This is a genomic window from Thalassotalea sp. PLHSN55 (genome assembly GCF_052030545.1).
In the GTDB taxonomy this organism is placed as follows: Bacteria; Pseudomonadota; Gammaproteobacteria; order Enterobacterales; family Alteromonadaceae; genus CANMXU01.
This window is the reverse complement of sequence record NZ_JBPDIH010000001.1, coordinates 115,344-172,420: the sequence shown is the minus strand read 5'-3', so window position 1 is coordinate 172,420 and position 57,077 is coordinate 115,344. Positions and strand designations below refer to the sequence as shown.

The window sequence follows — 57,077 nt, the reverse complement described above, 5'->3', positions numbered from 1 at the left end:
AATTTTGGAAAAAAAGCATGGAACGGGATCGGCAATAAATAGGCAATATTCAGTAACGAGCTCAACATTAAAATCACCATCAGCACAAACTGCTCAGTTTCTATGGTGCCCATCATTAAATACCATTTGCTCCATGTGCCGCCAGCAGGTGGCACGCCAATAATGCTTAAACTGGCAATAAAAAAGGCAACCATAGTTAATGGCATTTGTTTGCCAATACCGCGCATATCGCTAATTTGAGACTTATGCAAGCTAACTAAAATGGCGCCTGCGCAAAAGAACAAGGTGATTTTACCAAAGGCATGCATGGCAATGTGCATGCTGCTGCCAATAACGCCTGCCGAGGTAGCCAGTAACGCGCCAATGGTGACATAACCAAGCTGACTCACCGTTGAATAGGCCAATCTCGCTTTTAGATTGTCTTGGCGCATGGCAATAATAGACGCTAACAAGACCGAAGCACCGGCTAAATACAGTAAAAATTGTGTGGTCGGTAATACCGCAAGTAAGTCTAAGCCAAAAATAAAGACACAGACTTTAAGCACCGTAAATACCCCAGCTTTTACCACAGCTACGGCATGTAATAGCGAACTGACCGGGGTTGGTGCCACCATCGCCGCAGGCAACCAACGATGAAAAGGCATAATCGCAGCTTTACCAATGCCAAAAATAAACAGCACTAAAATCACGCCTGCGACTGTTTTATCAACATCATCAGCAAATATTCCGCCCTGGGTAAAGTCTAAAGTACCAGCCACAAACCAAGTGCTTACAATGGCAAAAAGGAAAAATACAATTGATGTGGTTAATAAAATTCCCAGATAAGTACGCCCGCCCTTTTTGGCTTTTTCTGTGCCCGCGTGCGTCACTAATGGATAAGTCGACAGCGTTAATACTTCATAAAAAATAAACAAGGTGAATAAGTTTGCCGAAAAAGCCAGCCCCATTACCGCGCCAATAGCGATAGCAAAACACAGGTAAAAACGGGTTTGATTTTTTTCATGATGGCTACGCATGTAACCTATGGCGTAACAGGTCGTAACTAACCACAAAAAGCTGGCAATTAACGCAAACAACATGCCTAAAGGTTCAATATCAAAACTAATGGTTAAACCGGGTAAAAGCTCCCACCAAAAGGCGCTAATGGCGTGTCCGGCCAATAAACCTTGATATAAACTAACCACTAAATAGATCAAACATAAACTACTGGCAATGGTGACCCCTTCACGAATATTAGGGTACTTGCCTGTAGCAACAATCGCAAAAGTAGCAAGCAAGGGCACAATAATGGCAAGTTGCAGCATCATTTCTAACGAAAGGTTCATAAGGCACCTCCGAACAAGCTTTGCGCTGCAGCTTCAGCGACCTGCACACTTAGGCGAGTATCAACACCAAAATAGATATTGGCGATAACCAAAGCCCATATTGGCAGAAGAAAACTCATTGGCGCTTCTTTCACCTTCACCTGATTATCTGTTGGTGCTTGGAAATAAGCCACTTCGACAATACGCCATACATAAACAACCGCCAACATTGACCCGATTAGAACTAACGCAGCAACCGGCCAATAACCTTGTTCAATTAACGCCATTAATAAATACCACTTACTGACGAATCCTACCGTTAACGGCACACCAATTAAACTGATGCCGCCAATAACAATAGCCGCCATGGTTAACGGCATTTGTCGCCCTAAACCACGTAGGTTAGCAAGCTCAACATTGCCAACACGATAAACTACCGCACCAAGTGCTAAAAATATCGCACCTTTCATCAAGGCATGGTTAAACAAGTGTAATAAGGTTGCGGTTAAGCCAGTAACGGTAGTTAAGCTAAAACCAACCAGCATGTAACCTATTTGCGCGATACTTGAAAAGGCAAAGAGGCGCTTAACATTGCTTTGAAAAATAGCCGATGTCGAAGCGACAAAAATACCCACAAGGCCTAGAGCCATAAACAAGGTTTGCAGCGGAATGGTAGTAAATGAAAAAGAAACGCCAAAAACCGAAAAGGTAAAGCGAATTAATAAATACACGGCAACCTTGGTCGCGGTTGCGGCAAAAAAGGCGGTAACAATAGAGGGCGCGTACGCATAAGCATTAGGTAACCACAAATGCAGCGGAAACATCGCCAGCTTTAAGCAAACACCCACCACGACAAAAGCAAAGGCAGCAAAGACAGTGCGTGTTTGGGCAACTTCAGGTAAACGCTGTGATAAGTCTTGCATGTTGAGGGTGCCGGTCATTTGATACATCAAGCCGATACCAATCAAAATGAAGGTTGCGCCAATAGTGCCCATGATCAAATATTGATACGATGCCCAAAGCGCTTGTCGTTTTTGCCCCATGGCAATTAACGCATAAGCCGACAGTGAAGAGACTTCTAAAAAGACAAAAACATTAAAAGCATCGCCTGTTGCGACAATGCCCAACATACCGGTTAATGAAAGCAGGTATAACACATAAAAATGGGTGTGCTTATTTTTAGGGATTTCTTTTTCGATACTGCTTTGCGCGGCTATTAATACGATAGTGCTTATGCCTGAAATAATCAGTAATAAAAACGCATTTAACTTATCAATTCGATATTCAATGCCCCATGGCGCTTCCCAGCCACCTAGCGCATAACTTATCACGCCTGTGGTCATAACTTGCTGTAATATCAAGATACTAATAGCAAATGCCAAACCGCTGGCAATGAGAGTAAATAGCCAAACCAAATGTGCGCGCTTAAGCAATAAACACAGCGGCGCCGCCATCAGCGGGAGTATTACCTGTAATATAGGTAGATGTGCAATCACGCTTCTTCCTCCAGCTTAGCCTTGGTATGCGCGTTCTTATTTTGTGATAAGGAGCTTAGTGGTAAAGAGCTTTGTGGTTGATCATCTTGCAGTTGAGTGTCTTGTGATTGAACGTCTTGCTGATCAATTTCTGCTTCTTCAATTGAGCCATAGGCCTCTTTTATGCGCACCACTAACGAAAGCCCTAAAGCCGTGGTAGCAATACCAACGACAATCGCGGTCAGAATAAGTACATGCGGCAACGGATTGGAATACTGACTAATACCCTCAGCTAAAATGGGCGCGGTTCCCCCTGCTATTTTCGCCATGCTGATGTAAAAAATAAACACTGAGGTTTGAAATACCGCAAGACCAATAATTTTCTTAATTAAATTACCATGGGCAATGACGATATATAATCCACTCATCATCAAGGTGATTACTACCCAGTGATTAAAAAGCTCCATTATCATTACGACAGCTCCTTAGTTTTGCCTGATGTATTCTGCAAATGTAATGCTCGGCGCCCGGCAAAATTGAAAAAGATAAGGATCATAATAGCGGCAACCGTTAAACCAACTCCAGCTTCAATGATTAAAATCCCCAGGTGTTGACCGGCAACTGGATCACTGGCTAAAACATTGTAATCAAAAAAGTTACCGCCATTTAATAAAGAGACGATGCCAACACAGCCATATAGCAATACCCCAAGTGCGGCAATCAACTGAACAAGGCTTTGATTGATCACTTTCCGCGCGGTATTTAAACCAAATAACATGGTATATAACACAATTGCGGCAGCAAAAATCACCCCCGCTTGGAAACCACCACCGGGGCCAAAGTCGCCATGAAATTGCACATAAAGGGCAAACAAAAAGATAAATGGAATTAATATTTTGGCAACAATGCGAATCACCAAATGTTGTTCATGCATAGAATCGTTAATTAACGCCTGCTCTTGCTCATCTTCTTTGCGGCGAGCCACACCAAGCAAAGTGAATATGCCCATACCAGCAGTGAAAATAACCACTACTTCACCAAAGGTATCAAACGCTCGATAACTCGCCAGTACCGAAGTGACTATGTTAGGCACGCCAACCTCATTCATAGAGTCATTAATATAACGCGGCGCTACATGGTTATGAATGGGCGCATCGGCATCACCAAAGTGTGGCATGTCAAAAGTGCCATACATCAATAAGCCACCGGTTATAATCACCACCAACAATGCTGGTAAAGGTTTATGACGGGTGGCTTTTTCTTTGCGGCCAGTAATGGTGATCACCACTAACATCAACAAGGTCGATATGCCCGCGCCAACTGCGGCTTCAGTAAACGCAACATCGACCGCGTCCATAGCGACAAAAAAACAGGCTGACAATAACCCGTAAATACCTAATAGCATCACGACTGCAAAAAGGTCTTTCATGCGAATAATCGCAAACGCAACAACCACCAATAAGCTCAGTAGCATCATATTAATTAAGGTGTCGATGAGGAGTTCTCCTTATCATTATCTTGCTCAGTTGATGCCAAATTTTTTGGCATCAAACCGTTATGGTATGCCGCCTTAGCTAATACATGGCTAGTGGTAGGCCCAACCAATAAGGTTAATAGCAATACCATCACCAATTTTGCTAGCACTAAAATGTCTGTGCTGAGCAGCATCAAACCAACTAACACCATTCCGGCGCCCAAAGTATCGGTGACGCCTACGGCATGCATTCGAGTGTAAAAATCAGGAAAACGTATCAGTCCGACACCGCCGGAAAGACACAAAAAACTGCCTACGAGTAAAAAGAAACCGCTGGCAATTGTGATCAGCAATTCCATTTATAGCTCCTTATCATGTTCATTTGCCTCATGTTTAAACTGATTGGTATCAGAATAGCGTAATACGCCAATGACACTGATAAAGTTGATCAGCGCATAAACAATGGCGATATCTAAAAATTCAGGTCTGCCCATAAGGAAGCCTGAAATAGCAATAAGCAGTACCGTTTTGGTACCAAACATATTCACCGCTAAGATGCGGTCATAAAGAGTTGGCCCTACAATGCCTCTAAATATTGCGAGCATCATGGTGACAAAAATAGCGAGAGTTGCGGCAATTAACATTAGCGTTCCAATAATGTGACGCGGCGATCCATGTCGCCGGCTTCTAATGATTCAATGTCTTTAGCTAACAAAGCATGAACAATAATTTCATCTTCCGATAAATCGATAGCAACGGTACCTGGCGTTAAAGTAATCGAGTTTGCATAGATAACTTTGCCCATATCGGTTTGCTGAGAAATACGAATTTTTTTAAGCGCTGGTGAAATACTCTCATTGCCTAACCAAATATGTTTAACCACAGTGAAATTAGCGAGCACAATTTCTTTAATTAACCAAGCGTAATAAACAAAGATATTGGGAGACAGGTACAAAGGCTGTGACTCTTTGTCGATAACATCCATTTTATGGGCAATGAAAACAATAAAAACGATAGAGGCAAAACCAAGAGATAACATTAGCAGCGAATAATGGCCTGAATTTAGCAGCCAAAATGCTAATAAAGTCATAAATAAACTGAGTGTATGTTTCATAAATTCCCTTTTTAAACTGAAAGCTTTCGTGACAAGGCACGAGTTGCTTTTTGAATAACACGGTCAATAACAAACGCAAGATCAGCTTGCGTTTCTTCTATGGCGATATTGGGCATTTGATACAACGAAAGCAATAATAAACAGTGCTTTTCAACCTGCCCTTGTTGATCAACCACCTCGTTTATTGTGAAAGTAATGGTTGAAATATTTGCCGCCATTTTTGATAGCGCAAGCCTAAGCTTACGTTGAATATGCTCTTCCATTGAAGAGTCATACTCTGTTAAACCATTTTCAATCGCTATTTTCATGGTTCGCCGCTTACTATTTCGATGAACAAGCGTTGCTTAATGCATTAATTAAAAAGCCATTAAGCTGTTTCATTGTGTGAAATTCTCGGGTTGTACCATCGGCAAGGCCGTTTAGGATCACCTCTTTTAACTCGTCAACCGTCATGCAAGAAAGATGCATTGGCTTGCGATTAGACAATTTACCGACTCGGTTAGCGTAGGCTCTTTCTACCAAGGTTGTTGGCTTTTTTCGTTGTTGTTCTATTTTTGCTGCATTGCTATGGCCTACATTCAATAAACCATTAAAAAAGCCTTTAATATAGGTTACACACGGCCATGTTTTATTGTTATCGCCACTAACTTTAAAGGCATTGCATGAATTGAGCACATAAGTATCAGTATTGACGCCATTAACCTCGGTTGCCGATATTGAAAACGACAAAAGAGATGTTAGCAGTAGCAAAAGGCAACGGCGAGATTTCAACTTATTCGATGAAAAAACTGGCTGACGAAAAATCAAAAATGGCGAACAATTTTTAAACGTTTTCATAATATCCCAATCAAATAAGTTCCGTATATTAATTTGTTATAGCTCACTTGTTGTTGCTGGTAAATTCGAATATTATTTCACTTATCATCGAAAAAAACTGACGATAATTTTATGAGTCCACTAAATTACAACCATCTTTATTATTTTTATATCGTTGCAACCGAAGGCTCTATCTCGAAAGCAAGTGCCAGATTGAATCTCACTTCACAAACAATAAGTGGTCAAATTACCAGCTTTGAAAAGCAAATTGGGGTGGAATTATTTAAGCGAAAAGGCAAAAAATTATCACTTTCTGAAATGGGAGGGGTGATTTACAGCTATGCCGAAGAAATTTTCCAGCTAGGCGATGAAGTTAAAACCATCTTAAAAAGAAAGCAACCTAGCCTGTGGCATACCTTCACCGTTGGCATTACCGATGTTATCCCCAAAATACTGGCGCATGAACTGCTTTCACCGGTATTAAAAATGAGTGAGTCGGTGCGTTTGATCTGTGTTGAAGGCGACCAAGACCATTTATTAGCCGATTTATCGGTTAACAAAATTGACTGTATATTAACCGACCAACCACTGCAGTTAGGTAGTCATGTCAAAGCCTACAATCACTTATTAACGGAGTGTGGTTTTACTTTTTTTGCCGCAGACAATCTTTTACAGGGTTGCGATGAACCTTTCCCGAAAATGTTAGCTCAATTTCCTTGGCTTATTCAGAGTAAAAAATCAGCGGTAAGACCGCGGTTGTCGTCTTGGTTAGAACAACAAAATATTGCCCCAAATATTGTCGCTGAATTTGATGACAGCGCATTAATGAAAGCTTTTGGACAAACCGGCTTTGGCGTATTTAGCGGCCCGACGCTTATGGAAGATTATATTGCTAATAAATACAGCGTAAACATTATCGGACGTACCAATGAGATCAAGGAGTCTTATTACATCATCTCACCAGAGCGAAGACTAAAGCACCCTGCCATTCTTGAGATTGTGAATTCCGCTGACAAGCAGCACAAAATATAACGGCTAGTGTGCATACGTAAAATTAGAATTAGCTAAGCAATTTCAGCCAATAAAAAAGGTCGCTAATAAACGACCTTTTCTTGTGCTAATAAACGGCTTTAAAATAGCCTATTAAAATTGCGGTACTGGCGAAAGTAACCGCGCGTGTACAGTCACTTCTTCGCGATCATAGTATAAATGTTTAGCATACATTTCATATTTTACATTCGCTTGCGCAAACGCTTCTTTTAAAGTGTCCAAGTTCTTGGTGACTTCTTGATAACGACCTTTCATTGGTAATTTCAAATTAAAAATAGCTTCTTTACAATAGCCTTTTAATAGCCACTGGCTCATTAACCACGCAACACGCTGCGGCTTTTCAATCATGTCACACACTAACCAATAGACATTTTGTTTAGCCGGCACAAACTTAAAACCATCGACCATATAATGTTTAACTTGTCCAGTTTCCATTAGCGATTCAGCCATTGGACCATTATCAATGGCTTGTACCATCATGCCGCGGCGAACAAGTTGATAAGTCCAACCACCCGGTGCAGCGCCCAAGTCTACTGCTTTCAACCCTGACGTTAAGCGGGTTTCCCACTCATCTTTGGGAATAAAATACAAAAACGCTTCATCAAGCTTTAAGGTTGAACGGCTCGGTGACTGATTTGGAAAACGTAAATGTGGAATACCCATCACGTAAGCTGAGCTATTATGTGATAATGAATACCCTAAAATGACTTCTGAACCAGATAAAAATAGCGCATGTAAAATAGCGCCTTCATTGTCGCCTTTCTCAGTAAGTACTTTGTTTTTTCTGAGCGCTTGTCTTAACGGTACCGATAATTTACGACAAAATTTTGATAATGCTTTGCCGTCATTCGTATCGGTCATTTCCATGCGCAGATCTGAATATTGCCATTCTTGGCCTAAAGCCTCGGTGATGGCTTCGACACGGTTGTAATCAGGTAAATCAATTTTGTCCGTTAAGGTTAAAAACCAATCGCGAGCAAAAATCAAACGCTTCAATGGCACTTTTTCAATGAGCTTTTGGCCGTCTTCTTCATTGTGGAGATTAAAATATACTAAGCCTTCATTTTTGGTTAAGGTCAGATATCCGTATATTTCATTCCATGCAGCTTTCTCTTGAATTTCTGCGCCGCACTCTTTTTCAAAGCCGGGACGACAATATAAAATAATCGAGGTCATAGTTGATTTTTGCCTGCTAATGCTAATAGTAACCACGCCACTGCCAGTGAAATACCACCAAACGGCGCCAAGTTTGCTAAAGCTGAAATGTCGAAAAAAGATTTAATGTACAAACTACCGCTAAAACAAATAATGCCAATAAAAAACATAATTGCGGCTGGTAATACATATTTGTTCGCTTGTTTTATGTGCCAAACTAGGCAACATAATAACGCAAGTGTATGAATAAATTGATATTCAAGTGCTGTAGCAAGTCGTGACTGTGACGACACAGGTAACATTTCTCCCCCATGTGCTAGCCACGCGCCGCATAATACTGAAAAACATCCGCTGACGCCAACAAATATCATTAAAGCTTTGATCAATTTGTTACTGCTCATCTATAAACCTATTCATAGCTTCAACCGCTTCAATAATATTAGCGTCAAGCGTTGTTCCAGACTTTACTCTCGGCTTAAAACTATGGTCGCCATCAGTTAGGTATTTTACATCACATAACGTTGTTAACGAGTATTGGCTGATCTCGTCTTTACTGCCTAACGTATCTCGTTCACCCTGAATAATAAGTAGTGGCACTTTGGCTTCTTGTAGCGGCTCTAAGCGCAGTTTTTCCGGTTTTTTAGGAGGATGAAAAGGATAACCTAAACATATAACACCTTTTATAAGTTCAAGATTGTCATTGGCAACCATAGTCGCAACACGCGAACCCATTGATTTACCGCCGATAAATATTGGCAAATCTAAACATAGACTTGAAAGCACACTTTGATAGCATTCAAGTAACGTTGGCATTCTATCTGGCGGGCGCCTTTTACCGTCTTGTTCGCGTTTGTCCATGTATGGAAAATTAAAACGTAAGGTACTAATCGCTTTATCATGCAATGCTTTACTGACCTGCTCCATAAATTCATGATGCATGTTAGCACCGGCGCCATGCGCAAAAATAAAAACAGCTTTGGCATTAGCTGCTTGCTGATAAACAAACTGTCCTTTAAAGCTGCTTTGCTCGATAAAACATTGACCACTAACTTGATTGACCACTTAGTTTTCCTCTGTCATATTTTCTTGCTCGGTTTTCACTGTCGCGAGTACCCATTCACGAAAAGCGAGTATCTTACCTATTTCAGCTTGCTCTTCACGACAGACAATATAAAAGGCATTTTTACTGACCAACACTTCTTTGAGCGGACAAACTAAACGACCTGCGTCAATATCAGGTTTTGCCAATACACTATGCGCTAGCGCCACGCCTTGACCATGAATAGCCGCTTGCACCACCATCGCAGAATGACTAAATATAGGACCATGATTTACATTAACCGCCTTGGTACCAGTTTCTTTAAACCAGCGCTTCCAGTCACGCCTTGAGGTATCATGTAACAGGGTGAAATTAGCTAAATCGTTTGGCGATACTAAGCTTTTTTCGCCCTGTAGTAACATAGGTGAGCAAACTGGGATCAGGTATTCAGTATGTAATTGCTCGGCAACGACATTCGGCCAACGGCCACGACCATAATAAATAGCAACATCTACATCTTCGGTCAGTGAATTATCAGGTTGATCGACAGCTTTTATACGAACATCAATCTCGGGATGCAACTGACTAAAGGCATTTAAACGAGGAACCAACCATTGAATCGCAAAGCTTGGTTGTAAACTTACAGTAATAGCGCCCTTGGCACCACGCGCTAATAGTTTTTCGGTCGCATCATGTAAGGCATTAAAAATGTCTTTAATGTCGAGATAATACGACTGCCCTTCTTCAGTTAATAACAAAGAACGGTTTTTTCGCATAAATAGTTTAATGCCTAAATGTTCTTCCAACGACTTAATTTGATGGCTTATCGCTGCCTGTGTAACAAACAATTCTTCCGCTGCCCGAGTAAAGCTCAACTGCCTTGCAGACGCCTCAAATGCTCGCAATGCGTTTAATGGTGGTAGTCTATTTGCCACTGTATTTTTACCGATTTTAAAGTGTAAAGTGAAAGTCTGTTGAAAAGTTTTTCATAACAATTACAGAATTATACATTAGTTTTTCTAATGCATAGCATTATAAATTGTCATTTTATTTTTAGCCAGTGCTTGCGTAAAATTCAACCTGTAGATAACGGACTACGTCTTAAACGAAAGTTAACGCTTAACGACAATTTCTCTAGGATTGTTTAAATAAGCCACTATTTAAATGTGCTTCCCAACCACATTTAGCCCAAGAAAGATAACGGTCCTAAATATCTATAAGGATATTAACATTTATTATTATAGGAACCATTATGAAATTATCTAAAATCACTGCAGTGCTTGCACTTAGCATATTTGCTGTTGCCAATGCGCAAGCAGCAACTGTAAAATTAGTCGCTACAGAAAAAGTAGAACTTACAGAAGTTGTTGCCATGGCTAAACAAAATATTGAAATTTCGTTTGCTAATTTGTCTATCGAAAATAGCAAAACTGAACAGGCAGCGCAAAGTTTATTAGTTAAGCAAACAGTTAAAAAAGCTGATGCGAGCAAATCAATCAAGCTAGCTCAACTTTCTGAGTAATACTACCCGCAAAGGTAACCATTTATGAAAGTATCTAGTTTGCTATATACATAAAAAAAGGTGTTTATTAAACACCTTTTTTATTGCCTGTTTTTTACTAAAAACGTATCAAATACGCTTATTCCGTTAATAAAGGCTCAAAACCTTTGACAAGGTCATCAATCGCCTTCATTTGCTTGAGATAAGGTTCTAGTTTATCTAATGGCAATGCACATGGACCGTCACATTTTGCTTGCTCAGGGTCAGGGTGCGCTTCAATAAATAAGCCGGCAATGCCAATGGCCATGCCACTACGTGCTAATTGCGCTGCTTGGGCACGTCGTCCATCAGCAGAATCACTTCGACCACCTGGGCGCTGCAGAGCATGGGTTGCATCAAAAATCACTGGCGCATAACCTTTCATTTCATCCATGGCCAACATATCAACCACAAGGTTGTTGTAACCGTAACAACTGCCACGCTCACACAGTAATACCTTTTCATTACCGGCTTCAGCAAACTTATTAATAATGTGACGCATTTCATGAGCCGCTAAAAACTGCGGTTTTTTAACATTAATAATGGCGTTAGTTTTTGCCATAGCAACCACTAAGTCGGTTTGGCGTGCTAGAAACGCGGGTAATTGAATAACATCAACCACATCAGCAACTGGTTGTGCTTGATGGGGTTCATGCACGTCAGTAATAATTGGTACATTAAAGGTTGATTTAATTTCTTCAAATATTTTTAACCCTTCATCTAAACCCGGGCCACGATAAGAAGTTACCGATGAACGGTTGGCTTTATCAAACGAGGCTTTAAAAACGTAATCAATACCCAATTTTTGAGTCACTTCCACATAATGCTCGGCAATTTTCATCGCCAAATCACGTGACTCAAGTACATTCATACCGCCAAATAAGACAAACGGTTTGTCATTTGCTACGTCAATGCCGGCAACTGAAACAGATTCAATAGTCATATCACTTTCCTAAATTCGATGATAAGCGCCAAATCATTTGACGCTAAGCTTATAGTGCGAGGTAGCTTTAACTACCAATAATTCTTAATAACTGCCCACACAGCCACGCTGCATAGGTACCTAATGCGTAACCAAATACCGCCAGCAATACGCCAACCGGCGCTAATGACGGATGAAAAGCTGAGGCAATAACCGGCGCTGAAGCTGCGCCGCCAATGTTCGCTTTACTGCCAACGGCTAAATAAAAGATTGGCGCTTTGATCGCCTTACCAACAATAAACAGTAAGATAACATGAATCGCCATCCAGATAAGGCCTATCACGACATATTTTGGCGCTTCAACCACTTGCGTGATATCCATATGCAAACCTATGGTAGCGACCAGAATATACAAGAAACTACTGCCCACTTTCGACGCGCCAACCGATTCTAGGTTTCTCACTTTGGTAAATGACAAGGTTAAACCTATGGTGGTAACGGCTACGATGATCCAAAATAACTTGCTGTGCAAGCTGAACTTTTTCAGCTCTGGAAAGTTAGTTTGAAAATAAGGGGCTAAAAAGTCTGCCGCTAAATGCGCCGCGCCGGCAGCGCCTAAACCAACAGCAAGAATAAGCATAATATCTTTGAGTTCAGGCTTTCTTGAGTTTTTCTTTTCGTACTCTTGAACTTTGGTAATAAGCTTATCAATACCTGAGGTATCGGCGCCATTTTTTGCGTCGATACGCTTATGATTAGCCGCTAGATATAATAAGCCTGCCATCCAAAGGTTGGCGACGACAATATCAACCGTCACCATGATGGTGAAAATTTTGCCGTCTGCGCCATAAATTTCCTTCATCGCCAGCATATTAGCGCCGCCGCCGATCCAACTGCCGGCTAAGGCTGCCATGCCTTTCCATACCGCATCGGGGCCAGTTACGCCAATTAGCTCAGGCCATACAACCGATACGGCTAGTAATGCGATTGGTCCACCGATAACCACACCCACGGTACCCGTTAAAAACATAATCAAGGCTTTATTACCTAAACCGGCAATGGCTTTAAGGTCAATGCTCAACGTTAGCAGGGCTAAACACGCAGGCAATAAAAAGTATTTGGCAACATCGTCAACTTTACTTAAGTCAGCACTGACAATGCCAAATGTATTAAGCAATGATGGCAATAAATAACACATCAATAATGCCGGCACATATTGATAAAATTTACGCCAAACTGGGTGTTCACTATTAGAGGTATAAAAAACAAAGCCTAGAATAAGCGCTAATAAGCCTAAAACAGTGGCGTCGTTAGTGATCAAAGGCAATTGTGTTGCTGGAGATTGTTGCATTAGGGTACCTTGGCAGCGAAGGCATATCGGTATTAATGCAATACCGACTCGACCACACTGATATTTTCTAGTTGTAATTTAAGTAATTGAGCTGCGGGATCTTTTGGGCATTGCTCAACAAAGTAACGGTAATCATCGTAGGCTACTTTAAAGCAATCAAGTTGATGAAGCAAAAATCCGCGGTCTCTTCGCTCGATAGGATCGTCAGGTCTCATTGCCAGTATAATATCAACACACTTTAACGCTTGGTCAAATGCAGTTTCACGAATAAGTGTGCTTTTTAATGCCGTTAAAAAGCGTATCATTAATTCTTGTTGACTGATGGCATTTAGCGTTTGCAAATGAGGATCGGCATTAACTTCTTCAAGCTTTAAATCAAGCTCATAGCCATTTAACGACTCACCATTGACGGGATCAAAAATAATCGCATAAATATCGTCGCAAATAATACGTACCATGAGTTTTTCTGGTACAAAAACAATATCGCTATCAAAGCCACACGCGCGAATGATATGACACAAGATTGCGGCTTTAAGGCTAGGCTCTATAAAACGATTAGCAATTGCTGATTCAGTTTTAAATGCAGCTGATGGCCAAAAATCAGAGTCGTTTTCAATAAAAATATGGTCAATAAACAGCGCATTGATTAATACTTCAGCGCGTTCTAACGCATGTTCTATCGGCTCTATTGCCATTTGGCATTGGCTAATAATGGTATTAATCGCATCTTCGTTTTCAGGGCTTGTTGAAAAGATGAACTCTTCAAGCAAAGAGAACATAGACAAACAATCTTTTTTATCTGATTGAAGCTCAGACAACAGCAATTCATTCATTTTTTAGTAATATCGAACTTTTAACGTAACTCAATTAAGTGGGGACGTTGAGTTATTTTTTAAAGGAAAGAACAAAAAAAGCTGCCATTATTTGCCAGCTTTTTACTCGTTTTAGTGTTTATTGAGTACGATTTAGAAAAATACCGTTTGTTTTGTCATTGCAATTCGTACAATTAATAAAATCCAACCGATTGCGCCTAAATAGCCAAATACTTGCATCATGCGATTTCTGGCTAACTTCAACGTGTAATAACCGGTAAATATGTATGCAACTACTGCAATTAATTTCTCTAATAACCATAAATATTCTAATGGGTTAATCGCTAACTTAACCGCCATAGCAACACCTAAAAGTAGTAAAAAGGTATCAACCACATGAGGCGCAACTTTGACCCACTTTTTATTTAATTTCTCAGAATTCGCCAATAGCCAAATAAATCTTAGTGTGAACAATGCAACACTGATAAAGGCTAATGTCATGTGTAAATGTTTAAACATAAATAATTTCTCTTATTGTTATTGTTCTAACTTAATCGGAATAAAGATTTAGGGTAACAACTGCGTTAATTGTTGTCATTAGTAAATTTTGCACTAGTAATGCGATCATTACCGGATAAGTCTTGATGAGTCTTGACTTGCTGATAGCCAAGTTCAGTTAAAATTTGACGAACAGCTAAGCCTTGTTCAAAGCCATGCTCTAAAAACAAATGACCAGCAGAGTTAAATTGACTACGCGCGCTGGCGGCAATTTCAACAATATCAGCCAAACCATTTTGCTGTGCAACCAACGCAGATTTAGGTTCAAACTGCACATCACCTTGGTTTAAGTGATGATCGTCTTCATCAATATACGGCGGATTTGAGACAATAATGTCAAATCGCTTATCGCTTGGCACTTGTTTGAACCAGTCGCTTTGATAAACACTGACCTGCGAAAGTACTAAGCGTTTTGCATTTCTTTTAGCTAATGCAACTGCATCGTCGCTATAGTCAACAGCGTCTACTTGCCAATTAGGTAACTCGCTAGCAAGCGCTAAAGCAATAGCGCCAGTGCCGGTACCTAAATCGAGTAAACGACCGTTAGCTAATTTTTCTTGTTCAACAAGTGCAAGTACTAATTCAATTAACGTTTCAGTATCAGGCCTTGGGATCAAGGTTGCGGGAGAGACTTCAAACATCAACGACCAAAATTCTTTTTGGCCGGTTAAATACGCCACTGGTTCACTGGCTTTGCGCCGAACTAATAATTGCTGAAACTGTTGATACTGCTCTGCGTTTAATTTTTTCTCGGGCCAAGTTAATAAGTAACTCGGCTGTTTTTCAAGCACGAAGCAAAGCAATACTTGAGCATCAAGTTTTGCACTGTCTGAGCTTTGTTGGAGAAAATTTTCGCCCAGCTCAACGAGCTGGGCAAGATTAAGACCGCTAAGGTTGTTTACTGAGGTAGCCACAATTAGTTTTGTTCAGCAAGTGCCGCTAATTGATCTGCCTGATTTTCAAGTAATATAGGTTCGAGCACTAAATGCAAGTTACCTTCTATTACTTCATTTAAACGATATAAGGTTAAATTAATGCGGTGATCTGTCATACGCCCTTGTGGGTAGTTGTATGTGCGGATACGCTCTGAGCGATCGCCACTAGCTACTAAGCTACGACGTGAAGACTCTTCTTCACTGCGACGTTTTTCGTCTTCGGCTTGTTGCAAACGCGCTTGTAGTACCGACATCGCTTGAGCACGGTTTTTATGCTGTGAGCGTTGATCTTGACACTCAACCACAACCCCCGTTGGAATATGAGTAATACGAATAGCAGAGTCCGTTTTGTTAACGTGCTGACCACCAGCGCCCGAGGCACGGAAAGTATCAACTTTTAAATCGGCTTTGTTAATTTCAATCGCTTCAGATTCAGGGATTTCAGGCATCACCACAACGGTACACGCTGAGGTATGAACACGCCCTTGCGATTCAGTTTCAGGTACACGTTGAACGCGGTGTCCGCCCGATTCAAATTTCATTTGACCGTAAACACCTTCACCATTGATCTTCATGATGATTTCTTTATAACCGCCCTGTTCTGACTCGTTGGCATTCATCAATTCAATTTTCCAGCCTTGCTTTTCAGCATAACGACTGTACATACGGAAGATGTCACCGGCAAAAATAGCCGCTTCGTCACCACCAGCACCGGCACGAATTTCAACAAAACAGTTATTGTCGTCGTTTGGATCTTTTGGAATTAATAAAATTTGCAGTTGGTCAGATAAATCTTCTACCGCTTGTTTTGCCGCTTTATATTCGTCTTGCGCCATTTCACGCATGTCAGGGTCGTCATCTTTAAGCATTTCTTCTGCGGTAGCAAAATCATCTTCAGCTTCTTGGTAAGCATTAAAGGCTTGAGTGACTTCTTCTAACTGAGAGAACTCTCGCGATAAAGCTCTAAATTTGTCTTGATCGGCGATAGTTTCAGGATCTGAAAGCATGGCTTGAACTTCTTCAAAGCGTTCAACCAACACTTCCAGCTTATGGTAAACAGATTTTTTCATGGAGTCGTTTTTATCTCGATGTATCGATATATTTAGTCTTTTTGACCAGGTTCGAGATTAAATATATCGCGTAAATAGATTAATTTGTCTAATTCTCCCCCTTGCGCGGCTGACTGTAAAGCGCTGGTTGGGGCATGCATAAATTTATTGGTTAGCTTAGTCGCTAATTCGGCAACTACGGCTTCGGGTGACTTATTGGCTTTTAGTTGCGCTAACGCTCTTTCTAATAACTGGTCACGGTTATTAAGAGACTGTTGACGATAAGCAATAACCGTATCTTGGGTATTTAAGCCACGTAACCACGACATAAAACTGCCTGACTGCGCATTTACAATTGTTTCAGCTTGCACAGCCGCTTTACGTCGATTTTCTAGATTCTTGGCAATGATACCTTGTAAATCATCGACTGTGTAGAGAAAAACGTCTTCTAATTCGCCAACCTGCTCTTCAATATCGCGCGGTACAGCTAAATCAACCATAAAAATAGGTCGATGTTTACGTTGCTCAAGCGCAGTTTCAACCATACCTTTACCTATAATTGGTAAAGGGCTACCGGTAGAGCTGATGACGATATCAGCGTCTGAGATGTAATCTGGAATCTGCGGTAAGGTTATAACATTAGCACCAATTTGGTCAGCCATTTCTTTTGCGCGAGAAATGGTACGATTCGCAACTGTTATTTTACCGACGTTATTTTCATATAAATGTTTAGCCACTAGCTCAATCGTTTCACCCGCACCAACAAGTAATACTTTAGCTTTATCTAAGCTAGCAAAAATATGTTTGGCTAAATTAACTGAGGCAAAAGCAACCGATACCGCGCTGGCGCCAATATCCGTTTCAGTACGAACTTGTTTTGCAACGCCAAAAGTACGCTGGAACAAACGATCCATAATCAACGCCATCGACCCAGCAGCTTTGGCTTGGTTATAGGCTTGTTTCATTTGCCCTAAAATTTGTGGTTCACCTAAAACTAATGAGTCAAGTCCACAGGCGACTCGCATCATGTGATTAACCGCATTTTGATCTTGGTGCCAATAAAGACTAGGTGTGATGATTGACGCTGGTACGTTGTGATGTGCTTCTAACCAACGCACTAACTTATCTTGTGTTACTTCTAAATTGCCGTCTTGCACTAAATATAATTCAGTGCGGTTACAAGTAGACAATATTGCTGCTTCTCGACACTGCACCGATGTTAGCATTTCTTGCAATGCAGTCGTAAGCAGATCTGGGCTGAAAGATATTTTTTCTCTAACAGCGACAGGTGCAGTTTTATGATTAATACCAACAGCAACAATGGACATAAGTTATCTAATTCAATCTAATAAAGTGAAAGCAATTTTGCTTAAATCATCATTAATTAGCTAGCAACCAGTACAATTGATTACAGTAATTAATTTTTTCTTAACAGCATTATCAAACAAACTCAAAGAAAAAATCATGATCTGTGACAAAACTCACGTCAATTTTACGAAATATACGCAATGATTGAAAGTACCTTACCTGCTGTGTTCCAATATAAAGTAAATTGATTTGCTTAAACCTTAGATAATGAGCAAAATCTAGGCATATTTAACACTAACCTTTAACCTTATGGCGATACATGTTCAAAACGCAATTTTATAAAAGCGGTGTAATCATCGCATTCTTATGGTTACTAGGTGCCTGTAGCTCGATTTCTACCACCAATAACGAGCAGCCGGTATATTCACAAGCCGTAAATGAACGTAATGCTCAAATGCTAGCGTTAACCGATTGGCAGTTAAAAGGTAAAATTGCATTTTTACAAGGTAAACAAAAAGAAAGTGCCAATATAAACTGGCGATATAGCGGTTCTAATAATAACCAACGATTAGATTTAACCACCTATTTAGGCATTAATGTTCTGCATTTAAACTCAGCTAATGAACAAAATACCATAAAAGTAGACGGTAAAAGCTATCAAAGTAAAAATTTAGACCAGCTGATATTTTCATTAACTGGCTATGTATTGCCAACTAAAGCGCTAACTTTTTGGTTAAAAGGCCTGCCTTATTCAAACCAAGATATCGTTAGCTATGAACCTCAAAGTCAACTGCCATCAACATTGATTAGTCAATACGATAACCAACAATGGCAAGTTATATATAACAAATATAAGAATATCGACGGCTACCAATTACCGACCAGTATTACTATTAAACAAAATAATTTAACCATCAAAGTCGCCATACACCAATGGCTAACTAATCGCTAACAGCCCCAAAGAGTCTAATTGTGAATTCAGCATTTTTTAGTTTTCCTTCACCAGCAAAACTCAATTTATTTTTGCATATTAATAATCAACGTCCAGATGGTTACCACGAACTGCAAACTATTTTTCAATTTTTAGATTATGGCGACACCATCGACATTGCCGTTAATCAATCAGGCAATATTAATTTACTCACGCCAATTGACGGTGTTGATGACAACGACAATTTAATTGTGAAAGCGGCGAAGCTGATTCAACAAGAAACCGGCACAAACTTAGGCGCAGATATAAAAATAACAAAAATCCTACCTATGGGCGGAGGGTTAGGTGGTGGCTCATCAAATGCCGCAACCGTACTTTTAGCCCTTAACGTACTATTTGCTACAAAGTTATCTATCGACGAACTTGCCGGCTTAGGGTTAACACTCGGTGCCGATGTACCAGTATTTGTTAGGGGGTATGCTGCCTTTGCAGAAGGTGTTGGCGAAAAATTGACTCCGGTAACTCCTCAAGAATATTGGTATTTAGTGACTAAACCTAATTGTAGTATTTCTACCGCCAAGGTTTTTACTTCAACAGATTTACCAAGAAACACTGCAAAAATTAACATAAATGATCTGAACTTAACCGAGCTAATGGAAAGATATCATAACGATTGTCAAACTATGGTAATAAAACATTATCCTGAGGTTGCCAAGCTACTTGCTTGGTTGATAGAATATGCGCCGTCTCAAATGACTGGAACTGGAGCGTGTATTTTTTCACGTTTTAATTCAGAACACGAGGCGCGCCAAGTGCAATCTCTGCTACCTGAAAACGTTAACGCGTTTGTGGCCAAGGGGCTGAATGAATCGCCAGTGATACGCGCATTGAACACGGCAATAACTGAATTAGCATAAATTAACGTCACGTTAATTATTATTAATGCTGGTAATTTTTTTATAATGTGCTGATATATAGTTATCACCGAATAGCAAATAACAGCGTTGGAATATTAATGTCAAAAGTTTCTGAGGAACTGACAGTGCCTGACATGAAGATCTTTGCGGGTAACGCCACCCCTGAACTGGCTAAACAAATTGCTAACCGCCTATACATTACTTTAGGTGAAGCAAAAGTTGGCAGTTTTAGCGACGGCGAAATTAGTGTAGAAATCACTGAAAACGTACGTGGTGCCGATGTATTTATCGTGCAATCAACTTGTGCACCAACTAACGACAACTTAATGGAATTGATCGTAATGATCGATGCCTTACGTCGTGCTTCTGCCGGACGTATTACTGCAGTAATGCCTTACTTTGGCTACGCTCGTCAAGACCGTCGTGTACGCAGTGCTCGTGTGCCAATTACAGCAAAAGTGGTTGCTGATTTCTTATCAAGCGTTGGTGTTGACCGTGTATTAACGGTTGATTTACACGCTGAACAGATTCAAGGTTTCTTCGATGTACCAGTAGACAATGTTTTTGGTACGCCTATTCTTTTAGAAGACATGGTTAAGAAAAACATCGAAAACCCAGTGGTTGTTTCTCCTGACATTGGCGGTGTTGTACGTGCTCGTGCAGTAGCCAAATTACTTGATGATGCAGACCTTGCTATTATCGACAAACGTCGTCCAAAAGCAAACGTAGCCCAAGTAATGCATATTATTGGTGACGTTGAAGGTCGCGACTGTTTCATTGTTGATGACATGATTGATACCGGTGGAACATTAGCCAAAGCAGCAGAAGCATTAAAAGATCACGGTGCTAAACGCGTATTTGCTTATGCGACTCACCCTGTACTTTCTGGCAATGCCGCAGAAAACCTTAAAAATTCTGTACTAGATGAGGTTGTCGTCACTGACTCAATTCCTCTTTCTAAAGAATTAAAAGCGTTAGGCAAAGTACGCCAATTAACATTAGCGGGCATGCTTTCTGAAGCTATTCGCCGCGTATGTAACGAAGAATCTATTTCTGCAATGTTCGATAGCTAATCGAAAAACAGCAATTGATTATTCGAAAGGCACCATTTGGTGCCTTTTTTGTTGGATCTGTAAGCACTGAGGTGTTATCATGCCGCGCCTTAAAATGATACTGTTGTTAAAACGGTGCAATTTTAAGCTTTATAGGTTGTTTTTGGTCGCAAAAAACAACCACTTTTAATTAATTAACTTATAGAGTAATTATCCATGACTGATTTATTTACTTTGGATGCTGAAGTACGTACTGACACAGGGAAAGGTGCGAGCCGCCGCCTACGTCACGCGAACAAAGTTCCTGCCATTCTTTACGGTGAAGGCCAAGAGCCTGTTTCTTTAACATTAGCGCACAACAAAGTATTCCGTGCTCAACAAGAAGAAGCATTCTATTCTCACGTTTTAACATTAAACGTAGACGGCAAGCCTGTTGAATGTCTAATTAAAGACATGCAACGTCACCCGTTCAAAGATTTAATCATGCACTTAGATTTTTTACGTGTTGATGCTACTCACGCTGTTCACGTTAACGTTCCTGTTCACTTCACCAACGAAGATGTAGCAGAGAAAAAAGGTGGTAAGATCTCTCACCACGTTAACGAAATTGTAGTTAGCTGTTTACCTGCTGATATTCCAGAATTCATCGAAGTTGATGTCGCTGGTTTAGAAGTTGGTCAAACCTTACATTTATCAGACGTTGCTTTACCAAAAGGCGTAACTTCTGATGAATTAGCTAAAGGTGAAAGCCACGACCAAGCTGTTGCTACATTGAATGCACCGAAAGGTTCAAGCGATGACAGCGAAGAAGCTGAAGCTGAAGCAGAAACTACTGAATAATCGTTAAGTTTTTACTTAAATGACTATTCAACTAGTTGTGGGCCTGGGTAATCCAGGCCCCGAATATACAAAGACTCGCCACAACGCCGGCGTTTGGTTCGTAGAAGAACTGGCAGCGCGTTACAATATCTCCCTTCGACCTGAAAAAAAATATTTCGGACTTTATGGTAAAGGCGAAATCGGCGGTGAACTTGTTCACTTACTGATCCCAACTACCTTTATGAACCGAAGTGGTCAAGCGGTAGCCCCACTTGCAAACTTTTTTCGAATTCCTGTAGAAAATATTCTTGCCGCTCATGATGAGCTCGACATGGATCCGGGTGTTTGTAAAATTAAGAAAGGTGGTGGTCATGGCGGTCACAATGGTCTGCGCGATATTATTGCGCGTATGGCAAATAACAAAGAATTTTATCGTTTACGCATCGGTATCGGCCACCCCGGCCATCGAGATCGCGTAACCGGACACGTACTTGGTAAAGCGCCAAAAGCTGACCAAGACAAAATAGATCAAGCTATCGATGAAGCAAGTCGCTGTTTCGATATTTGGCAAAAAGACGATTTGAAAAAAGCTCAAAATCGTTTGCATTCATTTAAAGCATCTTAATATTTTTAGTAAATATTAAAGAAATATAGGTAAATATCATGGGATTCAAATGCGGTATTGTTGGCTTGCCCAACGTTGGTAAATCAACCCTTTTCAATGCGTTAACTAAAGCAGGTATTGAAGCGGCAAATTTTCCATTTTGTACTATCGAACCAAATACTGGCGTAGTACCTGTACCGGATCCACGCTTAGACAAACTAGCAAGCATTGTTAATCCAGAACGTGTTATCGCAACAACAATGGAATTTGTTGATATTGCAGGCCTTGTTGCTGGTGCATCTAAAGGTGAAGGTTTAGGTAATAAATTTTTAGCTAACATTCGTGAAACTGATGCCATTGGCCATGTGGTACGTTGTTTTGAAAACGACAACATTATTCACGTTGCTAATAAAATTGACCCTGCTGAAGACATTGATGTTATCAATACCGAGCTTGCTTTAGCTGATATGGATACCGCTGAGCGTGCTATCCAACGCCAAGCCAAACGCGCTAAAGGTGGTGATAAAGATGCAAAATTTGAAGTCCCTGTTTTAGAGAAAATACTTAAGCATGTTGAAGAAGGCGAAATGGTGCGTTCTTTAGACTTATCTAAAGAAGAAAAAGCCGCCGTTGCTTATCTGAACTTTTTAACCATCAAACCTACTATGTATATTGCTAATGTTAATGACGATGGCTTTGAAAACAACCCTTACCTTGATGTTGTTCACGGCATTGCTGAAAAAGAAGGCGCAGTAGTTGTTGCTGTTTGTGCTGAAATTGAAGGTGAATTATCTGAAATGGATGATGAAGACCGCGAAGAATTTATGGCAGAAATGGGCTTAGAAGAACCCGGCTTAAATCGTGTGATCAACTCAGGTTATGGTTTATTGCATTTGCAAACCTATTTTACCGCTGGTGTTAAAGAAGTTCGCGCTTGGACAGTTAAACAAAATGCGACTGCGCCGCAAGCCGCAGGTGTTATTCACACCGATTTTGAAAAAGGCTTTATTCGCGCTGAAGTTATTGGCTTTGACGATTTCATTGAGTTTAATGGTGAGTCTGGTGCAAAAGAAGCCGGTAAATGGCGTTTAGAAGGCAAAGACTATCGCGTAAAAGATGGTGACGTGGTTCACTTTAGATTTAATGTCTAACCTTTATAGTGCTCATTTGGTTGAAATAAAAGCATCATTGGTTAACACCACACTAAAATAGGCTTCTTTATAAGAAGCAAACAGAAAGCAGAAAATTCTCAGCGATTACAGCTACAGAATCTTCTGCTTTTTTATTGCCCTACTATTTAAGCTTAAACGATTAATTTCCATTAATAACTCTCCCGATAATAGAAACACGCCAATGATTTAAATCACGTTAAAAGTGCTTATTTGATAATTTTCAATATAAAAATAGCTTAACGAATGGAAACACGTATAGTGAAAAGCAACATTTAATAAGGATATTTTTAAAGTGAAAATAATGACCAAATATTTATTAGCAACACTTTTCCCTTTGCTTTTCTCCTGCTCTTTTTTAACTATCGCAAATACCCAGCTACCGATAGCTGAGCAGCCAAAAGCTGAAGGTAAACTCATCTGGGCGGATTTATATTCAAGCGATGTTAATGCATCAATTGAGTTTTATACCAACACTTTCGGCTGGACTGTTAAGCACTTTGATAAACAACATGAGCGCTATCACTTACTGTTTGATAATGAACAAGCAATAGCCGGAGTACTCACGCGTTCAACCCAACGAAATAAAACGGAAAGTGCACTTTGGGTTGGCAGTGTTAAAACCGACAATGTAGCAACTCGAGCCAGTAAAGCAGCAGAGAATAACGCCACAATTATTCTAAAGCCGCATGACTTTTCACTGTATGGCAAAAGAGCGGTAATAGCAGACCCACAAGGCGGCGTTATCGCGTTACTCGATCTTCCCAGTTCAGGCGCTTCTACACAAAAAATAAGTAATAAATGGAGTTGGGCACAATTATTTAGTGTCGATACAAAAAAATCAGCGGCTTTTTATCAAGCATCACTGAATTACACCGCAGAAAAAGTAGATCAAACCCAAGATAGCTATTACTTATCACAACAAGATGAAGTCATGGCGAGTATCGTCAAACTCCCATTGTCTTTCGAGCAACGTAATCGTTGGGTTAACTTTCTTGAAATTAATAATTTAACCAACACATTAGCGCTAGCAGTAAAAAATGGTGCCGAAATAGTATATCAACCACAAGGTAGAGGTTTAGCTATTATCGCAGATCCAAGTGGGGCCTTATTAGGCTTAACGCAGCAGGAGAGTGAATAATGAAATATCTAAAGCTACTTTTAATCTCATCTACTGTCTTATTTTCTGGATTAAGCTTAACAGGGTGTGAAAATACATCAGTTAGTGGTTCTGTCAGTTATGGTATGGGTGTCGGGTATGGTTACCCAATGTATTACGGTCCTCGTGGACGTAACCATACTGACATTATCATTGTTAACCCACCTAAAATAGAAAGACCAAGACCTAATAGGCCAAAAACTAAGCCTTCTCGTCAAAAAAGACGTTAACTCTTTTTAGGCGTTTTACAAATAGCGGTCATCGAAGGCCGCTTTTTATTTTCTAAGCGAATAGATCTTAACTTTACATCAGGCGCTTTTTTGATTGATACCTTCTCTGCGCCAAATATTAAAGAAAAGATAACCTCATTTTTACATCAACTTTAAAAACTTGCGCCGATAAAAATAAAAAGACGAACCTAAAACCTGTATCATTCATTTTCAGTACACTGAATTAGACGACTAATACGCATTATCGCCAATATTTCCCTATTGCTCGCTTAGATTACAACCAATTTGGCGACTCTTTAATCAAACAAATAAAAAGTCATCTTTTTTCTAAAAAAACGGTTGACGTGAGCCAATCAGATTTGCATAATACGCGCCACTTGCTGAGAGGCAAGATGGAAAGGCTACATAGCTCAGCTGGTTAGAGCACATCACTCATAATGATGGGGTCCCAGGTTCAAATCCCGGTGTAGCCACCATTTCTATCTCTTAGAAAGTATTGAAATGCGGGAGTGGCGGAATTGGTAGACGCGCTGGATTTAGGTTCCAGTATCGCAAGATGTGAGAGTTCAAGTCTCTCCTCCCGTACCATTTCAAGCAACATCAGTTGCGAAGAAAGTTACATTGTTGGGGTATAGCCAAGCGGTAAGGCAGCGGGTTTTGATCCCGTCATTCCAAGGTTCAAATCCTTGTACCCCAGCCACTTTCTTTCTCATTAGTAATATTCTAATAATATTCAGAGCAATGAAAGTCAATGTAACCTAAGTAAGAGACTCCTGTTGGGGTATAGCCAAGCGGTAAGGCAGCGGGTTTTGATCCCGTCATTCCAAGGTTCAAATCCTTGTACCCCAGCCACTCTCTTCACTTAAACCTAATCAATTACCTCGTTTAGGTCAGAATTATTCAGATAGTAATCTGAACTAAAATAGTCAATGCTACGCTTTAGCTATGATATTTTAGGCACACAAAATGCGGGAGTGGCGGAATTGGTAGACGCGCTGGATTTAGGTTCCAGTATCGCAAGATGTGAGAGTTCAAGTCTCTCCTCCCGTACCATTTGTTTTTCCCATTGTTTACCTTAATTACTTCCTACTTATTTTTAATAATTTCCTATTTTTAAACTCAATTGTGCCAAACCACATCTAGTTATGTGAATTAGTAGACGCGCTACAGTGTTAGACAACTAGGTCCCAGTATCGCAAGATGTGAGAGTTCAAGTCTCTCCTCCCGTACCATTTGTTTTTCCCTTTGTTTACCTTATTTACTTCCTATTTATTTTTAATAATTTCCTATTTTTAAACTCAATTGTGCCAAACCACATCTAGTTATGTGAATTACTAGACGCGCTACTGTGTTAGACAACTAGGTTCCAGTATCGCAAGATGTGAGCGTTCAAGTCTCTCATCCCGTAGCATTTGTTTTTCTTTAGTAAAATTTTTTATAACCAAGCATGTAAAATCATCACAAAATGGATGGCTAGATACGCGAAGGTGCTCGACAGCTAAGGAATAAAATATTGTAGGTTTAAATGCTGTAAAAAGAACGTAAGAGTTAACATTGTGATTTATTAACTCTTAGTTAAGTAGAAAAATTATAATCCGCAGGCATACGCTAAGGCTTTGTTTTTAAGATAAGGTGCTCGATTAGCGATAGCTAAACCGGCATTTCTCGCAAACTTAACCAAAGGTGATGGGTGAGAAAAGCCCACGTATAAGGCATCCATGGTTGAGCTCATTAATAAATTATCAGCGCGTCTGGCCTGCTGATACTTTACTAAGGTACTTTGATCATGCCAGCAATCTCCTTCACCAATTGCTGTTGCAAAAACAGTTTGCAACGCTTTTACATCTTTAAAGCCTAAATTTACACCTTGTCCAGCCATCGGATTAATAGTATGTGCTGCATCCCCGACTAATACGACCCGTCCTGAAAAATAGTGGTTTGCATGGCGGCGAGTTAAGGCAAATGCGGCTTTATCAATCACCTTAATTTTCCCTAAGCGCTCAGGAAAACTTTCATGCACTTCTCGTTCAAGCTGCTCATGAGTTAAAGCACTTAACCGCTTAATTTCATCTTTTTGATGATACCAAACAAGCGAGGCGTTATTTCCAGGCAGCGGTAACATAGCGACAGGGCCGGTTGGGAAAAATTGCTGCCAGGTAATATCTTGTTGTGATAATTCAGTCTCGACATTGATTAACATAGCCGATTGGGCATAATCCCAGCCGGTAATGCCAATTCCTGCACGTTGTCGTACTTTTGAATTAGCGCCATCTGCGGCAATTAATAAGCGAGCTTCAATCACCTCAGACTCGAGCTCAATTGTCACTTGGTTTTCACTTTCTTCAAAGTTCACTAGGGTGTCAGGACAAAACAAAGTGATATTTTTGTGCTCTGCAATTTTTTGCCACAAAGCAAGTTGCAACACGCGGTTTTCGATAATATGGCCTAAATATGGCTGTTCAATGTCTTGGGCATTAAATTCAGTATAAGCGCTAGCGTTTTCCCAAACACCTAACCGTTTATAAGGACACAATCGCGACTCCTCGACTCCTCGCCAAGCATCTAATTGCGTTAACAAATGTTGTGAAGCAAGAGAAATAGCCGATACACGCAAATCAAACACTTGCTCAGCAGCAAATGCTTTCGGCGCAAACTTTTCAACCATCGCAATTTTCAAGCCGAGTTGAGCCAAAGACAGCGCACTTGCCGCGCCAACCATACCCCCACCAATGACTACACAATCAAATTTTTTCATAAGTTATTTTTATTACTACCTTTAGCTATCAATTCTATCTAAGTTATCGACAATATTCGAACTTTTCCACCTGAATAAAAACACACCGTTTTTTCACATTTTGATTTCTTTCGCCTATAGTTAGTTTTGGCTATCAAGCCATCCATTTTAAATTGATACGATTAAGGAATAATTATGTCAGCCATAAGAAATGAAGAAAACCGCATTGCCAAAGATATTAACCTTGTTTACGACTTTACCAACAAACCCAATCGCACTAACTTAGTTGCTCAACCCGATCGTGCGGTTGTTGCAAAGTTAAGAGCCGATTTGGTGTTACCTGAAAATAACATTTTGACGGTAGATATAGATTTTAATACCACAAGTGGATACCATGATAATACCATGATGGTTATGGACGACTTTGGTGTAGAAATTGTTGCCACAGCCTTCGAAGTAAAATACGGCAAGGAACATGCTGAAAAAATTCGCCAAGCGTGGGCAAATAAACAACACGAAGACGACCCTAGAAAGCCAACCTATCTATTGGTTCAAAAGCCTTCTAGTGAAAATGAATTACCTAAAGTATATGCGGCGTGTGGCACTAGACGACACCAAGACGCGCCGCACTTCGATAGCATTTTATAGTCAGCCGTTAAGCAAGTGGTATTTGCCGTTGCCACTTAGCTCTCTTATTTTCACCTCATTAATTTTCTTTGCGAGTACCAGTTTTGCCAATCAAGTTGCGAGTATATCTCAACTAAAAAACGTTACTGATATTGCCCAAGACGATCAAGGGTTTATTTGGCTTAGTAGCCAAAAAGGGTTAACTCGCTACGACGGCAATTCAATCATTAATTTTGCCAGTAACAATCCTCAATGGAAAATGCCATTTAACTGGACACATAGCATTAGCAAAGCTGACAATAAACTATTAGTTGGTACAGAAAGCCAAGGCTTATGGGAAGTAGCCCCTAGAACGGGTGAAAAGGCGCAAATTAATTTAACCATTAGCAATAATACCATTTATAACGCGATAAAATACCAACAGCAATATTACGCCTATACCGTATCTCCTAAAGCGATCTATCGATATCAACCTAAGAGCGAAAGTACTCAACTACTTGGCGAGTCTATTGCGCTTGACGAGTTTTTTATTTTTAAAAAACGTTTGTTTTTCTTCAATAACCTTGGTATTTATGAAATTACTGGCGATAACATACGCCCCTTTTTTACCAGTAATATAAAACAAGTGAGTGTTATTAAAAATAAAATAATAGTCGCTACTGACAACGAGCTAATTGCACTTGATGAACACCAGCAAACAATAAAAATCCCCCTTGAAAATCCAATTCAGGCGATGACTGCCGCCAATGATTTAAGTGGGGTGTATAGTTTAGATATTAACGGAAAAATCACCCTGTTAAACCACACATTAACCGAGATTCCGCATCACTATAGCCCTGACAAGAAAATAAAAGCACAACGGTTATTTCACGATACTTCCGGCGTTTTATGGCTGTTAAATAGTCAAGAAATCCTCCAGTTATCACAAGCGTATAATATTCGACATGAAAAAACCTTTGATACAGGTGCCGAAAACGCGATTGAAATTACCCCCTTAAATAGTCACCTAGTATTAGGAAGTTATGGTGCAGGAATTTATGACTTCAATGCCAATAACAATTTTTTGCCCGACAACATTAACGACTTTTTTACCGACAAAGCACTTAAAGTCATGGACTTACAAACTGTAGGTAACGACATTTATATCGCCACTTTTGATGGACTATGGAAATACCATGGTCAAAAGAGAGCACTAACAAAAGTTGATATAGAAAATAATCAGCAAATTCTATTAAAGCTTGCACATCGGCATCAACATTTATACATAGGTACAGATGAAAATGGTTTCATTATTTACGATATAAAGGCGCAAAAAGTCATCAGCGCCGTTAATGATACGACTAAGCTCAGCTCAACTGAAATTATTGATCTGTTGCCAATATCCGATGAAACCTTGTGGCTAGCAACAGCAAATGGCATTGATGTATTCAATACGCAAACACGACAAATGAGTAATATCACCTTACCCATCACCAGCAAGGTCATTTCTCTTACGCAAAGTCAAAATAAAATTTTTGCATCAACCCATGGCGATGGCATTTTTGTTTTTAACCGCAATCAAGAAATATTAGCGCATATCGCCAAAGACATGAACTTTACCTATATTCGAGCACTTAAGGACTATGTTTGGGTGCCAACAAAGCAAGGTTTGTATCAACTTAATCCGCAAGATTACCAAATGACATTAGTTCCCAACACCGAAGACTTAAGCTTTTCAAGTGAACCTGTGTTGTTTGATAATCATATTTTTGCCGCTCATTACGGCGGAATTTTAGAAGTGCCACTGACCAGAACTGACTATTACCACGCACAAATTCACATTGGAAAAACTACAATATCAGGCAAGTATTTCATTGAAAACAAATCAATTAACGTTAAATCCACCAATGAAGTTATTGCCTTTGAGTTAACAAGTTCTGATTATCGAAAAGGTCAGCCCAAACAATTTAGGTACCATATAAACAATGGCAGGTGGCATGCAATTAATGGCAACCAACTGACCTTAACAGGCTTAGCATCGGGCAATTACAAAATTACTGTCGAAGGTACCAATAGCTTAGGGCAATGGAGTAATCACCAAGCATTTGCCGAAATCAATGTCGCCTACCCGCCCTATTGGACGCCAAAAATGAAAATAATTTATGCCGTGACTTTAACTGGTGTACTTATTTTATGTTTTTGGTTGTTATATTTACGCGCTCGTTCAATAAGGCAAATTCATGAACTGTTGGCAAAAGATGTCAGTCAACGCAGTAAAACCTCTTTGAACATAAATAAAAGCTTAACCAGTGCTATTGAATTGTTAAATACAATACAAGATGAAGAGGCGCTAAAACAAGTACATCAAGCACGATCTATGATACATCAAGCGCTTGCTGAGCTAGACGGGCAAATTCAAAGCGATGAACCTGACAATTTAGAAGGTAAATCCCTCAACATTGCCTTGCCTTATTTAGGCGATTATCTACACAAAAAATTTAATATTGAAATATCGACGAAAGTTGAGATCAACGAAAAAAATCTAAGTTACGAGCTGCAATCAGATATCTATAAAATAGTGTACGAAGCATTAACATCGGCAATAATTAACGGTAATGGAAGCAGTTATCACGTTATTATTCAAGAATTTAAGAATAAAATCTGGCTAACGATTAGCGATAATGAAAACAGCTTTATTAGCTTCAAAAGCAAAGTTAAGTTCGACATGGCAATGTACTACATCCGGCAAATTGCCAATAAATATAGCGCATCGGTCAATACCTTCGACGAACATGAAAAAGGTAGCCAGTTAGTGATTTCGATCCCATTAATGTCAATAAGTTAGCTTACCCCTACTAAAACAAAGGTCTTAAGCGATATAACCAATGCGTTAGAATTTGTTCACTATGCTCGATTTAGTGCACAAGTTGGTATAAAATACGCCTCCTTTTATTGACTCAATTGAATTTAGGCACGTTATTAATGAGTAAAAAGCTATATATCAAAACCTGGGGCTGTCAGATGAACGAGTATGACTCTCAGAAAATGGCAGAACTTTTAGACTCAACTCATGGTTATGAGTTGGCTGAGGAAGCAGAAGATGCTGATGTTATTTTACTCAATACGTGTTCAATTAGAGAAAAAGCACAAGAGAAAGTATTTCATCAGCTAGGTCGTTGGAAAAACCTTAAGAAAGACAATCCTGATCTTCTTATTGGTGTTGGCGGCTGTGTTGCGTCACAAGAAGGTGATGCTATTCGCGCACGAGCTCCATTTGTTGACATGGTATTTGGTCCACAAACCTTGCACCGTTTACCTGAAATGATCCAGCAAGTTACTGGCGAAAAAAGTCCAGTGGTTGATGTGAGCTTTCCTGAAATTGAAAAATTTGACCGTTTACCTGAACCAACAGCTGATGGCCCAAGTGCCTTTGTTTCTATCATGGAAGGTTGTAGTAAATACTGTACCTTCTGTGTTGTACCTTATACGCGTGGTGAAGAAGTTTCACGTCCGTTAGACGATGTCTTATATGAAATTGCCCAACTTGCCGAGCAAGGCGTGCGTGAAGTTAACTTATTAGGTCAAAACGTAAATGCTTATCGCGGTGATACCCACGATAATGGTATTTGTCGCTTTTCAGAATTACTACGTTTAATCGCCACCATCGATGGCATTGACCGTATTCGTTATACTACCTCACATCCGGTAGAATTTACCGACGACATCATTGAAGTTTATAAAGATGTGCCAGAGCTTGTTAGTCACTTGCACTTACCTGTGCAAAGTGGTTCAGATCGTATTTTAACGCAGATGAAACGTAATCACACCGCGCTAGAATATAAATCACAAATTCGAAAACTGAAAAAAGCGCGTCCAGATTTATGTATGTCTTCTGACTTTATTGTCGGTTTCCCTGGTGAAACAGATCAAGACTTTGAAGATACCATGAACTTAATTCAAGCTATTGATTTTGATTTAAGCTTTAGCTTTATTTACAGCGCACGTCCAGGCACGCCAGCAGCAGACTTACCTGATGATGTTAGCGATCAAACCAAAAAAGATCGCCTGCAACTATTGCAAGACAGAATTAATCAGCAAGCACTACGTATTGCTCGTCAAATGTTAGGTACAGAACAGCGCATTTTAGTGGAAGGACCTTCAAAGAAAGATCCGATGGAACTGCGTGGGCGCACTGAAAATAATCGTATTGTGAACTTTGTAGCTCCGCATACCGTTATTGGTCAATTTGTTGATGTTAAAATCACAGATGTTTACAGCAACTCGCTTCGCGGTGACTTAGTACGCACAGAAAGCGAAATGGGCTTACGTGTTGCTCATTCGCCTGCAGACATTATGGCTAATAGCCATCACCAAGCAAATAGTGCCGCGATGCCAGGTACTGATGACTTAGGCGTTGCAACTTATACTCCTTAATTTTTGTAGGTAACTCTTTTTGAGCACACAAACCAGTCAAACATTTATCTTAGAGCCTGCCGATAACCATCGCCAGGCTAATCTTTGTGGTCCTATGGACGACAACTTAAAAACAATTGAACGTCGTTTAGGCGTTGAGGTTAGCTACCGCGGCAATGAATTTAAGGTCGTTGGTAGCCCAAACAATTGCGATGCGGTTATTAAGTTACTCAAAGACTTATACATAGAAACCGATACAGTAAAAGGCCAAACCAAAGCCGTATCTGGGCAAATGTTGCACTTAGCAATTTTAGAAGCCAATGTACTTGAGCAAGTGCCGACAAAGGTAGATGCTGATTTTGAGAAAATGATCACTATTAAAACCAAACGCGGTGTGATCAAACCACGTAATCAAAATCAACAAAGCTATATTCAAAACGTACTGAGCAATGACATAAGCTTTGGTGTTGGTGTTGCTGGAACTGGTAAAACTTATTTAGCAGTAGCTTGTGCTGTAGAAGCGTTAGAACGGCAAGAAATACGCCGTATTTTACTGACACGTCCGGCAGTTGAAGCCGGTGAAAAGCTCGGCTTTTTACCCGGTGATTTGTCACAAAAAGTCGACCCTTATTTACGCCCACTTTATGATGCATTATTTGAAATGCTAGGCTTTGAGAAGGTTGAAAAACTGATTGAGCGTAATGTTATTGAAATAGCGCCACTGGCCTATATGCGCGGTAGAACCTTAAACGACGCCTTTATTATTTTGGATGAAAGCCAAAATACCACGGTTGAGCAAATGAAAATGTTTCTCACCCGTATCGGATTTAATTCACGTGCCGTAATTACCGGTGATATTACGCAAGTTGATTTACCTAAACATCAAAAATCTGGCCTACGTCATGCCATCGAAGTGTTACAAGACATCCCCGGTGTTAGCTTTAACTTCTTTCAATCTAAAGATGTTGTCCGCCACCCTGTCGTTGCTCGTATTGTTGAAGCTTACGATGCGTTTGATCAAAAAATGAATAAAATCAAACAGCAAAAAGAGCAAGACAAAAAACAACAAGCCGCTAGCAACAATCATGATTGATTTAGACTTACAAATTGCCTGTGATAATGAAAATATCCCAGATAAATGTCAATTTGAACTGTGGGTGCAAGCGGTATTAGCACAATATAATAAGCCTTTTGAGCTGACTATTCGCTTAGTTAATAGTCGTGAGAGTCAACAGCTTAATAGCCAATATCGTGACAAAAACAAACCAACCAATGTACTTTCTTTTCCGTTTGAAGTACCCGAAGGTATTGACCTCGCGTTACTTGGCGACTTAGTGATTTGTGTTGATGTCGTAGCGCAAGAAGCCAAAGAACAAGACAAAGAACTTATTGCACATTGGGCCCATATGGTTATTCATGGTTGCCTACATTTATTAGGCTTTGATCACATTGAAGATGATGAAGCGCAAGAAATGGAATCACTAGAGATAGACATATTAGCAAAACTCGGCTTTAATAACCCATATAAAGAAATCTAGTTAATTTTTAATCGATAGGAAGATAAAAAGCTCTATGAGCGACGACAACCCCCACCCTAGTAACGGCTCCTCAAATAAATCCTTATGGGATAGAACATTACAACTGTTCACTGGCGAGCCGAAAAATAAAGAAGAATTGGTTAATGTCTTAAATGACGCAGAAGATCGAGACTTAATCAAACCAGAAACCAAGCTCATGATAGAAGGTGTTCTGGAAGTATCTGATATGCGTGTTCGCGACATTATGATCCCGCGCTCTCAAATGGTCACTCTTGATATTAATTCACCACTTGAAGAAATTATCCCTATCGTACTCGAGTCTGGCCACTCTCGTTTCCCTGTCGTAAATGATGACATTGACCATATTGAAGGCATTTTACTTGCTAAAGATATGCTCGCATATGGATTCAACCGCAGTGAAGAAACACTGACCTTAGCTGAAGTGATCCGCCAAGCGATTATTATTCCTGAAAGCAAAAAGGTTGAACCACTGCTGAAAGAGTTTCGATCCAAACGTTATCACATGGCGATTGTGGTTGACGAATACGGCGGCGTATCTGGCTTAGTGACTATCGAAGATATACTTGAGCTTATTGTTGGTGAAATCGAAGATGAAACTGATGATGAAATTGAAGAAGATATTAAGCATTTAGCCAGCAATGTATACCAAGTTAAAGCGTTGACTGAACTTGCTGACTTTAATGAATTTTTCAATTGCAAATTTGACGAAGAAGACGCCGATACCATTGGTGGCATTGTTTTACACCAGTTTGGTCACATGCCTAAAAAAGGTGAACACCTTTCAATTAATCACTTTGAATTTAAAGTGACCGTTGCTGACAGTCGACGCATTCAAACCTTGCAAGTTAGCGTACCTAAAAACCACACCATCAATGGAAAAATAGCTGACTAAGCATATGCTTAAATCGCTCTCGCAATCTCTTTTAAAGATATCACGCAGTAAACATCACTGGCTTAGCTTTCTATCAGGGCTAAGTTTAGTGCTTGCGTATGCACCGTATTCACAATGGTGGCTGCCATTTTTGGTTCTGCCTGTATGGTTTAATCTCTTAATAAAACAAACGCCTAAACACGCTTTTCAGCATGGTTTATTGTTTGCTTTTGGTTGGTTTGCTGCAGGAATTAGCTGGGTACATGTTGCCATCGATCAGTTTGGCGGCTTACCACTAATTATTTCACTGATTTTAATGCTACTGCTGTGCTTATACTTAGCCTTGTATCCTGCACTTGCTTGTTATTTATCTGCCAAATTCTCAACTCAAAAAACCGTCAACTTATGGTTATTACCCATCCTGTGGTTAATTACTGAATTTTTACGCGCTAACATTTTAACCGGCTTCCCTTGGCTGTCTTTAGGTTATAGCCAAATCGATGGTCCTTTCGCCAGCTTAGCCCCCATTATTGGAGAGATTGGTATCACTTTTGTGGTGCTATTGGTGTCGTTATGTTTAGTGCATATTTATCAAAATAAACAAAGGATTATCAGTGCTGTTGTTATACTTAGCACGATTGTCAGTAGCTATTACAGCAGTACATTATCTTGGCTTGAAGTCACCAACGAGCAAATAAAAGTTGCATTAATTCAAGGTAATATCGAACAATCTTTAAAATGGCAGCCCGAGCAGGAATGGCCAACCATGTTAAAGTATTTAGAATTGAGTAAAGCAAACTACGATGCTGATATTATTGTTTGGCCTGAGTCAGCTATTCCGGTGTTGGAGCCGGCCGCTCAAGATTATTTAGATTTAATAAATAGCTCAGCAGCGCTTAATAACAGCGCCATTATTACCGGTGTGCAAAACTATTATCGCGACTCTCGCGAATACTTTAATGGTTTAATTGTTGCGGGAATAAAAGATAATACCAGTGATGAAGGCAGTTATTATTACAACAACCCAAACCGATATTACAAAAACCATTTATTGCCCATTGGTGAGTTTGTACCTTTTCAAGACTTATTAAGACCTATTGCACCACTTTTTAACTTACCTATGTCTTCCTTTTCTCGTGGTAACTACGTGCAACCGAACCTAGTTGCTAAAGGTAAAAATATTCTGCCGCTGATATGCTTTGAAATCGCGTTTCCGGAGCAACTCGCCGCCAACTTAACCGATAATACTGATATATTATTAACAGTGAGCAATGACGCTTGGTTTGGTGATTCACATGGCCCACATCAACATTTAGAAATAGCGCGAATGCGTGCCCTCGAATTTGGGCGTCCCTTGTTACGTGCTACCAATAATGGCGTGACGGCAGTGATAGACCATAACGGCAAAATAACAAAGGTTGTTCCTCAATTTGAAGAAGCGGTACTGAGAGCAGAAGTCACCATCGTTACTGGGCAAACGCCGTATAGTCGTTTAAAGCGTTTAATTAATTAGCCTCTATTTTTATCAGCAATTAAAAAAGCGCTTTATTTGCATAAAGCGCTTCACTTTCACTTACTATTTTCAACTAATTGTTATCTAGAAAATCGTCACTTTATTTCGACCCGACTCTTTAGACTGATATAAGGCTTTATCAGCACTTTCTATCCACGCCTCATAGGTTTTCATGTCAGTTGTGATTTGCGCAATACCTAAACTAATGGTGTAGCTTAGCTCAATGTCATTGTATTTAATTAGCGCCGTTTCGATTTCTTGACGTAGCCGCTCGGCAAATATTTGTGCATTTTCAGCTGTGGTGTCAGAAAGTAAAATACTAAACTCCTCACCACCATAACGACCAGAAACATCGGTTTCTCGGACATGGCATTTGATCACTTCAGATAAATGACGCAGTACTTCATCACCCACCATATGGCCGTAACTATCATTAACGCGCTTAAAGTTATCAATATCAATCATCACTAAACAGCTTGGATTTAAGCTACGGCTCCAACGTTTGTATTCGCCTTGTAAGCAGTGCTCCCAGTGCCTGCGATTAAACAATCCAGTTAGGCCATCGGTTTTACTTAAAATGGCTAACTCTTCATTTGCCTGCTCTAATTCAAGCTTATGGACCGCATTATCAGTTACATCATAAATTAATAGACATAAATGTGTGACTTCGCCGCTAGCAGAGATCAGCGGAATAAAAGTGCTGTTTTGGTACATAAAATCAGCCGAGCCAGTGATCGGGCGATAATTATTAAATTTAAATAAATACTGCCTTTGCTCCCATATAGTAAAGGCTTTATTTTTCAATAAAAATACTGATTCAGCTTTGCGCGTAAACCACTCTTTTGGAATTTCATCAAATAACGAAAATAGTTTTTTACCTTTAACTTCACGTGGTAATAACCCGCTATGGTTTTCCATAAAACCATTCCAAATTTGAATATTATAGTCGCGATCAAGTACCACTAAGCCAACATCAATGGTATGAAGCATTTCCATTAGCCAATGTAATTCGTTAATTTGCTCGGTTTCAAGTGACATATTTTTTTCCGCTAACACAAAGGTTGTGTTAATTAATCTAATAAGTAGCCAATTTTATTATTTAAGGTTTTCATTGACTCTTCAGTGAACAAAAACAATAAATCGCATTTTATTGGATAGTTTTCAATATTATAGCTAATTTCAATCGCTAAGGTGCGTTTCCACTTTTTAGCGTTGTTGACAATTAATTCTGAAATAGGACGATGCTGACCTAAAACCACGGGGTGCCCTTGACTAAATGACATATCAATTTGTTCAGACAAGCCTTTCAAACACGCACCGATAAGCACATTGCCTAAGTCCATAAGTAATTCAAGCTCGGTTCCATCATCCACTTCAGATTGATAATTCATCAGTGAGGCAACATCTTTAAAGCTTGAGTCGTTTAAAATCAGCAAGGCTTCACCTGAAATGCCAGCGCCAATAAAGCCCTGACACACACCTGAGGTGCTTTCATGACTTTCAACAGCTGATAACGCCATACTTAATTCGCTCACCTCAATTAAGTTCACGTTGGGAATAGGAAGCACCACAAACACGTTAAGTAACCGGGCGAGTAAATCTCCTGCACGCCCCATAGCAACGTTAGCAATTTCTTGATAACAATCACGTAACTCATCATCAAGGTTCATTTCACTTTGAAGCGTATCGCTAACACGAACCGTTTCAATTGGCGCGGTATTTAACGGAGGTAATGATAATTCTTCAAGGGTATTTACCGGCTTTGCAACTGCTTCGCTACTTTGCTCTACTTTGGTAAACACACCATAATCGGTCAGTATTTGGGTTAATTTATCTTTATTGACGGGTTTTTGAATAAAATCGAGTGCACCTAAGCCGGTAACCCGTTTATGTGCTTCTGGTTGAATGTCGCCAGATATAACAATAACCAAGGTAGGTAAGTCTTGTGCCATAATCGCCTCAAGCACTTGATAACCATCCATTTCAGGCATATTCAAGTCAAGCAATAGCACATCACCTTTACCTTGTTTTATTGCTTCAATGGCCTCTACACCATTAGTTGCAAAGCTAATATCTACGTCCCAGCCATCGGGTAATGAACGCGCGACTTGCTTGCGCGCCATATTTGAATCATCACAAATTAATAAGGGGGTTGTCATGACAAAAAAGGTTCCTGCGGTAAACTAAAATTTAAGCAATTCAGCAGCTGAATAAATACTGGTAAATATTAGATAATGCTTATTATTAATATCGCACTGCTCTACTTTCAAGCATAGCTTAATTGTTGTTAATTTTATGACAGTTAATGTTTTTTTACAAAGGAGTTACAGTTAAAAGCGTGATTTTAGACGTAAACGATTAAATAACAAGCAAGCGTGGCGTGAGTTCAGGGCAAAATGATACTCAGTCACTATAGCTATTTATTTTGTTCAACGTTAAGCTTATGTCCATTCAAATTTTAACAGTAAGCAATACGATGAATTTTACTCGCTTCTTATCTTATTTACCGCTACTTAGTTTGCTTTCTTTGCCATTATCGGCAAGTGCAATCGATGAAACACACTTACCAGAAACAAAAGACCTTGTTAAAGCTGGCGACAAATACGTAACCTTATTAGGTACACAAGTCGATGTTGGTCAACAAGCACCTGATTTTAAAGTAGTAAACGATACGTTTAGTCCAATATCACTATCAAGCATTACCGATAAAACCATTCTAATTTCAGCTGTGCCGAGCTTAGATACAGGTGTTTGCTCATTGCAAACCAAAAGATTTAATGAAGAAGTCGCTAATTTAGCCGACGATGTGGTTGTACTCACCATTAGTAACGACTTACCTTTTGCACAAAAGCGTTTTTGCAAGGTGGAAGAGGTTGATAAAATTAAAGTACTTTCCGATTCAGTATGGCGTGAATTTGGTCAAAAGTATGGTTTGCTGATTAAAGACATGGGGTTACTAACGCGCGCCATTTTCATTATTAATAAAGATGGAAAAATTGCCTACAAGGAATTAGTCAGCAATATCGCTAAACACCCAGATTATGACATGGCACTAGCAACGTTAGCAGCGCTTAGTCCTGTCAAAGAGTCGTCAGAAGATGCCAGCAAAAATACTGATGATATTAAAAACACAGCACAGCCAGATGAAAAACAAGGCGAAGCCAATTAATTTTTTAAGCTAAATATCAGTCACTTAAAAAATAATTTTAATTTTTTATTATTATTTCCTTGAAAATTAATTCATCAATCCCATCTTTAATAATGTAGTCGCCGAAAGGGGCTACATTAACCGCCAGTTCAATAGTGAATGGCACTTAAATTTTTCATTGTTTAATTTTTTAGTCAGCTTAAGAGTCGCAACATGCGTTGGGCTTACTCACTAAAAAAGACAATGAAAACTAACATATTGCTAAATATAATAGGATATGAATTATGCGTACAGCTACAGATTTCAGCCCACTTTACCGCTCATTTATCGGTTTTGATCACCTTGCAGGTTTAATTGATAAAGCATCACGAGCAGACAAACAGTCGTCTTACCCTCCATACAACATTGAATTATTAGCCGAAGATCAATACCGGATCACTATGGCTATCGCAGGGTTTAGCGAACAAGAATTAGAAATTGAATCGAAACAAAACACCTTAGTGATCACCGGTTCAAAAACACCTTCCGCAGAAAAAGTGGAACGTAAATTTCTTCATCAAGGCATTGCCGATAGAAATTTTGAACGAAAATTCCAGCTGGGTGACCACGTAAAAGTTGTTGGTGCCTTCATGGAAAATGGTTTATTACATGTTGATTTAGAAAGAGAAATACCAGAGGCATTAAAGCCAAGAAAAATAGCAATTAATGGTAAAAGTTTATTAAATACCAAAGCGATTGAATAAACCTCTCTGACATGTTTTCCCCCTTTGTTTTTTTGCCCTGTCTTTGACAGGGCTTTTTTATGGTCGTTATAACGAACTAAGGAACTCACCTATATAAGTTTGCACATCTTGAGCGTGTGAAATTGGCGCCATATGACCTGCTTTAAAACTTTTCTCTTTTGCATTAGGTAAATCGTTTGCGATCATTTTTGCTAAATCTCGACTTAACGCTGGACTATACTCGCCAGTCATAATTACACTTGGGCAATTAATAGCTGCTAAATCATTAAGTAGGTATTGTTCACTAATCAAACCGATAAAGTCTAAATTAACTTTTGGCATATCTGCCGCCATTAATTGCTGCATTTTTTCCGGTAGCGCATTAAAAAAACCCGCTTGATTCCAAAAGTCAGTAAAAGCAATGGCAGCAGCAACATTATCTTTATTAGCGACGTTATCAGCAAAGCTGTCGGCCAATTGCCTGTTTTCACTGCCTTGTTCAAACAAATGAAATGCCACAGGCTCAAATAATGACAACGACAACAGCTTTTCAGGCGCTTGAACGGCTAGCTTTAAGGCAATAGCGCCACCACACGAATGCCCCACTAAATGAAAACTTTGCTCACCAATTAGCTGCTTTATCGCTAAATTAATTCGGTCAATTTCAACGTCAAAATTATAATTAGTTGGGTCTGCTACCTTCGGCGCTTTGCCATAGCCCAAAATATCAATATTTATCAGTGTAAACGTGTTTTTTAGCATACCAACTAAAGGTAGCCATTGCTTGGCACTGCTTAATGAACTATGCAATAACACAATGGCAGGGCCACTACCGTTAACATAGACACCCGGCATTGTTTGTTGTTTAGCTGTCATCTTGACTCACTCATCAGACCAGAATAAAAGATAAGTTATTATCAAGATCCCCTCAGCAAAGTCAAACACATGTTTTAATTTTAACGAATCTAGATGCTAGGGGCAGTTGCTCTTTCGAGGTTTATCAATAATCGAGATGAAATAAGAGCTCATGTAAGTCAGGTTGCCATTGGAAGACTTTTAATGAAACTTTATTGCCTATGACAACGACTTGCTCGTCTTGCAGCAATTGTGTTTGTCGTATAAAACCTTCGCTCCCCGCAGGCAACGATATTTTTCCTTGTGAATTGATAACACGATACCAAGGCACAGCTTTGCCTTGCCAGCCTTGTTTCGGCACACTCGCTAAACATCGCCCCACTAACCTCGCTCGACCGGGCAAACCAGCAAGATCGGCAATCTGGCCGTAGCAAGCGACGCGACCAAACGGGATCGCTTGCACGGTTTGCCAAATGCGTTTTTCATTTTCGGTAGTCAAATACAATCCCTACCAAGGTAATAAGCTGCCATTAGAGTGTTTAAACACTCCGCTCTCTGCCATTGTTAATGAATTAATCAAGCTAACTAATTTGCCTGCACATTCATTCGAGGAAATATCACCGCCGTAATTAACCATATCCGTTTGCACATAACCTGGGTGATAAATACCTACGGCAATGCCTGAGCCTTCTAAATCTTTCGCTAAAGACACCGAAGCAATATTAAGCGCAGCTTTTGACATTCGATAGCCATAGCGGCCGCCTGACGTATTATCTTCAATAGAACCCATTCTGGAAGTGATCATCGCGATTTTACTGCCGGACACTAAGTTCGTTTGCAATGCATGAGCAACAGATAATGGCGCCAAGGCATTAACTTCAAACTGCTCACGAATTGTCTCCGTATTAAAATCAGTTAAACTTTCATCACGTAAAATACCAGCATTACATACTAAAACATCAACTTGTACGCCTGATAAAGCAGTGGTTAAGTTATCAATGCCTTGTGCTGTTGCCACGTCAATGTTTTCAACTATTTTTAGCTCGTTCGTTGCGGCTAATTGAGTTAACTCGGTCGATGTCTTTCGACACAGGGCAACAACTTTATCTCCTTGCGCTAAAAATTGCTGACTAAGTGCCAAACCTATACCACGATTTGCTCCGGTAATTACAACTAAATTGTTCATATAATGCTCCATTTAATCCGCTTAACAGCGTGAAACACACTGCTAATATCAATTTCTTCGATTTAAAAATAATAACATTTCTATTATAAAAGTTGTCTCTTCAAGACAAAAAAGCTATAAAAAGAATAAAAATTATCCTCATACACACCTCCTGTTAACAAATCTCTCGATATTTTTGACATAAATCACATATCTTTATCTCAATTGATTTAAATCAATTATTCACTGAGCAAAACTTCTAAAGCATGATCTTCGACAAGCAAATAAAAAATCACTTTTGATAAGGTAACAGCCATTAAATTTACAATAAAAATTTTGGGAGCAAGGCATGTTATTGAATCGAATTGTACCGACATTCGTTTTTTTCACGTTAACAATATCTGCTTTTTCTTGTTCAGCTAACACCGCACCAACCCCATTAGACTCAAAACGTCAAAGCCAGCTAATTCATCTATTAAAACAAGACTGTGGCTCTTGCCATGGTATGACACTTAAAGGTGGCCTAGGACCTGCGCTACTGCCTGAAAACCTACAAGGTAAGCCCGATTTATTTCTGCAAAACACCATACTTATGGGTCGCCCCGGTACTGCAATGCCTCCTTGGCAGGGCTTGTTAACCGAACAAGAGGCTCAATGGCTGATAAAACAATTAAGACAGGGAATTAAGAATGAACAATAAATTCAAGCTATTTATTGGTGCATTTTGCGTATTGGCATTACAAGCCTGTAGCACGATCACAACCGATTCAAAAGCCACACTTCGTCCAACTGGCGACTTAGGTGTAATAATTGAAAGAGCTACTGGTCAAGTACAAGTGGTTAATCACACCAGCAAAGAAATTATTAGTGAAGTTGACGGTTTAGGTGATTTATCTCATGCGTCAATTGTGTTCTCACGCGATCAACGTTATGCCTATGTTTTTGGACGTGACGGCGGACTAACAAAAGTTGATGTATTAACCGACAAAATCGACAAACGCATTATTCAATCAGGTAACAGTATTGGCGGCGCGATTAGCCAAGACGGAAAGTTAGTGGCGGTGTCAAACTACACGCCCGGCGGCGTTAAAGTATTTAACAGCGAGACACTCGAACTTGTCGCGACTATTCCTGCCAGTGTACTTACCCATAAACCCGCCAATAAAGATGGCACACCTGTTCGTTCAAAAGTGGTTGGCTTAGTTGACGCCCCCGGTCAAAAATTTGTCTTTAGCTTATTCGACAGTCATGAGATTTGGATCGCCGACTTTTCAACAGGCGAATTAGCCTTAACCAAGTTTAGTGATATTGGCTTATTTCCATACGACGCGTTAATCAGCCCTGATGGCAGATATTACATCGCAGGACTTTTTGGCGAAGACGGTATGGCGCTACTTGATTTATGGCACCTTGAAAAAGGCGTGCAACACATCTTAAAAGATTACGGTAAAGGCGATAAGAAACTGCCTGTTTATAAAATGCCGCACTTAGAAGGTTGGGCAATGGCAGGAGATTTTGCCTTTGTACCTGCTGTAGGCCAGCATAAGGTATTGGTTGTTAATACTAAAACCTGGCAACAAGTAGCCGAAATTAACGCCCACAGCCAGCCAATTTTTGTAATGGCGCAACCTGACAATCGTCAAATTTGGGTCAACTTTGCCTTCCCAGAAAATAATACGATTCAGGTATTTAACACTGAGACATTTGAGTTAGTGAATACACTTCAACCTGGACCTGCGGTATTACATATGGAATTCACGCCTCGCGGCGAGCACGTTTGGATGTCGGTTAGAGATAACAACGAAATTCAAGTTTACGACACTAAAACGCAACAGCTGTTAAAAACACTAAATTCGAAAAGCCCCAGTGGTATTTTCTTTACCAACCGTGCACACCACATAGGGTTGTAATTATGCAAATATCACCATTACAGCAAGGCATAATTAATCGCTACCAAAAAGGTTTTCCGCTGACATCTGAGCCTTTTAAAACCATCGCTGATGAATTAAACACAAGCGAAAATGAGGTTATTTCAGCTTTTAAAGAGCTCGAGAGCAACAATGTGCTTTCTCGCATTGGACCGGTATTTGATCATAAAAAAGCAGGGGCAAGCACATTAGCAGCGATTGCCGTGCCACCAGAGCAACTAGATGAAATTGCCGAAAAAGTGAATAAGTTCGAGCAAGTTAACCACAACTATGCACGTGAACACGACTTTAACCTATGGTTTGTCGTAACCGATAGCGACTGGCTTGCGCTCAACAATACGTTAGCCGAAATTGAACAAGCAACGGGGCTTTCCGTATTAGTCTTACCAATGGAAGCTTCATATCACATCGACTTATCTTTTGATGTCGACTTTAGCCAACCCACAAATCACGGTTTGGAGAACTAAGCAATGCACGCACACAAGGTTTTACCACAAGACAGTACGGCACAGCTAAGCAACGCTGCACAATTAATGTTACGTGAGCGCTTGGAAAAAGGTTTACCCGTTTGTACTCACCCATATCAAGAGATTGCAGCAGAGATCGGTATTGATGAAGCACAAGTTCTAGAGCAAATAGCATTATGGCGAGAAGAAGGTTTAATTAAACGCTTTGGTGTTGTGGTTAAACATCGTCAGCTTGGTTATACCGCCAATGCTATGGTGGTATGGGATATTGAAAACAGTCAAGTTGATAAAATTGCCTCACAACTTGCAAAACGCAAAGAGATTTCTTTATGTTATCAGCGCCCTCGCCGCCTGCCAGATTGGCCATACAACCTATTTTGCATGATCCATGGAAAAAGCCGAGAAGTAGTTGAACAGCAAATTCGTGATATTAGCGAACAACTTGAGCTTAACCACATCAATAAAGATGTGTTGTTTAGCAATAAAGCGTTTAAACAAAATGGCGCGAGATACCGCAAAAGGATCGCCAAATAATGACCATAGCCGAAAAACAACACAACACTGCGCTAAATACCGAGCAAGGCTATCAATTAGATAGCCTAGATCGCAACCTAATTAATTTATTACAACACGGTTTGCCAGTGTGCGAAAACCCGTTTGCGCAAGTAGCAGAAGAAGTGAACAGCAGCGAAAGCATTGTCATCGATAAAATAAACAACTTACTCGAACAAAAAATACTATCGCGCTTTGGCCCAATGTTTGACGCCGCATGTCTTGGTGGCGCCTTTACCTTAGCCGCAATTGCGGTGCCAGAAGAACGTTTTGATGAAGTAAATGACATTGTCAATAGCTTTGAGCAAATCGCTCACAACTATAAACGCACCCACGAATTTAATATGTGGTTTGTTATCGCCACAGAAACTGAGCAAGAAATTGCTCAAGTTGTTAATGATATTGAAGCCAAAACAGGCTTGAGTGTTTTAAACGTACCTAAAGAGGAAGAGTTTTATGTCGGTCTCTACTTGCCAGTCTAACGCACTTACGCCGCTTGAAAGAGAGTACGTGCTGCTGACACAAAACGGCATGCCTGTCGTCGCTCAGCCGTATCATGACATAGCAAAAAAATTAAAGATTAGTGTTGATGACGTTTTAGCGATGACACGTGATTTACTTGCTCGCGGCATTATCAGACGCATTGCAGCGGTGCCGAATCACTATAAGTTGGGCTATAAGTTTAACGGTATGACGGTATGGGATATCGACGATGAACAAGCCTCTAAATTTGGCGATGCTGTCGGAAAATTACCTTTTGTTAGTCACTGTTATTTACGTCCGCGCCAATTACCAAATTGGAATTTTAATTTATTTGCCATGGTGCACGGTAAAACACCTGAAGAAATTGAAGTATACCGAGCGCAAATCAAAGATTTACTCGCTGATGTTCTGCAAGATCGCGGCGACGATGTAAAAAGCTACAACATGCTAACAAGTACAAAAATTTTAAAGAAAACCGGTTTACGGCTTAAAAATAAAAAAGCGCCAGAAACTAATCAAAATAACGCAACTGCTGACGGTAAACTTTAAGCACGCAACCAAAACAAGGGGCGAACTATGTTTCGAATCTCACAACTTTTATCGACTATGCAAGATGACAGTCCAGTGCCTAAGGCACGAAAAATGCCAGGTCCAGTAGTGATCTGGAATTTAATCCGTCGTTGCAACTTGCAATGTAAACACTGTTATTCAACATCACTCGATATTGATTTTAAAGACGAGTTAAGTACCGAGCAAATCAAAGCAACTATTGATGATTTAAAAGTTGCTCATGTGCCAGTACTTATTCTTTCTGGTGGTGAGCCTTTACTTCGCCCCGATATTTTTGAAATTACCCAATACGCGAAAGATAAAGGTTTTTATGTCGCATTATCGACAAACGGCACCTTAATTAACGAAGATAATATTGAACAAATTAAAGCAGCAAATTATCAGTATGTCGGCATTAGTATCGACGGTTTAGAAGAGTTTCACGACGAATTTCGCCGTCAAAAAGGCAGTTTCCAAACCTCAATGCATGCCATTCGTTTATGTAAAGAAGCAGGTATTAAGGTCGGCATGAGACTATGTCTGACTAAAGATAACTTCAAAGACTTGCCGGCAATGTTAGATTTAATGGAAGAAAATGAGGTTGATAAGTTTTATTTATCTCATCTAAATTACTCTGGCCGCGGTAAACGCAATGCTGAAAACGACGCAATGTTTAAAATGACCAAAGACGCGATGGAAATGTTGTACGAACGCGCATGGGCACATATAGAACAAGGCCGAGATTCAGACTTTGTTACCGGTAATAATGACGCTGACGGTCCATTTTTACTGCAATGGGCTGAGAAAAAATTTGGCCAAGCACACCCAAATAGAGTCGCGAATCTAAAACAGCGCTTAATTAATTGGGGTGGCAATGCCAGTGGCGTGAATGTTGCTAACATAGATAATACTGGCACTATTCACCCAGACACCTATTGGTGGAATCATCCAATTGGTAATGTGAAAAGTGAAAAATTTTCTGACGTTTGGGCAAATACCCAAGATGAGCTGATGCTAGGATTTAGGCAATCTCCTCGTCCCGTTAAAGGACGCTGTGCCCAATGCCAATTTCTTAACATATGTGGCGGTAATACACGCACTAGAGCGTTTGCGCAGTCTGGGGATGCATGGGCAGAAGATCCTGGCTGTTACTTAAATGATGATGAAATTGGTGTCATTGCCGCAAATGCATCAACACAAAACCATAATGACATCGAAATAGTAGAGCTTTAACAATAAATACTGACATACTTATAACTAAATAAGATAAAAGCAGTATAATAACAACCGCACAGTTATATGATGACTATATTAAAAAACGCACCAACAGAGTGCAACGCGGTAAACTAGGTGATTAAAAAATGACAATACAAGAGTTAACAAAACCAATGAAATTATCAAGCAAAGCAACTTTAAATAGTGGTGAAGTAGCTTTAGTTGGTTCAGGTCCTGGTGATGCAGAATTATTAACGCTACGCGCATTACGTTTTATCGAGCAAGCCGAAGTTACCGTTTACGACCGTTTAGTAAGCGACGAAATTTTAGCGCTATTACCAGAAGGCTCAGAAAATTTTTATGTTGGTAAAGAGCAAGCTAAACACTGTGTGCCACAAGATAAAATTAATCAGCTGTTAGTTGACCAAGCTAAACTTGGTAAAAAAGTATTGCGATTAAAAGGCGGCGACCCATTTATTTTTGGTCGTGGCGGTGAAGAAGCAGAATACCTACTTGAAAATGGTGTTAGCTGTCATATTTGCCCAGGGATCACAGCCGCATCTGGCTGTACAACTTATGCAGGCATTCCGTTAACGCACAGAGGTGTTGCGCAAGGCTGTACCTTTATTACTGGCCATATTCAAAACAATGGTCAATTAAACTTACCTTGGGAAAGCCTATCAAGTGACAGCCAAACCGTTGTCTTTTATATGGGGATTAATACCTTACCTAAAATTACTGAACAGTTAATCAAACATGGCCGTAATGCAGATACACCTGCTGCGCTTATTCGCCGAGGCACACAACCTGAACAGCAAGTATTTCGTGGCAAGCTAAGTAATTTACCTGAGTTAGTTGAAAAACATAAAATCACGCCGCCTACCCTAATTGTTATCGGCGAAGTAGTTAACCAGTTAACTGAACAGCAATTATCAACACCTGGTTTTTTAAAGGCTGAAGAAAGCATGCAGTTTAAACTAGCGAATGCGCAAGCTGTTGAAAAAGTTTCTTAATTAGCGTTGTTTGTTCAGACAAAGGCCTAAAAAATGATGTATTTAAAGACACTAAATGTCGTCAATTTAGTCAAAAAAAATACCAAGCAAGCGTTTGCTTGCTTAACTAACAAAAAAGCGTTAGCGCTTGTTTTCGTGGCATTTTCTTGCAACAGCTTTGCGTTCAGCAACGTTAAAAATGCCGAAAAACTCTATCAAGACCACTGTCAAAGCTGTCATGGCGTTGACCGCTTAGGCGCAATGGGGCCTGCTTTATTTCCTGAAAATTTAAAGCGCTTGCGAAAAAATAAAGCGATAAAAGTGATTAATCAAGGCCGTGCAGCAACACAAATGCCCGCATTTGCAAACATGCTGAACGATTCACAAATAAAGCAGTTAGTTGATTATATTTACACACCTTCGAAAAAATCATTGCACTGGAGCAAAGAAGACATTATTGCCTCAAACATTGTTCACTTTGAGCAAAATAAATTAGGCAATACGCCTCAATTTGATGCCGATCCTATGAACTTATTCATGGTGGTGGAGTTAGGCGATCACAGTGCAACCTTACTTAATGGCGATACCTTTGAGCCGATTACTCGATTAAAAACGCGTTTTGCCTTACACGGTGGACCAAAATACTCGCCTGACGGCCGCTTTATTTATTTTGCCTCACGTGATGGCTGGATCAGTAAATACGATATTTACAACATGAAAACCGTAGTTGAAGTACGAGCGGGTATCAACACGCGAAACCTAGCGATTTCATCTGACGGCAAGTATGCCATTATTGGTAACTACCTACCGCACAATGTCGTAATTTTAGATACTAAAACACTACAACCCATTCAGGTTATAGACGCCAAAGATAAAGACGGAAAAAGCTCTCGTGTGAGTGCGGTATATAATGCGCCGCCACGTTACAGCTTTATCGTGGCCTTAAAAGACGTAAAAGAAGTTTGGGAAATACCTTATAGTGACAAAGGTGGTGTTGAAGTATTTAAAGGCTGGGCACACGACCACCGCAAAGATGTCGGTGAAGGTAAGGTTGAAAATTGGAAAAGCGATGCACAATTTCCAATTCGCCGCATTAAAACACAAGACTTTTTAGACGACTTTTTCTTTGACCCTGAATATATCAACCTCATTGGCGCTTCACGTGAAAGTCATGAAGGACAAGTGATAAATCTTGATGCGAGAAAGAAAGTAGCGACGATCAAAATGGCGGGAATGCCACATTTAGCCTCAGGCATTACTTGGGATTACCAAGGTAAAACGGTTTTTGCTTCACCTAATATCAAAGAAGGTCGAGTTACCGTTATTGATATGGACAATTGGAAGGTCATTAAAGATATTGAGACTGAAGGTCCTGGCTTTTTCATGCGTAGTCATAGTAAATCACCGTATGCCTGGGTAGATGTGTTTTTTGGCCCTAATAAAGACAAGGTTCATGTGATTGATAAAAGTACCTTGGAAATTGTTAAAACCTTAAAACCAGTACCGGGAAAAACGGCTGCTCATGTTGAATTTACTAAAGATGGTAAATACGTATTATTGAGTATTTGGGATGAAGACGGCGCAGTAATTGTGTATGACGCCAATACCTTAGAAGAGATAAAGCGTTTACCGATGAAAAAGCCATCTGGCAAATATAATGTTTATAATAAAATCAGTTATGACATAGGTACCAGTCACTAGCATTGCGCAGCAAAGAACTATGTTAAAAGCACATTAATCACAATGTGCTTTTTTTATGCTTATTTTGTGCTGCTCAGTAAAAGCAAGATAGTTGGCTATCGCTTGTTGATCACCGTGGTTTTCACGACAGACACTTTTTTGATATTGAAAGCTAAATACGTCAAACCAATGGTCAAGCAAATCGGCATTAGTTAACTCCCCTGCCATCGCAAGTACACGTGCCGCGACTTCTGCTGTTGCTAATTGATTGTTATTCGCCGCTTTACGCAGATGGTAACGTGAATAAATACCACTTTCAGCCATCGCCTCAACATCAAACGATACGATTGGAAAACCTGCCAAATAAGGGCTTTTACGAAACATTTTTTTTGCTTCGCGCCAACTGCCATCAAGCATAATAAATAACGGCTTTTTATCTGCCGATTTAGGAATGTGCTTTTCAATAACTTGTTGCTGTTCATTTGCATATTGCTTAGGAAAAACAACATAGGGCTGATAAGTTTCATCTTGTAATAGTGCTAACAAGTCTGGATTGGGTTCCGTTCTCGACCATAAATAGGCATGCGTATCTGGCACAATATCCGCAATTAAACGCCCTGTATTGCTCGGTTTTAGCACTTCAGTGTCGTACATCAACAACAAAAAGCTCACACCACTTTCAACCTGCGGCGCCATGTCACAAATACAGTAATTAATACTAACTCGACATTTTTCACAGCGAACGACCCGCTGACCACGCGCTTTAAATTCAGTCGTACTTAAACTTTTTCGATAGCGATAAAGGCGTTCAACGGCATGCATAATAGGCAAATATAAGATGAGGTAATGTCAGGGCCGCTAATGTACCGCGCTTTGTCTCGATTAGCAAAAGGGAATGCTAATTAATACACTAAGGGCTGTTGTTCTTTCGTGTTTACTTTGAACAAAATTTAACCTCGAAAGATCCCCCCCCTAATCACTTTTAATTTTTATTGTGCAAAAACATAACTGCTAAGCAATTTACGCATTCTTCTTAGCACTAATTTGTTATTCAGAAACCAGTTGTTTCTTCAATTCCTTTTGCGCGACTTCCATCATCACTAAAACCTGACAAGGCGGAAATTGCTCTAGCAGAGATACAGTGCGGAAATTGGTCCATTCAGCAATAGGATCAAACTGTTTGTTCTTTTTAAAGTTAAGCTTCTTTAAACCAACTAAACACTCGCCATGCATTTTCGCCTCAATAAATTTCTCATCGGTTAACGCTGCACCACTATTTCGTTTAGCAATATCGTCATAGGAAAATGATGTAGCTTGGCTTGCTCCTACCAATAGTAATGTTGACAGTAGTGTAATAAATTTCATGAAACCTCGATATTGTTAACTAGCTGATTATTTAAACTGATTTACATTAATATCACATAGTTTCATTATCTTAGGAAACATTCATTGTAAATTTTTTGCTGCTACTTTTGCGACTTAACACACAATGCTTCTCTAGAATAAAAAAGAGCGCGACACCTAGTAGGTATTGCGCTCTTTCCTTAACAGCTAATGAATTAAATATTATGGCGATCGTGGCCACTGACAGAAATGGTATTAACCTTTTCCAGCGCTTCAAATTCTGCTTTTAGTTGCTCTTCTAATTGATCTAACTGGCGAATTGCCTGGCATAAAGCTTCACCCTGTTGTTCTATTTGCTCGCCTCTTAATTCCATGTCTGTTTCTATTTTCTCACCAAACGCTTCCATACGCGCTTCAAAAGCGTCTGCATCACCGCCGGAGAATAGCATCTCTTTGCCTAAAGCAATCATTAAACTACCTAACGATTTTTCAACGGCTTGTTCAACAGCATTTTCAATTTTGTGTTCAAATTCTTCGCCAAACACTTCATCACCAGCAAAGCCGTCTTCGTCAATGTAAAAGCCTTGTTCAGTTGAAAACTTATGTTCAATATCATTACGGATAGACGATAGTTGTTCGGTAAGTTCAGAGCTAACATCGTTACCCTCACCTAAGAGCTCATTAAACGCCATATTTACGCCATCAATCGCTAAATCGATTGCTGAGACGGCAATACCTTTAACTTGTGGCACAATCGCTTTAACGTCAGTGGAATACTGGCTAACCAAAGCTTGTTGGTCATTATTTAAAGTAACGATTTCGTTGTTAATAAAAAGTGTTTGGTCATTCTCAATGCGATAAATAACGCGTTTATCTTTTGAAAATTCAACCATGTGTTGTTCAACTCTTACGCCGCCTTCTAGTTCAACATCACAATCACTGTGAGCGGAGGCATTACAAGCTGTTGCTAACAAAATTGTGCTTAAAAATAATTTCATTATAAATTCCCTTATTGCTAATTCATTTCAAATACTTGCTATATCTATATCAAAAGCAATGCCAACTATTTATCTACATAAAAACAATAGGTTAGAAGTATATAGGAATTTCAAACATAAATAGATATTAATAAATCGGTCAATAAAGCCATTATTTGGTTTATTTGACAATGCTATCGAAAGCTAGAAGTTGAAAGCTAGAAGTTGGCAGAAAGAATAAAGGGTTAGAAACTAAAAAGGGCAAGACCTTAGTCTTACCCTTCCATTTATCAGCCTAAGCTAATAAATTAAAACATGTCGTTTTAAGCGTCTTTAAATTAAAGAGCTACGATGTTTTCTGCTTGAGGACCTTTTTGGCCTTGAGTTACAGTAAACTGTACTTTTTGACCTTCAGCTAAAGTTTTGAAACCGTCGCCAGAAATTGCAGAGAAATGTGCGAATACGTCTGGACCAGATTCTTGTTCGATGAAACCAAAACCTTTAGATTCGTTAAACCATTTTACTGTACCAGTAGTTGTATTAGACATAATAATATCCTATTTCATTTATTGAGTAATTTGCGCTTAACTTAAACATTAAGATAAGCAGTTGTGTTGGAAGTGTTGCTATTACTTATAAAACAGGACGAGTTACTAACAAAAACATCGAAATGGTATACATAAATATAGGCCGTACTTTCAAGCTATGACGAAGTTTATAGTAAATCATTCACGAGTCAAGTTATTTTGCCTATTCTGCGATGCATTTACGTAATTGGGCTTAAAGCCAGTAAAATATGGGGATTTGTAAGATAATTAAACGCCAAATTATTGCGGGCTTAGCTTTTCTGTTTCACTTTGACTTTATTATTGGTATCTCGACTTTTTTTAATGAGCTGATCGCCATCTTGATGATGTGTCGATTTGGCTAGTCGGTCATAAAGTAAAACATTTACCGATGCAGCTAAATTCATGCAACCTACCGTGGGCACATAAACTACCGCATGTGCTTGGTCAACTACCGTTTGGCTAATGGTCCCGTCTTCTGGGCCAAAAATATATAGCGCCTTTTCCGGGTGTTCAAACTCAGGCAAAGCAATCGCCCCTTCAACTAAATCAACACAAACAACTTTAATGTCTTGGTCAATATCATCTAACAATGCCTCTTTGGCTTGTAAGGGTATTTTATCAGCGACATTTTTCGTATCCGTATTATATTTAGCTGCGCGCGCATAACGTTGACCGGTGTAAAATACCTCATCAGCTTGATAACAGCCAGCTGCGCGCATAACTGCGCCGACATTCGTTGGGCTTTTAGGATTAGTTAAGCCGATGGCTACATAAGAGTTTTTCATAAGTGTCTAGGTTAAAGTCGCTAATATATGGGAAAAGTATCGATAGTTTATTTTCTCAGTTGCCGCGCACTAAAGCTAGCGATTATTGTTAGGGGCTGTTGAAGTCTTAGATCTAAACATCAAAATTAATTCTGTAAACGCCGCAGTTACAATTAAGTCAAACTTTGCGCTTGTTGTTACCTATTAAAACAACTTACCATTTAGATAATTACAAAACACAACAACATGAGCAGTTTTACTGACATACAACGAGGCAATATGAGCAAGCGTATTTTTCGTCCTTTAGCGACGTCAGCACTTATCAGTAGTTTATTTTTATCGGCAACATCTTCAGCGACCATCGTTGAATTTCAAACATCTCAAGGTGATTTTCAAGTAAACCTTTATGATCAAACCACCCCAAAAACAGTTGAAAACTTTATCAGCTATGTAAATAAAGCAAGTTATAGCAATACGGTAATTCATCGCAGTGTCAATGAATTCATTATTCAAGGTGGTGGTTATGATGTTGATGAGGAATCTTTTTTACAGCCCATTGAAACAGATCCTGCGGTTATTAACGAACCCATTTATTCTAATGTCCGCGCAACTATAGCTATGGCAAAACTAGGTGGTGACCCAAACAGTGCCACCAGTCAGTTCTTTTTTAACTTAGGTGATAACAGCGCAAACCTCGATTTACAAAACGGCGGATTTACCGCTTTTGGCGAGGTGATTGGCGACGGCATGGTCGTAGTTGATAAAATCGCTAATTTAGGCACTTGCGTATATAACAACAGTATTACTGATATTCCTATGCATCAAGCAGAAGAGTTGGGCTGTGCTAATTTACCTGATCCACTGTCTGATCAATACGTCACTATTTATCAAGTGACCATCGTTGATGCGTCTGTCAATACAGCTGACGATTTAACACCTACACTTTCGATTGATACTGACCACGATGGCGTAGTAAATGATCAAGACGCATTTCCAGAAGATGCAAGTGAGTGGTTAGACACCGACGGCGATGGTATTGGTAACAACAAAGATGATGACGACGATGGTGATGGCGTACTCGACATTAATGATGCCTACCCGTTAGATCCAGAACGTTCACAAGCACCAGATACATCTGACTCATCTGGTGGCTCATTTGGCTTTTTAGGGTTATTTGCTTTAGCAGCTATGCGTATGAGAAGACTTTTTAAACGCTAAAAAAAGCCTATTTAACCATTGTAAAATAGCAAAATTATAAAAAAGACGAGGGTAAATGATTAATTACCTTTGTCTTTTTTCTATTTTTAATAGTTTGATTTTAGTTAGAGCATGTTGATCTTTGACGTATATTTTTGCAGCAGTATATTGCGTATTTATACAAGGCAGCGCCTATGCAGTGTGGTTGTTCCACATAAATAGGCGATAAAGACTTTATGCTCCTGCAAAGTCACCTTACCCCACATCCATGTGGGGTAACGTAGTATAAATGCGCAATAAACGCTGTCATTAAGATTCGATTAAACGTGATTTACTCTGTGTTATAGCTCATTTGTATAGAATAACTATACTTCAATCGCTATGCCTTGATTAAATCACGTTTAATTCGAACAAAATCTATACTACAAAGGTCAACACGCTCTAGTTACTTTCGTGGCTAGATTAAGCCACGTTATTAAGTCAATTCGCTTAATAGCTTATTTTGCTTCTTAATGTTTTCACTTGCGAGCGCTTATTTTTACTGTCTAACCTTTTGCGCTTAGCCGCTTTACTCGGTTTGGTAATACGCCGTACTTTTTGCACGACAGTGGCCGCTTTTATTAAGTTAATCAGCCGATCTATGGCATCATCTCGATTTTTCTCTTGAGTACGATACTGCTGGGCTTTAATTATAATCACGCCCTCTTTAGTCATTCTTGAGTCTTTTAAAGCTAACAGTCGCTCTTTATAGAATTCTGGCAGTGAACTGTCATGAATATTGAAACGTAAGTGCACGGCAGAAGAGACTTTATTGACATTTTGCCCACCTGCCCCCTGCGCTCTAATAGCACTAATTTCAAGTTCGCTTTCGTTTAATTCAACATTGTTAGAGAGTTTTATCACAATTGTTATTTAAATTGATTTAATTACAGTGCAGCTATTCTACCTTGATGGCAAGCAAAACGCGACTAGCCCTCTGCTTCCCTCAATTTGGTAGCTTATTAAGCACATAAAAGAATAAAGCGCTAAAAATAAAAAAGGAGCCGATTGGCTCCTTAACGGGAAAGAAAGTTGCAAAAACTACAAGCGCATTTCTTGAACTTTTTCGTGGGCAATTTCTTCAGCAGACGGCATTGGTTTGCTATGCAAATTAGCTTTTAATTGTCCTTTTCTATGTTTTAGTGCAGCGTCTAGCTTTTTAATACAACTAGCAATCGCAGGATACATAACTGCATCTGTTGCAGTAGTTGAAATGCGACTACCTTCATAATTCGTGGTAATTTCAACTTGATGATCGCCATGCTCTAATGAAATGATGACATCAGCAGATATAAGTGTTGGAAAATGATTAGAAACTTTTATAAACTTCTCTTCGATATGCTCTTTGATTGAGTTAGTAACGTCGACGTGGTGACCTGAAAGATTTATTTTCATAAGGATTCCTTTTTTTGTTACCTCAATAATAAGACTTGGGGCAAACGGTAAAAAACACAAGGTATTTTTTAATTGTTTTTAAAAAAAATATCCTTGTTAAAAACAACCCTATATAATTTAACAAGTTATGAGAAGCACTGTTGTCACATTCATTTGATATAAATCAAAGAGCACTGCACTAACAACAATTAATAACTTTACCTTATTTAAAATTGGTTAAAATAGTCTCTAACAAGACGATTATTCACCCAATTAATTTTAACATTAGCGTTACTATAAAAAACGCCTTCAGAGATAAATCATGTTTGATGATATTCGCCCTTTTCGAAATGACGAAGTTTCCCAAGTCATTGAAGAGTTAATTAATGAAAAAGAATTACAGTTTTCATTAGCAAGCTTTGTTCTTCCTAAATTATCTAAAGTCTTTCCTAAGCTAAGCTGCTTTTTAATTAAGCAATACTTACGTTATCAACAAAAACACCTTGTTAATATTGAAAAAATTCAATTAGAAGTGTCTAAATACCTGAGCCGACTTGTTAACGACAGCACCAATGGTT

General features: G+C 39.6%; 62 protein-coding genes and 5 tRNA genes (2 of these 67 cut by a window edge). 34 read left to right on the top strand and 33 right to left on the bottom strand.

Features of this window, described 5'->3' with window-relative positions; genetic code table 11:
- The 9 genes in view from ACRRSQ_RS00870 to ACRRSQ_RS00830 are tightly spaced (at most 13 nt apart) and all read right to left on the bottom strand, a layout consistent with a single transcriptional unit that may run on beyond the window.
- Positions 1-1,325, bottom strand: the 5' portion of a protein-coding gene (locus tag ACRRSQ_RS00870; protein ID WP_440873796.1) for a monovalent cation/H+ antiporter subunit D family protein. The gene continues 199 nt to the left of window position 1, outside the view; only the first 1,325 of its 1,524 coding nucleotides appear in the window; its start codon is at positions 1,323-1,325; its stop codon lies off the left edge, out of view.
- Complete coding sequence (locus tag ACRRSQ_RS00865; protein WP_440873795.1) at positions 1,322-2,800, bottom strand: monovalent cation/H+ antiporter subunit D family protein; 1,479 nt, start codon at positions 2,798-2,800, stop codon at positions 1,322-1,324. The genes ACRRSQ_RS00870 and ACRRSQ_RS00865 overlap by 4 nt, the downstream gene beginning before the upstream one ends.
- A complete protein-coding gene (locus ACRRSQ_RS00860; RefSeq protein ID WP_440873794.1) occupies positions 2,797-3,252 on the bottom strand; it encodes a cation:proton antiporter subunit C in 456 nt (151 codons plus the stop codon). Before ACRRSQ_RS00860 ends, ACRRSQ_RS00865 begins: the two co-directional genes overlap by 4 nt.
- Positions 3,252-4,256 (bottom strand): DUF4040 domain-containing protein, encoded by a 1,005-nt coding sequence (locus ACRRSQ_RS00855; protein WP_440873793.1) that lies wholly within the window; start codon positions 4,254-4,256, stop codon positions 3,252-3,254. The genes ACRRSQ_RS00860 and ACRRSQ_RS00855 overlap by 1 nt, the downstream gene beginning before the upstream one ends.
- A gap of 5 nt (positions 4,257-4,261) precedes the next feature.
- Positions 4,262-4,612, bottom strand: a complete 351-nt coding sequence (mnhG, locus tag ACRRSQ_RS00850) for a monovalent cation/H(+) antiporter subunit G (RefSeq protein ID WP_440873792.1) — start codon at positions 4,610-4,612, stop codon at positions 4,262-4,264.
- Positions 4,613-4,897, bottom strand: coding sequence for a monovalent cation/H+ antiporter complex subunit F (locus tag ACRRSQ_RS00845; RefSeq protein WP_440873791.1), 285 nt, complete (start codon positions 4,895-4,897; stop codon positions 4,613-4,615).
- Entirely contained in the window at positions 4,897-5,367 is a 471-nt protein-coding gene (locus tag ACRRSQ_RS00840) for a Na+/H+ antiporter subunit E (protein WP_440873790.1), read from the bottom strand. The genes ACRRSQ_RS00845 and ACRRSQ_RS00840 overlap by 1 nt, the downstream gene beginning before the upstream one ends.
- Positions 5,368-5,378: 11 nt before the next feature.
- Complete coding sequence (locus tag ACRRSQ_RS00835; RefSeq protein WP_440873789.1) at positions 5,379-5,675, bottom strand: hypothetical protein; 297 nt, start codon at positions 5,673-5,675, stop codon at positions 5,379-5,381.
- Between the two features lie 13 nt (positions 5,676-5,688).
- The gene (locus ACRRSQ_RS00830) at positions 5,689-6,204 is read right to left on the bottom strand and encodes a hypothetical protein (protein WP_440873788.1); all 516 of its coding nucleotides are present in this window, start codon (positions 6,202-6,204) and stop codon (positions 5,689-5,691) included.
- A gap of 111 nt (positions 6,205-6,315) precedes the next feature.
- On the opposite strand from ACRRSQ_RS00830, the gene nhaR reads away from it, so the two are divergent.
- Positions 6,316-7,215 (top strand): transcriptional activator NhaR, encoded by a 900-nt coding sequence (gene nhaR, locus ACRRSQ_RS00825; protein ID WP_440873787.1) that lies wholly within the window; start codon positions 6,316-6,318, stop codon positions 7,213-7,215.
- Positions 7,216-7,326: 111 nt separating this feature from the next.
- Here the strand turns inward: nhaR and rlmM are convergent, their stop codons facing one another.
- The 4 genes from rlmM to ACRRSQ_RS00805 are packed head-to-tail and all read right to left on the bottom strand — an operon-like array spanning position 7,327 to position 10,362.
- Positions 7,327-8,409: a 23S rRNA (cytidine(2498)-2'-O)-methyltransferase RlmM gene (gene rlmM / locus ACRRSQ_RS00820; protein WP_440873786.1), complete on the bottom strand. Its 1,083-nt coding sequence runs from the start codon at positions 8,407-8,409 to the stop codon at positions 7,327-7,329.
- A complete protein-coding gene (locus ACRRSQ_RS00815; RefSeq protein WP_440873785.1) occupies positions 8,406-8,789 on the bottom strand; it encodes a DUF423 domain-containing protein in 384 nt (127 codons plus the stop codon). Before ACRRSQ_RS00815 ends, rlmM begins: the two co-directional genes overlap by 4 nt.
- A complete protein-coding gene (locus ACRRSQ_RS00810; protein WP_440873784.1) occupies positions 8,779-9,450 on the bottom strand; it encodes an alpha/beta family hydrolase in 672 nt (223 codons plus the stop codon). The genes ACRRSQ_RS00815 and ACRRSQ_RS00810 overlap by 11 nt, the downstream gene beginning before the upstream one ends.
- The gene (locus ACRRSQ_RS00805) at positions 9,451-10,362 is read right to left on the bottom strand and encodes a transcriptional regulator GcvA (protein ID WP_440873783.1); all 912 of its coding nucleotides are present in this window, start codon (positions 10,360-10,362) and stop codon (positions 9,451-9,453) included.
- 317 nt (positions 10,363-10,679) lie between these two features.
- Here ACRRSQ_RS00805 and ACRRSQ_RS00800 point away from each other — a divergent pair, with 317 nt between their 5' ends.
- A complete protein-coding gene (locus tag ACRRSQ_RS00800) occupies positions 10,680-10,949 on the top strand; it encodes a hypothetical protein (protein ID WP_440873782.1) in 270 nt (89 codons plus the stop codon).
- Between the two features lie 118 nt (positions 10,950-11,067).
- Here ACRRSQ_RS00800 and kdsA read toward each other — a convergent pair whose 3' ends face one another.
- The 7 genes from kdsA to hemA form a co-directional block, all read right to left on the bottom strand.
- The gene (gene kdsA / locus ACRRSQ_RS00795) at positions 11,068-11,910 is read right to left on the bottom strand and encodes a 3-deoxy-8-phosphooctulonate synthase (RefSeq protein WP_440873781.1); all 843 of its coding nucleotides are present in this window, start codon (positions 11,908-11,910) and stop codon (positions 11,068-11,070) included.
- 67 nt (positions 11,911-11,977) lie between these two features.
- Entirely contained in the window at positions 11,978-13,240 is a 1,263-nt protein-coding gene (locus tag ACRRSQ_RS00790) for a DUF819 family protein (protein ID WP_440873780.1), read from the bottom strand.
- Positions 13,241-13,272: 32 nt separating this feature from the next.
- Positions 13,273-14,058 (bottom strand): tetratricopeptide repeat protein, encoded by a 786-nt coding sequence (locus ACRRSQ_RS00785; RefSeq protein WP_440873779.1) that lies wholly within the window; start codon positions 14,056-14,058, stop codon positions 13,273-13,275.
- A gap of 147 nt (positions 14,059-14,205) precedes the next feature.
- Positions 14,206-14,571: a SirB2 family protein gene (locus ACRRSQ_RS00780; protein WP_440873778.1), complete on the bottom strand. Its 366-nt coding sequence runs from the start codon at positions 14,569-14,571 to the stop codon at positions 14,206-14,208.
- A 65-nt stretch (positions 14,572-14,636) separates the two neighbouring features.
- Positions 14,637-15,524, bottom strand: a complete 888-nt coding sequence (prmC, locus tag ACRRSQ_RS00775; protein ID WP_440873777.1) for a peptide chain release factor N(5)-glutamine methyltransferase — start codon at positions 15,522-15,524, stop codon at positions 14,637-14,639.
- Between the two features lie 2 nt (positions 15,525-15,526).
- Positions 15,527-16,615, bottom strand: coding sequence for a peptide chain release factor 1 (gene prfA, locus ACRRSQ_RS00770; protein ID WP_440873776.1), 1,089 nt, complete (start codon positions 16,613-16,615; stop codon positions 15,527-15,529).
- A 32-nt stretch (positions 16,616-16,647) separates the two neighbouring features.
- Positions 16,648-17,922, bottom strand: a complete 1,275-nt coding sequence (gene hemA, locus ACRRSQ_RS00765) for a glutamyl-tRNA reductase (protein ID WP_440873775.1) — start codon at positions 17,920-17,922, stop codon at positions 16,648-16,650.
- Between the two features lie 299 nt (positions 17,923-18,221).
- Between hemA and lolB the strand changes: the two genes are divergently transcribed.
- The 12 genes from lolB to ACRRSQ_RS00705 all read left to right on the top strand — a co-directional run bounded on the left by lolB (position 18,222) and on the right by ACRRSQ_RS00705 (position 25,836).
- Positions 18,222-18,854, top strand: a complete 633-nt coding sequence (gene lolB / locus ACRRSQ_RS00760; RefSeq protein ID WP_440873774.1) for a lipoprotein insertase outer membrane protein LolB — start codon at positions 18,222-18,224, stop codon at positions 18,852-18,854.
- 17 nt (positions 18,855-18,871) lie between these two features.
- Positions 18,872-19,750 (top strand): 4-(cytidine 5'-diphospho)-2-C-methyl-D-erythritol kinase, encoded by an 879-nt coding sequence (ispE, locus tag ACRRSQ_RS00755; protein WP_440874250.1) that lies wholly within the window; start codon positions 18,872-18,874, stop codon positions 19,748-19,750.
- Between the two features lie 125 nt (positions 19,751-19,875).
- Positions 19,876-20,823 carry a ribose-phosphate pyrophosphokinase gene (locus ACRRSQ_RS00750; protein WP_440874249.1) on the top strand — a complete coding sequence of 316 codons (948 nt, stop codon included), beginning with the start codon at positions 19,876-19,878 and terminating at the stop codon, positions 20,821-20,823.
- Positions 20,824-21,018: 195 nt separating this feature from the next.
- Entirely contained in the window at positions 21,019-21,642 is a 624-nt protein-coding gene (locus ACRRSQ_RS00745) for a 50S ribosomal protein L25/general stress protein Ctc (protein ID WP_440873773.1), read from the top strand.
- A gap of 19 nt (positions 21,643-21,661) precedes the next feature.
- Positions 21,662-22,246 (top strand): aminoacyl-tRNA hydrolase, encoded by a 585-nt coding sequence (gene pth / locus ACRRSQ_RS00740; RefSeq protein ID WP_440873772.1) that lies wholly within the window; start codon positions 21,662-21,664, stop codon positions 22,244-22,246.
- 38 nt (positions 22,247-22,284) lie between these two features.
- Positions 22,285-23,376, top strand: coding sequence for a redox-regulated ATPase YchF (gene ychF / locus ACRRSQ_RS00735; RefSeq protein WP_440873771.1), 1,092 nt, complete (start codon positions 22,285-22,287; stop codon positions 23,374-23,376).
- Between the two features lie 322 nt (positions 23,377-23,698).
- Positions 23,699-24,535, top strand: coding sequence for a VOC family protein (locus ACRRSQ_RS00730; RefSeq protein ID WP_440873770.1), 837 nt, complete (start codon positions 23,699-23,701; stop codon positions 24,533-24,535).
- Positions 24,536-25,182: 647 nt separating this feature from the next.
- Positions 25,183-25,259, top strand: a tRNA-Met gene (locus tag ACRRSQ_RS00725).
- Positions 25,260-25,286: 27 nt separating this feature from the next.
- Positions 25,287-25,371: transfer RNA gene (locus ACRRSQ_RS00720), tRNA-Leu, on the top strand.
- Between the two features lie 37 nt (positions 25,372-25,408).
- Positions 25,409-25,483, top strand: a tRNA-Gln gene (locus ACRRSQ_RS00715).
- A 77-nt stretch (positions 25,484-25,560) separates the two neighbouring features.
- Positions 25,561-25,635: transfer RNA gene (locus ACRRSQ_RS00710), tRNA-Gln, on the top strand.
- A gap of 116 nt (positions 25,636-25,751) precedes the next feature.
- Positions 25,752-25,836, top strand: a tRNA-Leu gene (locus ACRRSQ_RS00705).
- Positions 25,837-26,371: 535 nt separating this feature from the next.
- On the opposite strand, the gene ACRRSQ_RS00700 is transcribed toward ACRRSQ_RS00705, so the two are convergent.
- Complete coding sequence (locus tag ACRRSQ_RS00700) at positions 26,372-27,538, bottom strand: FAD-dependent oxidoreductase (RefSeq protein ID WP_440873769.1); 1,167 nt, start codon at positions 27,536-27,538, stop codon at positions 26,372-26,374.
- A gap of 174 nt (positions 27,539-27,712) precedes the next feature.
- Between ACRRSQ_RS00700 and ACRRSQ_RS00695 the strand changes: the two genes are divergently transcribed.
- The 7 genes from ACRRSQ_RS00695 to lnt all read left to right on the top strand — a co-directional run bounded on the left by ACRRSQ_RS00695 (position 27,713) and on the right by lnt (position 36,479).
- Positions 27,713-28,165, top strand: a complete 453-nt coding sequence (locus ACRRSQ_RS00695) for a hypothetical protein (RefSeq protein WP_440873768.1) — start codon at positions 27,713-27,715, stop codon at positions 28,163-28,165.
- Positions 28,116-30,968, top strand: a complete 2,853-nt coding sequence (locus ACRRSQ_RS00690; RefSeq protein ID WP_440873767.1) for a ligand-binding sensor domain-containing protein — start codon at positions 28,116-28,118, stop codon at positions 30,966-30,968. The genes ACRRSQ_RS00695 and ACRRSQ_RS00690 overlap by 50 nt, the downstream gene beginning before the upstream one ends.
- A 137-nt stretch (positions 30,969-31,105) precedes the next feature.
- Positions 31,106-32,557 carry a tRNA (N6-isopentenyl adenosine(37)-C2)-methylthiotransferase MiaB gene (miaB, locus tag ACRRSQ_RS00685; RefSeq protein WP_440873766.1) on the top strand — a complete coding sequence of 484 codons (1,452 nt, stop codon included), beginning with the start codon at positions 31,106-31,108 and terminating at the stop codon, positions 32,555-32,557.
- Positions 32,558-32,576: 19 nt separating this feature from the next.
- Entirely contained in the window at positions 32,577-33,629 is a 1,053-nt protein-coding gene (locus tag ACRRSQ_RS00680; protein WP_440873765.1) for a PhoH family protein, read from the top strand.
- Positions 33,622-34,074: an rRNA maturation RNase YbeY gene (gene ybeY, locus ACRRSQ_RS00675; RefSeq protein ID WP_440873764.1), complete on the top strand. Its 453-nt coding sequence runs from the start codon at positions 33,622-33,624 to the stop codon at positions 34,072-34,074. Before ACRRSQ_RS00680 ends, ybeY begins: the two co-directional genes overlap by 8 nt.
- Positions 34,075-34,108: 34 nt before the next feature.
- Positions 34,109-34,987, top strand: a complete 879-nt coding sequence (locus ACRRSQ_RS00670) for an HlyC/CorC family transporter (RefSeq protein WP_440873763.1) — start codon at positions 34,109-34,111, stop codon at positions 34,985-34,987.
- 4 nt (positions 34,988-34,991) lie between these two features.
- Positions 34,992-36,479: an apolipoprotein N-acyltransferase gene (lnt, locus tag ACRRSQ_RS00665; RefSeq protein WP_440873762.1), complete on the top strand. Its 1,488-nt coding sequence runs from the start codon at positions 34,992-34,994 to the stop codon at positions 36,477-36,479.
- An 84-nt stretch (positions 36,480-36,563) separates the two neighbouring features.
- On the opposite strand, the gene ACRRSQ_RS00660 is transcribed toward lnt, so the two are convergent.
- Positions 36,564-37,517 (bottom strand): diguanylate cyclase, encoded by a 954-nt coding sequence (locus tag ACRRSQ_RS00660; RefSeq protein WP_440873761.1) that lies wholly within the window; start codon positions 37,515-37,517, stop codon positions 36,564-36,566.
- A 32-nt stretch (positions 37,518-37,549) separates the two neighbouring features.
- The gene (locus tag ACRRSQ_RS00655) at positions 37,550-38,638 is read right to left on the bottom strand and encodes a response regulator (RefSeq protein WP_440873760.1); all 1,089 of its coding nucleotides are present in this window, start codon (positions 38,636-38,638) and stop codon (positions 37,550-37,552) included.
- 317 nt (positions 38,639-38,955) lie between these two features.
- Here ACRRSQ_RS00655 and tpx point away from each other — a divergent pair, with 317 nt between their 5' ends.
- Together tpx and ACRRSQ_RS00645 are read left to right on the top strand one after the other, a co-directional pair.
- The gene (gene tpx / locus ACRRSQ_RS00650; RefSeq protein ID WP_440874248.1) at positions 38,956-39,648 is read left to right on the top strand and encodes a thiol peroxidase; all 693 of its coding nucleotides are present in this window, start codon (positions 38,956-38,958) and stop codon (positions 39,646-39,648) included.
- Between the two features lie 263 nt (positions 39,649-39,911).
- Entirely contained in the window at positions 39,912-40,370 is a 459-nt protein-coding gene (locus ACRRSQ_RS00645) for an Hsp20 family protein (RefSeq protein WP_440873759.1), read from the top strand.
- A gap of 66 nt (positions 40,371-40,436) precedes the next feature.
- Here ACRRSQ_RS00645 and ACRRSQ_RS00640 read toward each other — a convergent pair whose 3' ends face one another.
- The 3 genes from ACRRSQ_RS00640 to ACRRSQ_RS00630 form a co-directional block, all read right to left on the bottom strand.
- Positions 40,437-41,225 (bottom strand): alpha/beta fold hydrolase, encoded by a 789-nt coding sequence (locus ACRRSQ_RS00640; RefSeq protein ID WP_440873758.1) that lies wholly within the window; start codon positions 41,223-41,225, stop codon positions 40,437-40,439.
- Between the two features lie 124 nt (positions 41,226-41,349).
- Entirely contained in the window at positions 41,350-41,703 is a 354-nt protein-coding gene (locus ACRRSQ_RS00635) for an MGMT family protein (protein ID WP_440873757.1), read from the bottom strand.
- A gap of 9 nt (positions 41,704-41,712) precedes the next feature.
- Positions 41,713-42,390: an SDR family oxidoreductase gene (locus tag ACRRSQ_RS00630; RefSeq protein WP_440873756.1), complete on the bottom strand. Its 678-nt coding sequence runs from the start codon at positions 42,388-42,390 to the stop codon at positions 41,713-41,715.
- Positions 42,391-42,718: 328 nt separating this feature from the next.
- Here ACRRSQ_RS00630 and ACRRSQ_RS00625 point away from each other — a divergent pair, with 328 nt between their 5' ends.
- From ACRRSQ_RS00625 to ACRRSQ_RS00585, 9 genes are all read left to right on the top strand, one after another.
- Entirely contained in the window at positions 42,719-43,069 is a 351-nt protein-coding gene (locus ACRRSQ_RS00625; RefSeq protein ID WP_440873755.1) for a c-type cytochrome, read from the top strand.
- A complete protein-coding gene (locus ACRRSQ_RS00620; protein ID WP_440873754.1) occupies positions 43,059-44,279 on the top strand; it encodes a cytochrome D1 domain-containing protein in 1,221 nt (406 codons plus the stop codon). Before ACRRSQ_RS00625 ends, ACRRSQ_RS00620 begins: the two co-directional genes overlap by 11 nt.
- A gap of 2 nt (positions 44,280-44,281) precedes the next feature.
- Positions 44,282-44,764, top strand: coding sequence for an Lrp/AsnC family transcriptional regulator (locus ACRRSQ_RS00615; RefSeq protein ID WP_440873753.1), 483 nt, complete (start codon positions 44,282-44,284; stop codon positions 44,762-44,764).
- Between the two features lie 3 nt (positions 44,765-44,767).
- Entirely contained in the window at positions 44,768-45,298 is a 531-nt protein-coding gene (gene ahbB / locus ACRRSQ_RS00610) for a siroheme decarboxylase subunit beta (protein ID WP_440873752.1), read from the top strand.
- The gene (locus ACRRSQ_RS00605) at positions 45,298-45,798 is read left to right on the top strand and encodes an Lrp/AsnC family transcriptional regulator (RefSeq protein ID WP_440873751.1); all 501 of its coding nucleotides are present in this window, start codon (positions 45,298-45,300) and stop codon (positions 45,796-45,798) included. The genes ahbB (ACRRSQ_RS00610) and ACRRSQ_RS00605 overlap by 1 nt, the downstream gene beginning before the upstream one ends.
- Entirely contained in the window at positions 45,773-46,348 is a 576-nt protein-coding gene (gene ahbB / locus ACRRSQ_RS00600; RefSeq protein ID WP_440873750.1) for a siroheme decarboxylase subunit beta, read from the top strand. The genes ACRRSQ_RS00605 and ahbB (ACRRSQ_RS00600) overlap by 26 nt, the downstream gene beginning before the upstream one ends.
- A gap of 27 nt (positions 46,349-46,375) precedes the next feature.
- Positions 46,376-47,581: a heme d1 biosynthesis radical SAM protein NirJ gene (nirJ, locus tag ACRRSQ_RS00595; protein WP_440873749.1), complete on the top strand. Its 1,206-nt coding sequence runs from the start codon at positions 46,376-46,378 to the stop codon at positions 47,579-47,581.
- A gap of 128 nt (positions 47,582-47,709) precedes the next feature.
- Entirely contained in the window at positions 47,710-48,576 is an 867-nt protein-coding gene (cobA, locus tag ACRRSQ_RS00590; protein WP_440873748.1) for a uroporphyrinogen-III C-methyltransferase, read from the top strand.
- A gap of 33 nt (positions 48,577-48,609) precedes the next feature.
- Positions 48,610-50,256 carry a cytochrome D1 domain-containing protein gene (locus ACRRSQ_RS00585; RefSeq protein ID WP_440873747.1) on the top strand — a complete coding sequence of 549 codons (1,647 nt, stop codon included), beginning with the start codon at positions 48,610-48,612 and terminating at the stop codon, positions 50,254-50,256.
- A 33-nt stretch (positions 50,257-50,289) separates the two neighbouring features.
- Here ACRRSQ_RS00585 and ACRRSQ_RS00580 read toward each other — a convergent pair whose 3' ends face one another.
- The 5 genes from ACRRSQ_RS00580 to ACRRSQ_RS00560 all read right to left on the bottom strand — a co-directional run bounded on the left by ACRRSQ_RS00580 (position 50,290) and on the right by ACRRSQ_RS00560 (position 53,910).
- Positions 50,290-51,057 (bottom strand): tRNA-uridine aminocarboxypropyltransferase, encoded by a 768-nt coding sequence (locus ACRRSQ_RS00580; protein WP_440873746.1) that lies wholly within the window; start codon positions 51,055-51,057, stop codon positions 50,290-50,292.
- Positions 51,058-51,282: 225 nt separating this feature from the next.
- Positions 51,283-51,600, bottom strand: coding sequence for a hypothetical protein (locus ACRRSQ_RS00575; protein ID WP_440873745.1), 318 nt, complete (start codon positions 51,598-51,600; stop codon positions 51,283-51,285).
- A gap of 194 nt (positions 51,601-51,794) precedes the next feature.
- Positions 51,795-52,577, bottom strand: coding sequence for a DUF2884 family protein (locus ACRRSQ_RS00570; protein WP_440873744.1), 783 nt, complete (start codon positions 52,575-52,577; stop codon positions 51,795-51,797).
- A 317-nt stretch (positions 52,578-52,894) separates the two neighbouring features.
- Entirely contained in the window at positions 52,895-53,104 is a 210-nt protein-coding gene (locus tag ACRRSQ_RS00565; protein WP_077287100.1) for a cold-shock protein, read from the bottom strand.
- Between the two features lie 290 nt (positions 53,105-53,394).
- On the bottom strand, positions 53,395-53,910 hold the full coding sequence (locus ACRRSQ_RS00560) for an RNA methyltransferase (RefSeq protein ID WP_440873743.1): 516 nt from the start codon (positions 53,908-53,910) through the stop codon (positions 53,395-53,397).
- 258 nt (positions 53,911-54,168) lie between these two features.
- On the opposite strand from ACRRSQ_RS00560, the gene ACRRSQ_RS00555 reads away from it, so the two are divergent.
- The gene (locus tag ACRRSQ_RS00555; RefSeq protein ID WP_440873742.1) at positions 54,169-55,107 is read left to right on the top strand and encodes a peptidylprolyl isomerase; all 939 of its coding nucleotides are present in this window, start codon (positions 54,169-54,171) and stop codon (positions 55,105-55,107) included.
- Positions 55,108-55,575: 468 nt separating this feature from the next.
- On the opposite strand, the gene arfB is transcribed toward ACRRSQ_RS00555, so the two are convergent.
- Positions 55,576-55,989 carry an alternative ribosome rescue aminoacyl-tRNA hydrolase ArfB gene (gene arfB / locus ACRRSQ_RS00550; protein ID WP_440873741.1) on the bottom strand — a complete coding sequence of 138 codons (414 nt, stop codon included), beginning with the start codon at positions 55,987-55,989 and terminating at the stop codon, positions 55,576-55,578.
- Between the two features lie 177 nt (positions 55,990-56,166).
- Positions 56,167-56,520: a ribosome hibernation-promoting factor, HPF/YfiA family gene (gene hpf / locus ACRRSQ_RS00545; RefSeq protein WP_440873740.1), complete on the bottom strand. Its 354-nt coding sequence runs from the start codon at positions 56,518-56,520 to the stop codon at positions 56,167-56,169.
- A gap of 301 nt (positions 56,521-56,821) precedes the next feature.
- Between hpf and ACRRSQ_RS00540 the strand changes: the two genes are divergently transcribed.
- Positions 56,822-57,077: the start of a 1-acyl-sn-glycerol-3-phosphate acyltransferase gene (locus tag ACRRSQ_RS00540; RefSeq protein ID WP_440873739.1), read on the top strand. 851 nt of this gene lie beyond the right edge of the window; only the first 256 of its 1,107 coding nucleotides appear in the window; its start codon is at positions 56,822-56,824; the stop codon falls past the right edge of the window.

Bases quoted from the DNA above. Each gene is read 5' to 3' on its own strand.
- ACRRSQ_RS00575 (WP_440873745.1), bottom strand. From the start codon at position 51,600: ATGAAATTTATTACACTACTGTCAACATTACTATTGGTAGGAGCAAGC.
- hpf (WP_440873740.1), bottom strand. From the start codon at position 56,520: ATGAAAATAAATCTTTCAGGTCACCACGTCGACGTTACTAACTCAATC.
- ACRRSQ_RS00670 (WP_440873763.1), top strand. From the start codon at position 34,109: ATGAGCGACGACAACCCCCACCCTAGTAACGGCTCCTCAAATAAATCC.
- ACRRSQ_RS00790 (WP_440873780.1), bottom strand. From the start codon at position 13,240: ATGCAACAATCTCCAGCAACACAATTGCCTTTGATCACTAACGACGCC.
- ACRRSQ_RS00835 (WP_440873789.1), bottom strand. From the start codon at position 5,675: ATGAAAATAGCGATTGAAAATGGTTTAACAGAGTATGACTCTTCAATG.
- prfA (WP_440873776.1), bottom strand. From the start codon at position 16,615: ATGAAAAAATCTGTTTACCATAAGCTGGAAGTGTTGGTTGAACGCTTT.
- ACRRSQ_RS00860 (WP_440873794.1), bottom strand. From the start codon at position 3,252: ATGATAATGGAGCTTTTTAATCACTGGGTAGTAATCACCTTGATGATG.
- ACRRSQ_RS00845 (WP_440873791.1), bottom strand. From the start codon at position 4,897: ATGTTAATTGCCGCAACTCTCGCTATTTTTGTCACCATGATGCTCGCA.
- ychF (WP_440873771.1), top strand. From the start codon at position 22,285: ATGGGATTCAAATGCGGTATTGTTGGCTTGCCCAACGTTGGTAAATCA.
- ybeY (WP_440873764.1), top strand. From the start codon at position 33,622: ATGATTGATTTAGACTTACAAATTGCCTGTGATAATGAAAATATCCCA.
- ACRRSQ_RS00580 (WP_440873746.1), bottom strand. From the start codon at position 51,057: ATGCATGCCGTTGAACGCCTTTATCGCTATCGAAAAAGTTTAAGTACG.
- ACRRSQ_RS00840 (WP_440873790.1), bottom strand. From the start codon at position 5,367: ATGAAACATACACTCAGTTTATTTATGACTTTATTAGCATTTTGGCTG.
- ACRRSQ_RS00695 (WP_440873768.1), top strand. From the start codon at position 27,713: ATGTCAGCCATAAGAAATGAAGAAAACCGCATTGCCAAAGATATTAAC.
- ACRRSQ_RS00560 (WP_440873743.1), bottom strand. From the start codon at position 53,910: ATGAAAAACTCTTATGTAGCCATCGGCTTAACTAATCCTAAAAGCCCA.
- ACRRSQ_RS00625 (WP_440873755.1), top strand. From the start codon at position 42,719: ATGTTATTGAATCGAATTGTACCGACATTCGTTTTTTTCACGTTAACA.
- ACRRSQ_RS00780 (WP_440873778.1), bottom strand. From the start codon at position 14,571: ATGTTTAAACATTTACACATGACATTAGCCTTTATCAGTGTTGCATTG.
- ACRRSQ_RS00565 (WP_077287100.1), bottom strand. From the start codon at position 53,104: ATGTCTAATACAACTACTGGTACAGTAAAATGGTTTAACGAATCTAAA.
- ACRRSQ_RS00570 (WP_440873744.1), bottom strand. From the start codon at position 52,577: ATGAAATTATTTTTAAGCACAATTTTGTTAGCAACAGCTTGTAATGCC.
- ACRRSQ_RS00640 (WP_440873758.1), bottom strand. From the start codon at position 41,225: ATGACAGCTAAACAACAAACAATGCCGGGTGTCTATGTTAACGGTAGT.
- ACRRSQ_RS00815 (WP_440873785.1), bottom strand. From the start codon at position 8,789: ATGAGCAGTAACAAATTGATCAAAGCTTTAATGATATTTGTTGGCGTC.
- pth (WP_440873772.1), top strand. From the start codon at position 21,662: ATGACTATTCAACTAGTTGTGGGCCTGGGTAATCCAGGCCCCGAATAT.
- lnt (WP_440873762.1), top strand. From the start codon at position 34,992: ATGCTTAAATCGCTCTCGCAATCTCTTTTAAAGATATCACGCAGTAAA.
- miaB (WP_440873766.1), top strand. From the start codon at position 31,106: ATGAGTAAAAAGCTATATATCAAAACCTGGGGCTGTCAGATGAACGAG.
- ACRRSQ_RS00555 (WP_440873742.1), top strand. From the start codon at position 54,169: ATGAGCAAGCGTATTTTTCGTCCTTTAGCGACGTCAGCACTTATCAGT.
- hemA (WP_440873775.1), bottom strand. From the start codon at position 17,922: ATGTCCATTGTTGCTGTTGGTATTAATCATAAAACTGCACCTGTCGCT.
- mnhG (WP_440873792.1), bottom strand. From the start codon at position 4,612: ATGGAATTGCTGATCACAATTGCCAGCGGTTTCTTTTTACTCGTAGGC.
- ACRRSQ_RS00730 (WP_440873770.1), top strand. From the start codon at position 23,699: ATGACCAAATATTTATTAGCAACACTTTTCCCTTTGCTTTTCTCCTGC.
- ACRRSQ_RS00645 (WP_440873759.1), top strand. From the start codon at position 39,912: ATGCGTACAGCTACAGATTTCAGCCCACTTTACCGCTCATTTATCGGT.
- rlmM (WP_440873786.1), bottom strand. From the start codon at position 8,409: ATGACCTCGATTATTTTATATTGTCGTCCCGGCTTTGAAAAAGAGTGC.
- lolB (WP_440873774.1), top strand. From the start codon at position 18,222: ATGTTCAAAACGCAATTTTATAAAAGCGGTGTAATCATCGCATTCTTA.
- ahbB (WP_440873752.1), top strand. From the start codon at position 44,768: ATGCACGCACACAAGGTTTTACCACAAGACAGTACGGCACAGCTAAGC.
- ACRRSQ_RS00605 (WP_440873751.1), top strand. From the start codon at position 45,298: ATGACCATAGCCGAAAAACAACACAACACTGCGCTAAATACCGAGCAA.
- ACRRSQ_RS00585 (WP_440873747.1), top strand. From the start codon at position 48,610: ATGATGTATTTAAAGACACTAAATGTCGTCAATTTAGTCAAAAAAAAT.
- ahbB (WP_440873750.1), top strand. From the start codon at position 45,773: ATGTCGGTCTCTACTTGCCAGTCTAACGCACTTACGCCGCTTGAAAGA.
- ACRRSQ_RS00655 (WP_440873760.1), bottom strand. From the start codon at position 38,638: ATGACAACCCCCTTATTAATTTGTGATGATTCAAATATGGCGCGCAAG.
- ACRRSQ_RS00830 (WP_440873788.1), bottom strand. From the start codon at position 6,204: ATGAAAACGTTTAAAAATTGTTCGCCATTTTTGATTTTTCGTCAGCCA.
- cobA (WP_440873748.1), top strand. From the start codon at position 47,710: ATGACAATACAAGAGTTAACAAAACCAATGAAATTATCAAGCAAAGCA.
- ACRRSQ_RS00660 (WP_440873761.1), bottom strand. From the start codon at position 37,517: ATGTCACTTGAAACCGAGCAAATTAACGAATTACATTGGCTAATGGAA.
- ACRRSQ_RS00630 (WP_440873756.1), bottom strand. From the start codon at position 42,390: ATGAACAATTTAGTTGTAATTACCGGAGCAAATCGTGGTATAGGTTTG.
- ACRRSQ_RS00615 (WP_440873753.1), top strand. From the start codon at position 44,282: ATGCAAATATCACCATTACAGCAAGGCATAATTAATCGCTACCAAAAA.
- nhaR (WP_440873787.1), top strand. From the start codon at position 6,316: ATGAGTCCACTAAATTACAACCATCTTTATTATTTTTATATCGTTGCA.
- ACRRSQ_RS00620 (WP_440873754.1), top strand. From the start codon at position 43,059: ATGAACAATAAATTCAAGCTATTTATTGGTGCATTTTGCGTATTGGCA.
- tpx (WP_440874248.1), top strand. From the start codon at position 38,956: ATGAATTTTACTCGCTTCTTATCTTATTTACCGCTACTTAGTTTGCTT.
- ACRRSQ_RS00800 (WP_440873782.1), top strand. From the start codon at position 10,680: ATGAAATTATCTAAAATCACTGCAGTGCTTGCACTTAGCATATTTGCT.
- ACRRSQ_RS00700 (WP_440873769.1), bottom strand. From the start codon at position 27,538: ATGAAAAAATTTGATTGTGTAGTCATTGGTGGGGGTATGGTTGGCGCG.
- ACRRSQ_RS00745 (WP_440873773.1), top strand. From the start codon at position 21,019: ATGACTGATTTATTTACTTTGGATGCTGAAGTACGTACTGACACAGGG.
- nirJ (WP_440873749.1), top strand. From the start codon at position 46,376: ATGTTTCGAATCTCACAACTTTTATCGACTATGCAAGATGACAGTCCA.
- kdsA (WP_440873781.1), bottom strand. From the start codon at position 11,910: ATGACTATTGAATCTGTTTCAGTTGCCGGCATTGACGTAGCAAATGAC.
- ACRRSQ_RS00855 (WP_440873793.1), bottom strand. From the start codon at position 4,256: ATGATGCTACTGAGCTTATTGGTGGTTGTTGCGTTTGCGATTATTCGC.